Annotated in this window: 53 protein-coding genes and 1 pseudogene; 32 read left to right on the top strand and 22 right to left on the bottom strand. The window is 65.1% G+C overall.

What is annotated here, in order from left to right; translation table 11 throughout:
- Together ORS3428_RS24255 and ORS3428_RS24250 are read right to left on the bottom strand one after the other, a co-directional pair.
- Positions 1 to 765 (bottom strand): cytochrome d ubiquinol oxidase subunit II (locus ORS3428_RS24255; RefSeq protein WP_071100821.1); only part of this gene is annotated, 765 nt, incomplete at its 3' end.
- Between the two features lie 7 nt (positions 766 to 772).
- The gene (locus tag ORS3428_RS24250; RefSeq protein WP_071100820.1) at positions 773 to 2,134 is read right to left on the bottom strand and encodes a cytochrome ubiquinol oxidase subunit I; all 1,362 of its coding nucleotides are present in this window, start codon (positions 2,132 to 2,134) and stop codon (positions 773 to 775) included.
- Positions 2,135 to 2,451: 317 nt separating this feature from the next.
- Here ORS3428_RS24250 and ORS3428_RS24245 point away from each other — a divergent pair, with 317 nt between their 5' ends.
- Together ORS3428_RS24245 and ORS3428_RS24240 are read left to right on the top strand one after the other, a co-directional pair.
- Positions 2,452 to 3,378 carry an ABC transporter ATP-binding protein gene (locus ORS3428_RS24245; RefSeq protein ID WP_071100819.1) on the top strand — a complete coding sequence of 309 codons (927 nt, stop codon included), beginning with the start codon at positions 2,452 to 2,454 and terminating at the stop codon, positions 3,376 to 3,378.
- Between the two features lie 14 nt (positions 3,379 to 3,392).
- Entirely contained in the window at positions 3,393 to 4,154 is a 762-nt protein-coding gene (locus ORS3428_RS24240; RefSeq protein WP_071100828.1) for an ABC transporter permease, read from the top strand.
- Positions 4,155 to 4,243: 89 nt separating this feature from the next.
- Here the strand turns inward: ORS3428_RS24240 and ORS3428_RS24235 are convergent, their stop codons facing one another.
- Positions 4,244 to 5,281 carry a phosphatidylglycerol lysyltransferase domain-containing protein gene (locus ORS3428_RS24235; RefSeq protein WP_071100827.1) on the bottom strand — a complete coding sequence of 346 codons (1,038 nt, stop codon included), beginning with the start codon at positions 5,279 to 5,281 and terminating at the stop codon, positions 4,244 to 4,246.
- A 227-nt stretch (positions 5,282 to 5,508) separates the two neighbouring features.
- On the opposite strand from ORS3428_RS24235, the gene ORS3428_RS24230 reads away from it, so the two are divergent.
- Positions 5,509 to 5,994 (top strand): MarR family winged helix-turn-helix transcriptional regulator, encoded by a 486-nt coding sequence (locus ORS3428_RS24230; protein WP_071100818.1) that lies wholly within the window; start codon positions 5,509 to 5,511, stop codon positions 5,992 to 5,994.
- Positions 5,991 to 6,671 carry a GNAT family N-acetyltransferase gene (locus ORS3428_RS24225; protein WP_071100817.1) on the top strand — a complete coding sequence of 227 codons (681 nt, stop codon included), beginning with the start codon at positions 5,991 to 5,993 and terminating at the stop codon, positions 6,669 to 6,671. Before ORS3428_RS24230 ends, ORS3428_RS24225 begins: the two co-directional genes overlap by 4 nt.
- Positions 6,672 to 6,737: 66 nt before the next feature.
- Here ORS3428_RS24225 and ORS3428_RS24220 read toward each other — a convergent pair whose 3' ends face one another.
- Positions 6,738 to 8,735, bottom strand: a complete 1,998-nt coding sequence (locus ORS3428_RS24220; protein WP_071100816.1) for a PhoX family protein — start codon at positions 8,733 to 8,735, stop codon at positions 6,738 to 6,740.
- A 337-nt stretch (positions 8,736 to 9,072) separates the two neighbouring features.
- Between ORS3428_RS24220 and ORS3428_RS24215 the strand changes: the two genes are divergently transcribed.
- The 4 genes from ORS3428_RS24215 (at position 9,073) to ORS3428_RS24200 (ending at position 12,308) form a co-directional block, all read left to right on the top strand.
- Positions 9,073 to 9,411, top strand: a complete 339-nt coding sequence (locus tag ORS3428_RS24215; protein WP_071100826.1) for a hypothetical protein — start codon at positions 9,073 to 9,075, stop codon at positions 9,409 to 9,411.
- Between the two features lie 40 nt (positions 9,412 to 9,451).
- Positions 9,452 to 10,153 carry a phosphatase PAP2 family protein gene (locus ORS3428_RS24210; protein WP_071100825.1) on the top strand — a complete coding sequence of 234 codons (702 nt, stop codon included), beginning with the start codon at positions 9,452 to 9,454 and terminating at the stop codon, positions 10,151 to 10,153.
- A 94-nt stretch (positions 10,154 to 10,247) separates the two neighbouring features.
- The gene (locus ORS3428_RS24205) at positions 10,248 to 10,517 is read left to right on the top strand and encodes a helix-turn-helix domain-containing protein (protein ID WP_071100815.1); all 270 of its coding nucleotides are present in this window, start codon (positions 10,248 to 10,250) and stop codon (positions 10,515 to 10,517) included.
- Positions 10,518 to 10,598: 81 nt separating this feature from the next.
- Positions 10,599 to 12,308 (top strand): SulP family inorganic anion transporter, encoded by a 1,710-nt coding sequence (locus ORS3428_RS24200; RefSeq protein WP_071100814.1) that lies wholly within the window; start codon positions 10,599 to 10,601, stop codon positions 12,306 to 12,308.
- Positions 12,309 to 12,322: 14 nt separating this feature from the next.
- On the opposite strand, the gene ORS3428_RS24195 is transcribed toward ORS3428_RS24200, so the two are convergent.
- Positions 12,323 to 13,252: a DMT family transporter gene (locus tag ORS3428_RS24195; RefSeq protein ID WP_071100813.1), complete on the bottom strand. Its 930-nt coding sequence runs from the start codon at positions 13,250 to 13,252 to the stop codon at positions 12,323 to 12,325.
- A gap of 240 nt (positions 13,253 to 13,492) precedes the next feature.
- On the opposite strand from ORS3428_RS24195, the gene ORS3428_RS34470 reads away from it, so the two are divergent.
- The 4 genes from ORS3428_RS34470 to sigJ are packed head-to-tail and all read left to right on the top strand — an operon-like array spanning position 13,493 to position 15,585.
- Complete coding sequence (locus ORS3428_RS34470) at positions 13,493 to 13,762, top strand: hypothetical protein (RefSeq protein ID WP_443136873.1); 270 nt, start codon at positions 13,493 to 13,495, stop codon at positions 13,760 to 13,762.
- On the top strand, positions 13,744 to 14,124 hold the full coding sequence (locus ORS3428_RS24185) for a hypothetical protein (RefSeq protein ID WP_071100812.1): 381 nt from the start codon (positions 13,744 to 13,746) through the stop codon (positions 14,122 to 14,124). The genes ORS3428_RS34470 and ORS3428_RS24185 overlap by 19 nt, the downstream gene beginning before the upstream one ends.
- Complete coding sequence (locus ORS3428_RS24180) at positions 14,124 to 14,690, top strand: hypothetical protein (RefSeq protein WP_071100811.1); 567 nt, start codon at positions 14,124 to 14,126, stop codon at positions 14,688 to 14,690. Before ORS3428_RS24185 ends, ORS3428_RS24180 begins: the two co-directional genes overlap by 1 nt.
- Positions 14,683 to 15,585: an RNA polymerase sigma factor SigJ gene (gene sigJ, locus ORS3428_RS24175; RefSeq protein WP_071100810.1), complete on the top strand. Its 903-nt coding sequence runs from the start codon at positions 14,683 to 14,685 to the stop codon at positions 15,583 to 15,585. The genes ORS3428_RS24180 and sigJ overlap by 8 nt, the downstream gene beginning before the upstream one ends.
- A 10-nt stretch (positions 15,586 to 15,595) precedes the next feature.
- On the opposite strand, the gene ORS3428_RS24170 is transcribed toward sigJ, so the two are convergent.
- On the bottom strand, positions 15,596 to 16,528 hold the full coding sequence (locus ORS3428_RS24170) for a CHAD domain-containing protein (RefSeq protein WP_071100809.1): 933 nt from the start codon (positions 16,526 to 16,528) through the stop codon (positions 15,596 to 15,598).
- Positions 16,525 to 16,998 carry a CYTH domain-containing protein gene (locus ORS3428_RS24165; RefSeq protein WP_071100808.1) on the bottom strand — a complete coding sequence of 158 codons (474 nt, stop codon included), beginning with the start codon at positions 16,996 to 16,998 and terminating at the stop codon, positions 16,525 to 16,527. Before ORS3428_RS24165 ends, ORS3428_RS24170 begins: the two co-directional genes overlap by 4 nt.
- A gap of 90 nt (positions 16,999 to 17,088) precedes the next feature.
- On the opposite strand from ORS3428_RS24165, the gene ORS3428_RS24160 reads away from it, so the two are divergent.
- Genes ORS3428_RS24160 through ORS3428_RS24145 form a run of 4 tightly spaced genes read left to right on the top strand, consistent with a single transcriptional unit; the run spans position 17,089 to position 20,805 of the window.
- Positions 17,089 to 17,793 carry a CerR family C-terminal domain-containing protein gene (locus ORS3428_RS24160; protein WP_071100824.1) on the top strand — a complete coding sequence of 235 codons (705 nt, stop codon included), beginning with the start codon at positions 17,089 to 17,091 and terminating at the stop codon, positions 17,791 to 17,793.
- Positions 17,790 to 18,743 carry an HlyD family secretion protein gene (locus ORS3428_RS24155; RefSeq protein ID WP_071100807.1) on the top strand — a complete coding sequence of 318 codons (954 nt, stop codon included), beginning with the start codon at positions 17,790 to 17,792 and terminating at the stop codon, positions 18,741 to 18,743. Before ORS3428_RS24160 ends, ORS3428_RS24155 begins: the two co-directional genes overlap by 4 nt.
- A complete protein-coding gene (locus ORS3428_RS24150) occupies positions 18,740 to 19,660 on the top strand; it encodes an ABC transporter ATP-binding protein (RefSeq protein WP_071100806.1) in 921 nt (306 codons plus the stop codon). Before ORS3428_RS24155 ends, ORS3428_RS24150 begins: the two co-directional genes overlap by 4 nt.
- 8 nt (positions 19,661 to 19,668) lie before the next feature.
- A complete protein-coding gene (locus tag ORS3428_RS24145; protein ID WP_071100823.1) occupies positions 19,669 to 20,805 on the top strand; it encodes an ABC transporter permease in 1,137 nt (378 codons plus the stop codon).
- A gap of 61 nt (positions 20,806 to 20,866) precedes the next feature.
- Here the strand turns inward: ORS3428_RS24145 and ORS3428_RS24140 are convergent, their stop codons facing one another.
- Positions 20,867 to 21,844: a threonine/serine dehydratase gene (locus tag ORS3428_RS24140; RefSeq protein WP_071100805.1), complete on the bottom strand. Its 978-nt coding sequence runs from the start codon at positions 21,842 to 21,844 to the stop codon at positions 20,867 to 20,869.
- 168 nt (positions 21,845 to 22,012) lie between these two features.
- Positions 22,013 to 22,336 carry a hypothetical protein gene (locus ORS3428_RS24135; RefSeq protein ID WP_071100822.1) on the bottom strand — a complete coding sequence of 108 codons (324 nt, stop codon included), beginning with the start codon at positions 22,334 to 22,336 and terminating at the stop codon, positions 22,013 to 22,015.
- A gap of 167 nt (positions 22,337 to 22,503) precedes the next feature.
- Between ORS3428_RS24135 and mbfA the strand changes: the two genes are divergently transcribed.
- Positions 22,504 to 23,487 carry an iron exporter MbfA gene (gene mbfA, locus ORS3428_RS24130; RefSeq protein WP_071100804.1) on the top strand — a complete coding sequence of 328 codons (984 nt, stop codon included), beginning with the start codon at positions 22,504 to 22,506 and terminating at the stop codon, positions 23,485 to 23,487.
- A 163-nt stretch (positions 23,488 to 23,650) separates the two neighbouring features.
- On the opposite strand, the gene ORS3428_RS24125 is transcribed toward mbfA, so the two are convergent.
- A complete protein-coding gene (locus tag ORS3428_RS24125) occupies positions 23,651 to 23,995 on the bottom strand; it encodes an antibiotic biosynthesis monooxygenase family protein (protein WP_071100803.1) in 345 nt (114 codons plus the stop codon).
- A complete protein-coding gene (locus ORS3428_RS24120) occupies positions 23,992 to 24,360 on the bottom strand; it encodes an NIPSNAP family protein (protein ID WP_071100802.1) in 369 nt (122 codons plus the stop codon). Before ORS3428_RS24120 ends, ORS3428_RS24125 begins: the two co-directional genes overlap by 4 nt.
- A 169-nt stretch (positions 24,361 to 24,529) precedes the next feature.
- Here ORS3428_RS24120 and ORS3428_RS24115 point away from each other — a divergent pair, with 169 nt between their 5' ends.
- Positions 24,530 to 25,204: an ArsR/SmtB family transcription factor gene (locus ORS3428_RS24115; protein WP_071100801.1), complete on the top strand. Its 675-nt coding sequence runs from the start codon at positions 24,530 to 24,532 to the stop codon at positions 25,202 to 25,204.
- Between the two features lie 6 nt (positions 25,205 to 25,210).
- On the opposite strand, the gene ligD is transcribed toward ORS3428_RS24115, so the two are convergent.
- The 3 genes from ligD to ORS3428_RS24100 form a co-directional block, all read right to left on the bottom strand.
- Positions 25,211 to 27,736 (bottom strand): DNA ligase D, encoded by a 2,526-nt coding sequence (gene ligD, locus ORS3428_RS24110; RefSeq protein ID WP_071100800.1) that lies wholly within the window; start codon positions 27,734 to 27,736, stop codon positions 25,211 to 25,213.
- A 12-nt stretch (positions 27,737 to 27,748) separates the two neighbouring features.
- Positions 27,749 to 28,633 (bottom strand): non-homologous end joining protein Ku, encoded by an 885-nt coding sequence (ku, locus tag ORS3428_RS24105; protein ID WP_071100799.1) that lies wholly within the window; start codon positions 28,631 to 28,633, stop codon positions 27,749 to 27,751.
- Between the two features lie 85 nt (positions 28,634 to 28,718).
- Positions 28,719 to 29,222, bottom strand: coding sequence for a YciE/YciF ferroxidase family protein (locus ORS3428_RS24100; protein ID WP_071100798.1), 504 nt, complete (start codon positions 29,220 to 29,222; stop codon positions 28,719 to 28,721).
- Between the two features lie 396 nt (positions 29,223 to 29,618).
- Between ORS3428_RS24100 and ORS3428_RS32670 the strand changes: the two genes are divergently transcribed.
- From ORS3428_RS32670 to ORS3428_RS24085, 4 genes are all read left to right on the top strand, one after another.
- Positions 29,619 to 29,765: a hypothetical protein gene (locus ORS3428_RS32670; RefSeq protein WP_108723159.1), complete on the top strand. Its 147-nt coding sequence runs from the start codon at positions 29,619 to 29,621 to the stop codon at positions 29,763 to 29,765.
- A gap of 179 nt (positions 29,766 to 29,944) precedes the next feature.
- Positions 29,945 to 30,397 carry a thiol-disulfide oxidoreductase DCC family protein gene (locus ORS3428_RS24095; protein WP_071100797.1) on the top strand — a complete coding sequence of 151 codons (453 nt, stop codon included), beginning with the start codon at positions 29,945 to 29,947 and terminating at the stop codon, positions 30,395 to 30,397.
- 175 nt (positions 30,398 to 30,572) lie between these two features.
- A complete protein-coding gene (locus ORS3428_RS24090) occupies positions 30,573 to 30,941 on the top strand; it encodes a YciI family protein (protein ID WP_071100796.1) in 369 nt (122 codons plus the stop codon).
- A gap of 7 nt (positions 30,942 to 30,948) precedes the next feature.
- A complete protein-coding gene (locus ORS3428_RS24085; protein WP_071100795.1) occupies positions 30,949 to 32,196 on the top strand; it encodes an RNA polymerase sigma factor in 1,248 nt (415 codons plus the stop codon).
- A 16-nt stretch (positions 32,197 to 32,212) separates the two neighbouring features.
- Here ORS3428_RS24085 and ORS3428_RS24080 read toward each other — a convergent pair whose 3' ends face one another.
- From ORS3428_RS24080 to hrcA, 6 genes are all read right to left on the bottom strand, one after another.
- Positions 32,213 to 32,842 carry a glutathione S-transferase family protein gene (locus ORS3428_RS24080; RefSeq protein ID WP_071100794.1) on the bottom strand — a complete coding sequence of 210 codons (630 nt, stop codon included), beginning with the start codon at positions 32,840 to 32,842 and terminating at the stop codon, positions 32,213 to 32,215.
- Between the two features lie 145 nt (positions 32,843 to 32,987).
- Complete coding sequence (cysK, locus tag ORS3428_RS24075; RefSeq protein WP_071100793.1) at positions 32,988 to 33,968, bottom strand: cysteine synthase A; 981 nt, start codon at positions 33,966 to 33,968, stop codon at positions 32,988 to 32,990.
- A 188-nt stretch (positions 33,969 to 34,156) separates the two neighbouring features.
- Positions 34,157 to 34,774 carry a LysE family translocator gene (locus ORS3428_RS24070; RefSeq protein WP_071100792.1) on the bottom strand — a complete coding sequence of 206 codons (618 nt, stop codon included), beginning with the start codon at positions 34,772 to 34,774 and terminating at the stop codon, positions 34,157 to 34,159.
- Positions 34,775 to 35,030: 256 nt separating this feature from the next.
- The gene (locus ORS3428_RS24065; protein WP_071100791.1) at positions 35,031 to 36,374 is read right to left on the bottom strand and encodes a PQQ-dependent sugar dehydrogenase; all 1,344 of its coding nucleotides are present in this window, start codon (positions 36,372 to 36,374) and stop codon (positions 35,031 to 35,033) included.
- Between the two features lie 116 nt (positions 36,375 to 36,490).
- Entirely contained in the window at positions 36,491 to 36,688 is a 198-nt protein-coding gene (locus tag ORS3428_RS24060; RefSeq protein WP_071100790.1) for a hypothetical protein, read from the bottom strand.
- A 35-nt stretch (positions 36,689 to 36,723) separates the two neighbouring features.
- A complete protein-coding gene (gene hrcA, locus ORS3428_RS24055) occupies positions 36,724 to 37,806 on the bottom strand; it encodes a heat-inducible transcriptional repressor HrcA (protein WP_071100789.1) in 1,083 nt (360 codons plus the stop codon).
- Positions 37,807 to 37,977: 171 nt separating this feature from the next.
- On the opposite strand from hrcA, the gene rph reads away from it, so the two are divergent.
- The 4 genes from rph (at position 37,978) to hemW (ending at position 41,129) form a co-directional block, all read left to right on the top strand.
- Positions 37,978 to 38,694, top strand: coding sequence for a ribonuclease PH (rph, locus tag ORS3428_RS24050; RefSeq protein WP_071100788.1), 717 nt, complete (start codon positions 37,978 to 37,980; stop codon positions 38,692 to 38,694).
- A gap of 187 nt (positions 38,695 to 38,881) precedes the next feature.
- Complete coding sequence (locus ORS3428_RS24045) at positions 38,882 to 39,292, top strand: VOC family protein (protein WP_071100787.1); 411 nt, start codon at positions 38,882 to 38,884, stop codon at positions 39,290 to 39,292.
- Positions 39,292 to 39,954 (top strand): RdgB/HAM1 family non-canonical purine NTP pyrophosphatase, encoded by a 663-nt coding sequence (gene rdgB, locus ORS3428_RS24040; RefSeq protein WP_071100786.1) that lies wholly within the window; start codon positions 39,292 to 39,294, stop codon positions 39,952 to 39,954. Before ORS3428_RS24045 ends, rdgB begins: the two co-directional genes overlap by 1 nt.
- The gene (hemW, locus tag ORS3428_RS24035; protein WP_071100785.1) at positions 39,951 to 41,129 is read left to right on the top strand and encodes a radical SAM family heme chaperone HemW; all 1,179 of its coding nucleotides are present in this window, start codon (positions 39,951 to 39,953) and stop codon (positions 41,127 to 41,129) included. Before rdgB ends, hemW begins: the two co-directional genes overlap by 4 nt.
- Positions 41,130 to 41,156: 27 nt before the next feature.
- Here the strand turns inward: hemW and ORS3428_RS24030 are convergent, their stop codons facing one another.
- Positions 41,157 to 41,345 carry a hypothetical protein gene (locus ORS3428_RS24030; protein ID WP_071100784.1) on the bottom strand — a complete coding sequence of 63 codons (189 nt, stop codon included), beginning with the start codon at positions 41,343 to 41,345 and terminating at the stop codon, positions 41,157 to 41,159.
- A gap of 157 nt (positions 41,346 to 41,502) precedes the next feature.
- On the opposite strand from ORS3428_RS24030, the pseudogene rsmI reads away from it, so the two are divergent.
- A pseudogene (rsmI, locus tag ORS3428_RS24025) lies at positions 41,503 to 42,399 on the top strand (16S rRNA (cytidine(1402)-2'-O)-methyltransferase).
- The gene (locus ORS3428_RS24020; RefSeq protein WP_071100783.1) at positions 42,392 to 42,769 is read left to right on the top strand and encodes a YraN family protein; all 378 of its coding nucleotides are present in this window, start codon (positions 42,392 to 42,394) and stop codon (positions 42,767 to 42,769) included. Before rsmI ends, ORS3428_RS24020 begins: the two are co-directional and overlap by 8 nt.
- 168 nt (positions 42,770 to 42,937) lie before the next feature.
- Here ORS3428_RS24020 and ORS3428_RS24015 read toward each other — a convergent pair whose 3' ends face one another.
- Entirely contained in the window at positions 42,938 to 43,744 is an 807-nt protein-coding gene (locus tag ORS3428_RS24015) for an undecaprenyl-diphosphate phosphatase (protein ID WP_071100782.1), read from the bottom strand.
- Between the two features lie 211 nt (positions 43,745 to 43,955).
- On the opposite strand from ORS3428_RS24015, the gene ORS3428_RS24010 reads away from it, so the two are divergent.
- From ORS3428_RS24010 to ORS3428_RS23995, 4 genes are all read left to right on the top strand, one after another.
- A complete protein-coding gene (locus tag ORS3428_RS24010; RefSeq protein WP_071100781.1) occupies positions 43,956 to 44,648 on the top strand; it encodes a glutathione S-transferase family protein in 693 nt (230 codons plus the stop codon).
- A complete protein-coding gene (queG, locus tag ORS3428_RS24005; protein ID WP_071100780.1) occupies positions 44,629 to 45,786 on the top strand; it encodes a tRNA epoxyqueuosine(34) reductase QueG in 1,158 nt (385 codons plus the stop codon). Before ORS3428_RS24010 ends, queG begins: the two co-directional genes overlap by 20 nt.
- A 14-nt stretch (positions 45,787 to 45,800) precedes the next feature.
- Positions 45,801 to 46,706 (top strand): SDR family oxidoreductase, encoded by a 906-nt coding sequence (locus tag ORS3428_RS24000; RefSeq protein ID WP_071100779.1) that lies wholly within the window; start codon positions 45,801 to 45,803, stop codon positions 46,704 to 46,706.
- Between the two features lie 99 nt (positions 46,707 to 46,805).
- Positions 46,806 to 47,477: penicillin-insensitive murein endopeptidase (locus ORS3428_RS23995; protein ID WP_071100778.1), on the top strand; the 672-nt coding region annotated here is incomplete at its 3' end.

Here is a 47,477-nt window from a genome sequence, read left to right as displayed (position 1 = left end):
ATGCCTGTCGTCGGGCCTCGGCAGGTGGAAGGTCTGCCGCCACAGCCAGAGGAACAAGAGCGCCGACAGGATGGGCAGTGGCGAGAGATAGAGGATTTCCGGCCACAGGAACCATTTATCGAAGATGCGCGGGCTGGCGAAGGGCGTCGCCAAAGACACCGCGACCATGCCCAAAGCCGTCAGCACCAGGGTGATGCGCAGCCAGCGCACGGCCTTTCGCTGCAGGTCGCCCTCGGTCTTGTAGATCAGCCAGGCAGAGCCCATCGCGGCATAGGCGGCCGAGAGGCAGAGCGCCACCAGCGCGCCGAAGGCCATGCCGCCGGGGCCGACATCGAGGCCGAGCACATAGACGCCGAGCATATAGCCCTGCGCCAGCGAAGCGATCGTGGAGCCCAGGAAGAAGATGCGGTTCCAGCGATGTTTTCTGCCGGCCGGCACCTTGGCGCGGAAGTCGAAGGCGACTCCGCGCAGGATCAGCCCGACCAGCAGCACGAAGACGGGCAGATAGAGCGCGGTGAGGATGGTGCCGTGCGCCATTGGGAAGGCGACGAGGAGCAGCCCGACCGCCAGCACCAGCCAGGTTTCGTTGGCGTCCCAGAACGGACCGATCGCGGCGATCATCGTGTCCTGTTCGGCATCTTCCGCGCCCRCAAACAGGATGCCGATGCCGAGGTCGAAGCCGTCGAGGATGACGTAGATTAGGATGGCGAGGCCCATCAGGCCGGCGAAGATCAGYGGAAGCGCGGTTGGCCAGTCGAAGGTCATTGTCGTGTCACTCCCCGGYGGCCGGCTGCGACAGGGCCGCATTCATGACGCCCGGCAGCGGCGAGGCGTCGCCATCCTTGGCCGCCTTCAGCGCCAGGTGCAGCAGCACGCCAAGATAGGCCAGGAGGAGCAGGACGTAGAGGATGAGATAGACGGCCAGCGTCAGCGCCACATGGCTGCCGGCGACCGRCCCGACGGCATCGGCCGTCTTCAGCACGCCGGTAACCAGCCAGGGCTGGCGGCCGATCTCGGTCGTGTACCAACCGGCGAGCGTCGCCAGCCAGCCGGACAGCGCCATCGGCACCATGATGAGCGCCAGCGGCTTCGGCAGACTGTTGCGGCGCTTGAGGAAAAAGGCTGCCGACCAGGAGACGACCAGCATCAGGATGCCGGTGCCGACCATGATGCGGAAACCCCAGAACACCGGGAAGACCGGAGGATGGTTGCCCGGATAATCATTGAGGCCGGGCACGACGCCGCCGGTGCTGTGGCGCAGGACAAGGCTGGCGCCGTCGGGAATGGCGATCTCGAACCGGTTCTCCTTGGCCGCCTCGTCGGGCAGCGCGAACAGAACCAGCGGCACGTTGGGGCCGGTGTTCCAGTTGGCCTCCATGGCGGCGATCTTCTGCGGCTGGTGCGCCAGCGTGTTMAAGCCGTGCTGGTCGCCGGCAAAGATCTGGATCGGGATCAGGATGGCGGCGGTGAAGACGCCGGTGCGCAGCGCCTTCCACATCGATTCCGAGCGGTCGCCGTAGAGGTAGCGCAGCGCCGACAGGCCGGCGATCAGGAAGGAGACCGTGAGCCCCGAGGCGAGCAGCATGTGGACCAGCCGGTAGGGCATGGACGGGTTGAAGATGACCGCCAACCAGTCGACGGCATGCGCCTTGCCGTCGCGCATCTCGAAGCCGGCCGGCGTCTGCATCCAGGAGTTCAGCGCTATGATCCAGAAGGCCGAAACCGTGGTGCCGCCCGTCACCAGCACGGTGGCCAGCGTGTGGATGCGGTTGGAGACGCGGCGGAAGCCGAAGAGCATGATGCCGAGGAAGGCCGCCTCGAGGAAGAAGGCGGTGAGCACCTCGTAGGCGAGCAGCGGCCCGGCGATGTTGCCGACCGTTTCCATATAGCCCGGCCAGTTGGTGCCGAACTGGAAGCTCATGGTGACGCCCGAGACAACGCCCATGGCGAAGGAGAGCGCGAAGACCTTCACCCAGGTGAAATAGGCGCGCATCCAGGCGGAATCGCCGGTGGCGTTGTAGCGGAGCTTGAAGAAGAGAAGCACCCAGCCAAGTGCAATGGTGATCGCCGGAAACAGGATATGGAACGAAATATTCGCGCCGAACTGGATGCGCGACAGGATGAGCGGGTCCATGCTGGGCTCCGGCTGCAATTTATGCTTGAAGGATAGGCTTCAAACACGCATCGGTCAAAGCGGCGCGGCGCCGCGCGAGGCGCGTTGTCGCAGCCCGGTGCACGGTGCCGCGTCGGCATGGATAACCGTCTCGCGTGACGGCTTTGCCGCGCCGCGAGCGGCGGGCGCAACCCCTGCCGATCCCCGGACATGGCGCCCAGTGGACGACGTAAGGCCCGGCGCCTGTCGAGAACTGTCAGGAACGGCGCCGGATTGCGGTTGCACGCGGCGACATCCGCCCTATATCAGGTGACCTTTTCCGCTCAGCGTTTTTCAGCATGTCAGCCATCATCTCGATTTCCRGTGTCACGAAAACCTATGCCACCGGCTTCAAGGCGTTGAAGGAAATCAATCTCGACATCAAGCGCGGCGAGATCTTTGCGCTGCTCGGGCCGAACGGCGCCGGCAAGACGACGCTGATCTCGATCGTCTGCGGCATCGTCAACCGTTCCTCCGGTACCGTCACCGTGGACGGCCACGACATCGGCAAGGATTATCGCGCCGCGCGCAGCCTGATCGGGCTGGTGCCRCAGGAGCTCACCATCGACGCCTTCGAGACGRTCTGGGCGACGGTGAACTACAGCCGCGGYCTGTTCGGCAAGCCGGCGAACAAGGCCTTCGTCGAGAAGGTGCTGCGAGACCTCTCGCTGTGGGACAAGAAGGATGCCAAGGCGATCACGCTTTCCGGCGGCATGAAGCGCCGGCTGATGATCGCCAAGGCGCTGTCGCACGAGCCGCGCGTCTTGTTCCTCGACGAGCCGACGGCCGGCGTCGACGTCGAGCTGCGCCAAGACATGTGGGCGATGGTGCGCCGCCTGCGCGAGGACGGCGTAACGATCATCCTCACCACGCACTATATCGAGGAAGCCGAGGCGATGGCCGACCGCGTCGGCGTCATCAACCGCGGCGAGATCATCCTGGTCGAGGGCAAGGCGGAACTGATGCGCAAGCTCGGCCRCAAGCAGATGACGCTGGAGCTGCGGGCGCCGCTCAAGGCCATCCCCGACGGCCTGTCGCACTATGCGCTGGAGCTGTCGCCGGATGGTGAGCAGCTGACCTACACCTACGACAACCAGAGCGAGCGGCCGGGCGTCGCCTCGCTGATCCGCGACCTCGAGGCCGCTGGCATCCAGTTCCGCGACCTCGACACCAAGAACAGCTCGCTCGAAGAGATCTTYGTCAATCTTCTGAGGCAAGAGCCATGACCCTGCGCGCCGCCATGAATCTTCGTGCTGTGTGGGCAATCTACCGGGTGGAGATGGCGCGTGCGTTCCGCACGGTGCTGCAGAGCATCATCTCGCCTGTTATCTCGACATCGCTCTATTTCGTGGTGTTCGGCTCGGCGATCGGGTCGCGCATCAACGAAATCGACGGCATCGCCTATGGCGCCTTCATCGTGCCGGGCCTGATGATGCTTTCGCTGCTGACTCAGTCGATCTCGAATGCGTCCTTCGCGATCTACTTCCCGAAATTCGTCGGCTCGATCTACGAGCTGCTGTCGGYGCCGGTGTCCTACCTCGAGATCATCGTCGCCTATGTCGGGGGTGCGGCGACCAAGTCGATCATGCTCGGCCTCATCATCTTAGCCACCGCCTCGCTGTTCGTGCCGCTGAGGATCRAGCATCCGCTCTGGATGATCGCGTTCCTGATGCTGACAGCCGTGACCTTCAGYCTGTTCGGCTTCATCATCGGCATCTGGGCCAAAACCTTCGAGCAGCTGCAGCTGGTGCYGCTGCTGATCGTCACGCCGCTCACCTTCCTCGGCGGCAGCTTCTATTCGATCCACATGCTGCCCGGCATCTGGAAGACGATCACGCTGTTCAACCCGGTCGTCTACCTGATCAGCGGTTTCCGCTGGAGTTTTTATGGCAAGGCAGACGTCTCGGTCGGCGTCAGCCTCGGCATGACGCTGGTGTTCCTGGCCGTCTGCATCACGATCGTGGCTTGGATCTTCCGGACGGGGTATCGGCTGCGGAATTGATGGGACGTTGTGTTTCGCGCTGGAGCGGTCGCAAGCCTTCGCGATTAGCCGCAGCTAGGCTTCGGCCAATCGCGAAGGTTGGCGACGTTCTAGACAGCCTTGATCAGCCGCAGCAGGCCCAGCATCTCCATCAGCGTTCCCTTTCGGAAGGCGATGTAGGTCGGCTCCTCCAGCCCGTGGAAGCGGCGCTTGAAGGCGGCCTGACCCTGCAGGTTGAAGCGCGAGCGGTTGACCCAGGACGACTGGTAGGCGCGCTGGAAGGCGCCGCGCCAGAAGCTCGATTCGGCAAAGCCGCTGGGCTCGACGTCGAGCAGCGGCGACAGGCCGAGCGTGACGACCGAAATGCCCTCCTCGCGAAAGCGGTCGACGGCGAATTTGGTCAGGCCGATCTCGGCATGCGGCGTGGCGTCGACATGCTTGCGCTTGAAGGCGGTCGTGTAGCCGATGAGCTTGCCTTGGCTGAACAGCGGATCGAAATCGAGGATGGCGACGAGCTCGCCGTCGGGGCCGTGCAGGACGAAGCGGCGCATGTCGGCGCCGAGATGGTCGGCGAAGGGGCGGTTGAGGAAGCCCATCTCCCAGCGCTTGACGATGCGCTCGCCGCGCCAGTTCTCGGAGAGCCGCGAAACCTCCTCCAGCAGCGCGTTGTTTCTGTCCTCGGCGAAGGTGAAGCCCTTCTTCGTCAGCCAGCGCTCGGAATAGCGGACGGTCTCGTTGCGCTTGCCGGAAAATTCATGCGCCGGCAATTGCAGCCTGGTGTCGATGCCCAGCCGGTTGACCTGGTAGCCAAGGCCGGCCAGCACCTTTGCCGTGGCAGCGCCGATCTGCACGAACCAGGGGCTGCCGGCGGCCTCGACGAAACGCTTGATGTAACCCGGCCGGTCCGCTGGATCGACCACCGGATCGCCGAGCGCGAAATGGTGCTTCATCTTGGTGCCGAAGGCGATGTAGCCGTCGCCATCGCTGAAATAGGACAGTTTTTGCTGCACGGCGGTCGAATAGGCGAGCGAGAAGTCGCCATGCCGGCGAACCAGCGCCAGGCGCTCGAGATGCGAGAGCTCGCGCAGCGGCACCTTGGGTGCTGCGCCGTCGAGAAACCTGTCGATATGGATGCGCAGGGAGGGCATGAGCTTCCGCGTGCCGATGAACAGAGACCCGTCGACCCACGGGCCTCGAATCAGTCGCCAGACGCGACCGATCATGTCGCGTGCGCGCCATATAGGATGCTATGCGCCGCGAATGAAGAGGCGGCGTCACCGTAGCCGGGCCAACGCTGCCGGCGCGCGACCATTGGATAGGTTGATTTTCCATGCAATGTTATATAACAAGTTATTGTTATTCGGATGAACCGAACATGGAAGACGTCATACGATCCCTCGGCTTTCTTTGCCTCGGCAGCCGGTTGAAGCGCCTTGGCGAGCAATTGCAGGCGGACACGCAGCGCGTGCTCGATCGGCTGGACGTGCGGATCCAGTCGAGCCAGTATCCCCTGCTCGCCGCGCTCGACAGGCTGGGGCCGCTACCGGTCGGCGAGTTGGCGCAATCGCTCGGCGTCGCACAGCCCGGYGTGACGCGAAGCGTGTCGCTGCTCGCCGAACTGGAGCTGGTCGAGGTTGCCCCGTCGAGCGACGACCAGCGGCGCAGGATCGTCTCCCTCTCGCGAAACGGCCGGCGGCTGGTCGACGAGGCAAAAGGCGAGGTGTGGCCGCGCATCGAGGACGCCGTCACTGCGCTGTGTGCGGACCTATCCGGGCCTCTTCTCAGTCAACTCGCCGCCATCGAAGACCGCCTGGCGGCGGTCCCGCTCGACCGCCGTACCGAGAAGGTGACGGTGCCATGAACCACATGCTTGATCGCCCGATCTGGAGCGCGCTGGCGACGCGCCATCAGGCTTTTGCGGAAGGCGACGACCTCGCGCGCCGGTACCGGCCGTCGATCGTTCCCTTCGCTGCCACGGCAGCGGAGGACGAACAAAGCCTGCAGGCCCTTGGCAGGCTTATCCCGCCGCTTGAAAGCGCCATCCTGGTGCAGGCGGGTCCGATCGTCCTGCCTGCGGAGCTTTCCGCGGTTTCCACCGCGTCATTGGTTCAGATGATTGCGGAAGAGCCGCTGCAGCCCGTGTCCGATGAACGCGTGCAACGGCTGACGCACGGCGATGCCGGCGAGATGCTCGCGCTGGCATCGCTCACCAAGCCCGGGCCATTCACGCTGGAGGCCTTGAGCCTCGGCGATTTCTGGGGCGTGAAGATCGACGGCAGGCTGGCGGCAATGGCCGGCGAGCGCATGAAGCAGCCCGGCTACTGCGAACTCAGCGGCGTGTGYTCGCACCCGGATTTCCGCGGCGGCGGGCTTGCCAGGCTGCTGTCGCTCTTCGTGGCGAACAGGATCATGGCGCGGGGCGAGGTGCCCTACCTCCACGCCTATGCCAGCAACGTTCCCGCCATCCGGCTTTACGAGTCCATCGGCTTCCGGTTGAGAAGCGCCCTGAACATGGCCGTGGTGCAACGCGCCGGATGACGACATTGGGGAGGCTTCGGCCAATCCCCAATGTCAATGGCCATGCCACCRCAGAGCTTCAGCGCATCAGACCGCGATCTTGCCGCCGCCCTGCCTGGTGATGGCGACGATCGATGGCCGCACCGGCATGTCCGGCTTGAAATCCGGCCAGCGGGTCGACGGATCCTCGTAGTAGGATGGGCGGCCAAAAGCTTCCCAGTCCTCGCCGCCGTCGCCCGGATGCTGGACGGCGACGAAGGCGGTCTGGTCGTCCGGCGCGAAGAGCGGGCCGCACATTTCGGCACCGATCGGCACGCGGAAGAACAATTTTGACGTCGCCCGCGCAGCGCCTTCCGTGTCGACCGCCCACAGGCCGTCGGTGCGGCCGGTGGCCTTCGGGCCCTGGCCGTCGGTGGCGACCCAGAGCCGTCCGGCGGAATCCACGGCGCAATTGTCCGGCATGCCGAACCAGCCATGGGCGGTGGTCGCGGTCGAGAAGGTGGCGCCGACTTCGGCCACCGAAGGATCACCGCATTTCAGCAGCACTTCCCACTTGCCCTTGGTGGCGGCGAAGTCGCTGCCGTCCTCGACGATCTCGATGATGTGGCCGAACGCGTTCGCCGCGCGCGGGTTTGCCGCGTCGACCTGGTCGGCCTTGCGCTTGGAATTGTTGGTCAGCACGACATAGACCTTGCCGTTGCCGGCATTGGGCTGGATGTCTTCCGGCCGGTCCATCTTGGTGGCGCCGAGCAGATCGGCAGCGCGCCGGGTCTCGATGAGAACGTCGGCCTGGGAGGCAAAACCGTTCTCCGCCGTCAGCGGGCCTTCTCCGAACACGATCGGCAGCCATTCGACGGTGCCGTCCTCGGCGAATTTGGCGACATGCAGCGTGCCGTCGTCGAGCAGGTTCATGTTGGCCGCGAGGTCATTGGGATTGAACTTACCAGCGGTGACGAACTTGTAGACATAGTCGAAGCGCTCGTCATCGCCGAGATAGAAGACGACGCGGCCGTCCTTCGCGACGATCGATTCGGCGCCCTCATGCTTGAAGCGGCCCATGGCGGTGCGCTTGCGCGGCACCGAATTCGGGTCGTTGACGTCGACCTCGACAATCCAGCCGAAGCGGTTCGGCTCGTTCGGTTCCTTGGCGAGGTTGAAGCGATCGTAATGCGCGCCCCATTCATAGGCGCCCTCGGGAATGCCGAGGCGCTTGTAGTTGGCGGCTTCCTTGTGGCCTTCCGGCAGTTCGCCCGTGAAATAGCCGTGGATGTTCTCCTCGGCCATCACATAGGTGCCCCAAGGCGTGACGCCGCCGGCGCAGTTGTTGAGCGTGCCGATGACCTTGGTGCCGGAAGGATCGGCATTGGTCTTGACGCGGTCATGGCCGGCGACGGGGCCGGAGAGCGCCATTTCGGTGTTGGAGGTGATGCGGCGGTTGAGCTTGCCGTCGCGCACGACCTGCCATTTGCCGGCTTCCTTGCGGATCTCGACAATGGTGCCGCCATGTGCGGCCATCTCGACATCGACCTGCTCCTTGCTGAGCGGCGCGACCTCGGCGGCCTTCTTGCCCTCCTTCTCGACGATCTTGACGATGCCTGGGAACATCAGATGCGGGTTGGTGTATTCATGGTTGACGACCAACAGGCCATGCTCGGCCGAGCCGTCGATCGGGATGTAGCCGATATAGTCGTTGTTGTAGCCGAACTGCTTTGCCTGGGCCTCGGCCGACTGCTTCACCGGGTCGAATTCCGACGAATCCGCAAACAGCGGATCGCCCCAGCGCAAGAGCACGTCGGCGTCGTAGCCCRGCGCGACGTGGTGCTTGTCGTCGATGCCGRCTTCGAGCTCTTCGAATTTGAAGGCCGAGGCCTCAGCGGCCCGCGCCTCGTCGGCGGCGACGAGTGCAAGCGGACTGACGGTGGCGGCAATGGCGGAAACGGCCAGCGACCCTTTGAGGAAGCCGCGGCGCGAAAAGCGCGCGGCGATGATCTCGCCCATGGTGCGGTTGTCGGTGGGATTGACGGGCGGGCCGTCATTTTCCTCGAGCAGGCTGGTGCGGAAGCGGATTTCAGGGGAGTCGGTCATGAACTGTCCTCTGGCTTCTTGAGGTGGCTGGAGCAAAGTCACCCGTCGATCCCTAAAGCCTGCCGATCACATTTTCGTGACATCGGCGTGATTAAACAGGAATGATTGGCTGGCTGATATTGTTCGGCATCCGTCGACACAGGCGGGTGTCAATCACCAGCACGACGACCGATGACGAGAATCCATCGGCGGCCGTGGCGCGGKGGGTGCATTTTCGACATCCGGCTTCGATCCCGCGGCAGCGCACCTTGCCTGACGGGCCCGGCTTGACGGCCTCGCGCGCTTGGGAAACAAGGACGGCAAGGCGCGGCGAAAGCCGCTTCAGGAGGGGCGAAACGTGAGTTTCTGGGGACTGGCGCAGCTTAGCTTTTCGACGGTGATCTTCCTGTTTGCGGCGACCGCGGCCAAGCAATGGGGGCTGGCGCCGAGCCTCGGCAAGATCCTTTTGACGCTCGYGCTTTATTCCGCGGGCAATCTGATCATGCTTCGGTTGATCCGCGAATTCGGCATGTCGGTGTCGTTCAGCCTGTCGGCGGTGATCCAGCTTGTGTCGGTCAATGTCGTGGCATTGGTCTTTTTCGGCGAACGRCTCAACGTGTTGCAGGCAACCGGCGTCGTGCTGGCGATCGCCGCCGTCGCGCTGATCACGCTCGGACCCTATATGCAAAAGCTCTGAGACGGTTCAGTTTCACGCAATTCCGGGCGGAATGCCGGCGATGAAGTTCACAGCGGGCGACCTGCTCAACAAAATGGAATTTCCGGTGCTTCTGGCCGGRCTGGTGATTGYCGGCGGGCTCTGGGGGCTGGTGGAATTGATCGAGCTGGCGCGCGCGACGACGCCGCATGCCTTCGACACCGAGATCCTGCTTGCCTTCCGCCACGCCGGGCAGCCGAACAGCCCGATCGGCCCGCCCTGGCTGCAGGGCGCTGTTCGCGACATCACCGCGCTCGGCAGCTCCGCGGTCCTGGTGTTGATCACGACGGCGACGATCGTCTACCTGCTCCTGATCCGAAGGCCGGCGACGGCGTTGCTCGTTTTTGTCGCGGTGGCGGGCGGACAGGTGCTTTCCAGCCTGCTCAAGCACGAGATCGACCGGCCCCGGCCCGAGCTCGTCTCGCATCTTGTCAACGAGACTTCATTCTCCTTTCCCAGCGGCCACGCCATGCTGTCGGCGGTGACCTACCTTACCCTTGGCTCGCTGGCCGCACGCTTCCTGCCGGACCGTACGAGCAAGGTTTTCGTGCTCGGCCTCGCCGTGCTCACCACGGTCCTGGTCGGAACCAGCCGCGTCTATCTCGGCGTGCACTGGCCGTCGGACGTGCTTGCCGGCTGGTGCGCCGGCTTCGCCTGGGCCATGCTGTGCTGGCTCGTGGCGCGCCTGCTGCAGCGGCGCAAGGTGGTGGCGGACAGCGAATGAGCGATCATGTTTCAACTGTTGGTCATGATGTTTGAAACCTCATGATATTTGGATTATCCATTGATAGTGCGGACTCAGACAGGGGTTCTGGCCGATGATCACTGCCGCGCAGATGCGCGCCGCGAGGGCGTTGGCCGGTATCGACCAGAAAACGCTCGCCGAGCGCGCCGGGGTTTCGCTTCCGACCATCCAACGTATGGAAGCGAGCGAAGGTGTCGTCAGAGGCGTGGTCGATACGCTGATGAAGGTCATCCAGGCACTCGACGAGGCCGGGGTGGAGCTGATCAGCGAGAACCAGGCCAGCGAGCGCGGCGGCAGGGGCGTGCGCCTCAAGCCTGCCTCGCCCCAGAACTCCCAAGGCTGAGCCGCACAAGAAGTCGCGACGGCGACCGCCGACGGCCCTGCCGACGATCCCGCYGCTTTGTGGAGCGGAAGAAGGCAGTCCATGGATCAGGTCCGGCGGTCAATCCACCCCCACGCGCGGCCGTCCTTTGCCGAGCTGTTCACGCCCAAGCTGCTCACGGTGCTGCGCGAAGGCTACACGCTGGCGCATTTCAGGGCCGACGCCGTCGCCGGGTTGACGGTCGCCATCGTTGCGCTGCCGTTGTCCATGGCGATCGCCATCGCGTCCGGCGTGACGCCGGAGCGAGGCCTCTACACCTCGATCGTTGGGGGCTTCATCATCTCSGCGCTTGGCGGCAGCCGCTTCCAGATCGGCGGTCCGGCCGGCGCCTTCATCGTGCTGGTAGCGGCGACCGTGGCGCGCGTCGGCGTCGACGGGCTGCTGCTCGCCACGATGATGGCCGGCGTCTTCCTGCTCGCCATCGGCTATCTCAGGCTCGGCACCTACATCAAGTTCATTCCCTATCCGGTGACCGTCGGCTTCACCGCAGGCATCGCGGTCATCATCTTCTCCGGGCAGATCGTCGAGTTGCTCGGACTGAAACTCGCCGGCAAGGAGCCCGGGGCGCTGGTGCCGAAGCTGACCGCGATCGGCGAGGCGATCGGCACGATCAATCCGGCCGCAACCTTCGTGGCGGGGCTGACGGTCCTTACTATTGTCTTTCTGCGGCGCTGGCGGCCGAGGTGGCCCGCGATGCTGATCGCCATCGGCGTCGCCTCGCTGGTCGTGGGGCTGTTCGCTTTGCCTGCGGAAACGATTGGCACGCGCTATGGCGGCATCCCGCGGAGCCTGCAATGGCCAGTCCTGCCGTCGGTCAGCTTTGACAGGATGATCGACGTGCTGCCGGACGCGACCRCCTTCGCGCTGCTCGGAGCGATCGAGTCGCTGCTCTCGGCCGTGGTCGCCGACGGTATGAGCGGAAGGCGGCACCGCTCCAATTGCGAACTGGTGGCGCAAGGCTTCGCCAACATCGCGTCAGCCTTGTTCGGCGGYATATGTGCCACCGGCACGATCGCTCGCACGGCCACCAATGTGAGGGCCGGCGCGCATGGCCCAGTCTCCGGCATGCTGCATTCGGCAATCCTGCTAATCCTGATGCTGGCGGCGGCGCCCTTGGCCAGCTACATCCCGCTCGCCGCATTGGCCGGCGTACTCGCCGTCGTGTGCTGGAACATGTTCGAGAAGCAGGCCTTCGCCACGCTGCTCAGAGCCTCGCGTGGCGACGCACTGGTATTGATGGCGACGTTCCTGATCGTCATCTTCCGCGATCTGACGGAAGGCATCGTCGTCGGCTTCGCGCTTGGTTCGATCCTGTTCATCGATCGCATGGCCAAGTCCATCGCCGTCGAGGCCGATCTGCCGCTGGTGCCGGAGGACGTCGCCGATCGCGCCGCCACTTATGATTCAAGCGAGGCGGCCGACGCCGATACCGTTATCTATCGAATCTCCGGGGCCTTCTTCTTCGGTGCCGCCTCGACCGTCGGCGCCGTGCTCGACCGCATTGCAGACCAGCGCAAGAATTTCATCCTCGACTGCTCGGCGGTGCCGTTCTTCGATTCGACGGCGGCAAACGTCATCGAGGGCGCCGCCCATAAGGCCGGACGCGCCGGCGTGCGATTCATCATCGCAGGTGCCGCGCCGCAGACAAGGCGCATGCTGATCAACCACGGCCTCAAGCGGCCGCTGGTCACCTATGCCGCCTCGATCCGCGACGCGCGAGCGCAGCTAAAAGGAAAATCGCAGGCCGCGTAGAGCGACAAATTCCCTCAAACTGCCGCTTCGATCGGCTCGGCAAGTTTTGGGTTGGCGCGCGCGGCGATGAGGCAGCCGGCGACGATCAGGCAAGCCCCAGTCAGCGTGGTCCAGGCCACCTCCTCGCCGAAGAAGAACCAGYCGAGCGCGATCGCCCAGATGAAGGCCGAGTATTCTGTCGGGATGAGATATTGCGCTTCGGCGCGGGCGTAGGACCAACTCATCAGAAATTGGCCGGCGAGCGACAGCACCGCCACCCCGACGAGGTGAAGCCAGAGGTCTCTCGGCAGCGCGACGGCGAGCCACGGCGCGGCGAGACCGAGGATGACTGCGATGCAGAGGTTCTGGAACAACATGATCTCGACCGGCTTGGCCAACAATGCCTGTTGCCGGGAGAGGATCAGATTGTAGGCATAAAACACCGTCGACACGAGCACGGCAGCCGTGCCCAGCAGGGCATCCTGCGAGCGGGTTGCCGCCCCAAACTGGCCGGACAATATGATCGCGACGCCGGCGATGCCGGCCAGCGACGCCCACACGGTCTGCCGCCTTATACGTTCGCCCAACAACAGCGCGGCGAGGAGCAGCGCAAACAGGGGCGCGACAAAGCTAAGCCCGATCGCTTCGGCGAGCGGCAATCTGGCGAGACCCCAAAAAAACGAAACCAGGACCATGCCGACAACCGCGGCGCGCAGCGCATGCAGCCCCAGCACCGGAAGAGACGGTTTCGAGCGCGGCCCCGCCGACCAGGCCGCGCCCGCGATCAGGGTCGAGACCATGCTGCGCCACAGCACCGTGTTGTACACACCGACCGCGATGACCAGGGACTTCATCGCCGCGTCCATCCCGGACAAGAGGAAGATCGCCAGTGCGCATACCAGCACTGGGATCGTCGGGGTAACGGGGGCGCCGGTCAGGCTGGATGTCTTCACGGCTTGGCTCATGTGACGGGTTGCTGCCGGATATCCCGGAGCAAGTGGCTGAACCAGATGGCAGCCCCGTCCATATGGCGGTCCAGCCCCGATCGATGTCGTTCCCGCGCAATGGCGCTCAGTCGAACTTCAGCGCCGCGACCTCGCCTTCATTCATCAGCGGCACGAAGATGCGCTTGCCATCGCCGCCGATGGYGACGACGCCATCGAGGTCGGCGAAGTTTTGCGCGCCCGGGTGTGGTCGACACGCTGATGAAGGTCATCCAGGCTCTCAACGAGGTCGGGGTGGAGTTGATCGGCGAGAACCGGGCYAGCGAGCGCGGCGGCAGGGGCGTCCGCCTCAAGGCCACCGCGGCGCAGAGTCCGCAGGCTGAGCCGCAGAACGTCGCAACCTCCGGCATCAAGCCGGCACCGCCTTGGCGGATTTTTCCGCTCCAGAAAAATTGTCACCGGCATTGTCACACAACGACCGGCTATCCCGTCATCGCTGCAGGAGGTGACATATGCGTGTTCTTCTGCTGATCATCGGCATCTACCAGGCGGCCAACGGCGCCGTCATGCTGGCTGCCCCCGATTTATGGTACGCGACCGTTCCCGGCGTCACGGAGACCGGGCCGGCCAACATCCACTTCATCCGCGACATCGGCCTCGCCTTCCTGGCCGCCGGCGCCGCGCTGCTGATGGCCAGCCGGCGTCCGGACGACRGCCGGCTCATCGCGGCCGCCGCGGTCTTCCTTGGCGGGCACGCGGTCTACCATCTCGCCGAGATAGCGACGCATGGCGCAACCGTCGCCGCCGGCGCCCGCGATCTGTTGCTGATCGTCCTGCCGGCCCTGCTGCCCCTGGYGGCCTTCCTTCCCACCGCGAAAAGAGCGAGAGCGTGATGTTCAAACGGCTTCTCAAACAACAGCTCAGGAAATTCGAAAGCCGCTATGGCTATGATACGGGCTATATGCGCGAGCTCGTCGACACGGACGAGTTCGGCGCGTTGAAGTTCGCGCTGGTGTCACCCTTCACCAGCGAGCGGTTCGCGCTGCCGCCGGCACCCTATTTCGCCGCCAAGATCACGGCGGCGCGCCGGGCCGATTGCGGTTCCTGCCTGAAACTGGCCATCTGCATGGCTGAGGAGGCAGGCGTCGAGCTCGCCGCGATCGAAGGCTTGCTGACCGGCGCCGCCGCTTCGCTGCCGGACGACATGGTGCTTGCCGAGCGCTATGCGCGCGCCGTGCTCGACAACGATCCGGAACTGCTCGACATTATCGACGCATGCGAGAGCCGCTTGGGTAAGGCGGGCGTCGCTGGGCTCTCGGCCGCGGTCGTGTCGGGTTCGCTCTATCCGACGTTCAAGCGCGGGCTCGGCTACGGCAACAGCTGCGAGCCGGTGCTGGYATGGTTGAGATCCGAGGCGGGGAAGCGCCCTGAACATCGCGCGGAGGCGGAATTTGCCTGAGGAACAACCCGGTGACGGCGAACGCCTGCTCGCCTATCTCGGCGAGCGCAAGCGGCTTGTCCGGCTGGCCTACCGCTATCTTGGCTCCGTCGGCGAGGCCGAAGACATTGTCCAGGACGCATGGCTTCGTTTCACTGGCGCCGGCGCGGTCGAGGATGCGCCGCGGCYGTTGTCGCGCATCGTCACCAACCTCTGCCTCGACCGGCTGCGCTCGGCCCAGAAGCGGCGCGAGACCTATGTCGGCCCATGGCTGCCCGAGCCGATAGTGGAGCAGGCAGGAAGCGTCGATCCGGAAACCAGTGACGCCGCGCTCGATATCTCGTTCAGCGTCATGCGGGCGTTGGAGCGCCTGTCGCCGCTCGAGCGCGCGGCGCTGTTCCTGCACGACCTCTACGACGTGCCGTTCGAAGAGGTGGCCGAGACGCTGAAACGCACACCGGCCGCCTGCCGGCAGATGGCGTCCAGAGCGCGCAAGATGCTGAGGCAGGACAGCCGGCGCTTTCCGGCTCGTGAGAAGGACATTGCCCGTTACGTCGCCAGCTTCGAGCAGGCCATGGCAAGCGGCGATATCGAACCGCTGAAGCGGCTGCTGGCCGAGGACGTGGAATTCATCGCCGACGGCGGCGGCAAGGTGGCGGCGGCGCTCAACATTTTGATCGGCCGCGACCGGGTGGCGAAATTCCTAGTCGGCGCGGCGCGCAAGAATCCGGACCCCGAACATACCGCGATCATGCCGGCGCTCATCAATGGCGGACCGGGATTGGTGGTGTCGGTCGCCGGCGTCGTCGTCCAGACCATGAGCTTCGCGGTCGACGCGGAGGGCAACATCGCAGCGGTCTACACCGTGCGAAATCCGGACAAGCTGGCAGGGATCGGCACGCTGAGGCCGGGGTGAACCATGGCACTCAGGCCGCGCTGGCCTCCTCATGCGGAACCGCGAGATCGTCGCGCGCCCTGCGCGCCAGCTTCTTGGCCGAACGGCTGGGGCTGTCGCCGAACAAATCGGCAGCCGCGGTGAGGCAGGCCTTGCTGAGGCTCTTTTCGGAACGCTTCAAAAGCTTGCGCAGAAGCTTCGTGTCCTCGGGCGGGCCGAGCGGCTCGCCGTCCGCGTCGAGCAGCGCTCGCATGACGAAAACGTCATGCAGTTCGCCAAGCAGCTCGCCTAACTTGTCGACGGCCTTGCGGCGGGCCTTGATCGGCGTCGRCCACAGCCGGCCCAGCAGCGACAGATGCATGCTGTGCGTCTTGGCCGCCTTGCGCAGATCGTGGAAGTCCTCGGCCTGGCCGCGCGTGGCGGCCTGGTCCAGCGCCTTTTTCGCCCGGCGCAAGATGGCGCGTGCGCCCTCGGCCAGTATGTCGGCGGCCTGCTCGGGCCGGTCGGGCAGAGACAGTTTTTCGATGCGCTGCATACCCTCCTGGCAGGCGGCGACGGCTGCATTTATGGYGGCGTCGAGACCAGGGCCGGCATGGATGTCGTGCTGGCGCATCACCAGCCGCTGCCGGACGGGGTCGAGGCCGCCGCCGGCGACCTGATCCGGAAAGGCCTCCGCCAGACGATCGATGGTCTCGATGAGAGCGGTCGCCTCGCGCGGGSCCGCAAGCAGCGCCGACACCTGCTTGTAGCATTGGTTTTCGGTCTGGCAGAACGGTTCGTCCCCGGAACGAACCAGGCGCAGCACAGCGCGGATGCTTTTGAGGCGCTTGCGGCACTTGTGCAGCCCCTGCTCCGGCTTGTCACGCGCCATCTCCAGATGGCCGAGCGCCTTGCCGATCTCGTCGGCCAATATGCGCCTGACCTCTGCCGTGAGCGGCAGGCGCGGATCGATGCGAAAGCTCATGCGGCGATCTCCGGAATCCCCCCAAGGGCGAGCGACGCGTTGTAGAACCTCGACTCGCCGGTGACCTCGCGGCCGAGCCAGTCGGGCAGCATTTCGTCAGGTACGTCCTCCGGCGTCTCCAGCTCCGCGATCACCAAGCCCGCGAGCGCTCCGCCGAATACATCGACTTCATAGAGATAGCTGCGGTACCTAACATGGTGGCGTGTCTTCTCGATGACACGTCCAATGGCGAAGGCCATCAATTCCTCGGCCTCGGCAAGCGGGATGGAGTATTCGAACTCGTCGCGCTCGCGCGCCTTGTCGCCAAACTTGAGCGTCAGTTTCGCCGAAGCGCCGTCGCTGATGCGCGCGCGCACCGTGCGCCCGGGCGCGGCGGCAAGGTAGAATTGGCGAATGCGAATTTCCGCCTCGACCTGATGGCGCCAGGCGTTGCCGGAGACCAGGAACTTACGCTCGACTTCCTTGCCCATGGCCGCGCACTAAAGCCTGTGCAGGTGGACATGGCAAGCCGGGCTGCGTTCAATTTGACTTTAATCAATCGATTGATTAAACTGATGCACATGATCAAGCAGACGAATGCCAAACGGCCGCAACGCGAAGCCTCTCCCGCGGATCAGACGCGCGCCGCCCTCGTGCGCGCCGCGCTCAAGCTGTTCGGAAGGCAGGGCTTCGACGGCACCTCGACACGCGAGATCGCCGCAGAGGCCAAGGCCAATATCGGCTMGATCGCCTATCATTTCGGCAGCAAGGAAGGCTTACGCGCCGCCGCCGCCGACTATATCGTCGAGACCATCCAGACGATTGCCGGACAGGCGATAGGACCGGCGCAGGCCCCGGGCCCGTCCGATCCGCAGGAGGCCAGGGCGCAGCTCTTCGCCGCCGTGGAGCGAATGGCGGCTTTCGTTGTCGCTACGCCCGAGGCCGGCGAGATCGTACAATTTGTACTTCGCGAGYTGTCCCACCCGACCGCGGCGCTCGAGCGCATCTATGCCGGCGTTTTCGAGCCGACGCATCGCCGGCTTTGYCGAATCTGGGAGGAGGCGACGGGCGAGTCGGCCGAGAGCGAAGCCACCAAGCTCACCATGTTCACCATGATCGGCCAGGTCATCTATTTCCGCATCGGCCGCGAGGCGGTGATGCGCAGGATGGGCTGGCGCGAGATCGGCAACAAGGAGGCCGGCAAGATCGCGGCGGTGGCAACAGATAACCTCAAGGCAATGCTGACGGCGCGCGATGCGGCCACCGGCAAGAAGGGCAAATCATGAGTTTCCTCTGTTCGCTGCCGCTCGCGGCCCAGCTCGTCGGCGCCTGCGCGCCGGCGGCGCCGCTCGCCGTCGGCTATGTCGAAGGCGAATATGTGCTCTTGGCGCCGATCGAGGTGGCGCAGGTCGAGACGGTTACCGTCAAGCGCGGCGACCGTGTCGAGCCGGGCGCGCCAGTGGTGACGCTGGAGAGCGCCGACGCCAAGATCGCCGTGGCGCAGGCGCAGGCCGCGCTTTCGCAGGCCGAGGCGCAGCTTGCCGACCTGCGGGTCGGCAAGCGGCCGGAAGAGATCGCCGTGCTCAAGGCGCAAGTGGACATGGCCAAGGCCCAGGCCGCCGACGCCAAGCGCAAATATGATCGCGCCAGCGACCTCTACAAGCGCGGCACCGGCACGCAGGCCGACTACGACACCGCCTCGGCGACACTGGAGACCGCCAATGCGCAGGTCGGCCAGGCGGAAGCCAATCTCGCCGTCGGCGGCCTGCCAGGGAGGGACGAGACGATCAAGGCGGCCGAGAACAAGGTCAAGCAGGCGCAATCGGAGTTGGGACAGGCCGAGTGGCGCCTGTCCAAGYGCGTGCTGGCGGCGCCTTCGGCCGGCCGCATCAACGACGTGATCCRCAATCCCGGCGACACGGCCGGACCGACCGCGCCGGTGATCTCGATGCTGCCCGATGGCGCGGTGAAGCTCAGCGTCTATGTGCCGGAGACCGCGTTCTCCGCGGTGAAGATCGGCACGCTGCTCAGCGTGCGTTGYGACGGCTGCAGGCCGGATCTGAAGGCCCGCGTCAGCTATGTGTCGCCCGATCCGGAATTCACCCCGCCGGTGATCTACTCGCTCGAGAACCGGCAGAAGCTGGTCTATCTCGTCGAGGCCCGGCCGGAAGGCAATGCCGRCCCGCTGCAGCCGGGCCAGATCGTCGACGTCGACCTGGCGGACCTGAAAAAATGAACGTCATCGACGTCCGCGGGCTGGTCAAGYGCTTCGGCGACAAGACCGTCGTCGACCATGTGACGATGACGGTGGCCGAGGGTGAGATCGTCGGCTTCCTCGGGCCGAACGGCTCGGGCAAGACGACGACCATCCGCATCATGTGCGGGCTGCTTACGGCGGACGAGGGCGAGGGCACGGTGCTCGGGCTCGACATCCGCGCCGACTCGCTCAGGATCAAGCGCGAAGTCGGCTACATGACGCAGAAATTCTCGTTCTACGAGGATCTGACGATCGGCGAGAATCTCGAATTCGTGGCGCGGCTCTACCAGTTGAAGCCGGTCGAGGAATATGTGTCGCAGACGCTGGCGGACCTTGGCCTGACCACGCGCCGCAACCAGCTGGCCGRAACGCTTTCCGGCGGCTGGAAGCAACGGCTGGCGCTCGCCGCCTGCATCATGCACAAGCCGCGATTGCTTCTGCTCGACGAGCCGACGGCGGGCRTCGACCCGAAGGCCCGGCGCGAATTCTGGGACGAGATTCACAGGCTGGCGAGCGACGGGCTGACGGTGCTGGTTTCCACCCATTACATGGACGAGGCCGAGCGCTGCCACCGCATAAGCTACATCTCCTACGGCAAGCTGCTCGCCACCGGCACGGTGGACGAGGTGGTGAAAAATGCCGGGCTGACTACCTTCGTGGTGCAGGGACCGCGGCTCGACCGCGTGGCCGAGGCGCTGGAGGGGCGCCCCGGCGTCGATCAGGTGGCGCCGTTCGGCGCCACGCTGCATGTCGTCGGCTCCGACAAGGGAGCGCTGGAAAAGGCGCTTGGCGATGTCGAGAAGGCGCACAAGGGCGTGACGGTGAYGCCCGGCGAGACCAGCCTGGAGGACGTCTTCATCCAGTTCATGGCCGGCTCGAAGGACAACATGACATGAAAGATGGCATGCAAGCGGTCTTCTCCTTCGCCCGGCTCGGCGCGCTGCTGATCAAGGAGTTCATCCAGATGCGGCGCGACCGCATCACCTTCGCCATGATGCTCGGCGTGCCGCTGCTKCAGCTGGTGCTGTTCGGCTTTGCCATCAACAACGATCCGAAGAGTCTGCCGACGGCGCTGGTGGCGATGAGCAACGATCAGTATACGCGCGCCATGGTCTCCGCCCYGCAGATGACCGGCTACTATCGTTTCGACCATGTGGCCGAGAGCGCGGCCGAGGCCGAAATGCTGATGGCCAAGGGCGCCRTCTCCTTCGTTGTCACCATCCCGGCCGACTTTGYCCGGCGCGTCGAGCGCGGCGACAATCCGCAGATCCTGATCGAGGCGGACGCGACCGATCCCTCGGCAGCGAGCGGCGCCATCTCGACGCTGGGCACGGTGGCGCGCCAGGCGCTGCTGCGTGCCCAGGGCATGCAGGCGACCGCCGCCGAGACCGCCAARCAGCAGCTGCAGGTGGTAGTGCACCAGCGTTACAATCCCGAGGGCATCTCGCAATACAACATCGTGCCCGGCCTGCTCGGCGTCATCCTGCAGATGACCATGGTGATGATGACGGCGATGGCGCTCACCCGCGAGACTGAACGCGGCACGATGGAGAATCTGCTCGCCATGCCATCGAGCCCGACCGAGATCATGCTGGGCAAGGTGCTGCCCTTCCTCGTCGTCGGCGCGGTGCAGGTGGCGGTGGTGCTGGTGGCGGCGAAGCTTCTGTTCGGCGTCCCCTTTGTCGGCAGCCTGACGCTGCTGCTCTCRTCGGTGCTCGTCTTCGTGCTTTCGCTGGTGCTGCTCGGCTATACGATCTCGACCATGGCCCGCTCGCAGATGCAGGCGATGCAGCTCACCTTCTTCTTCTTCCTGCCGTCGCTGCTGCTCTCCGGCTTCATGTTCCCCTATCGCGGCATGCCGGGCTGGGCGCAGATCCTGGGCGAGATCTTCCCGCTGACCCACTTCCTGCGCATCACCCGCGCCGTCATGCTGAAGGGCGCCGACTTCAACGCGGTCGCCACCGAGATCGGCTGGCTGCTGGTGTTCGTGGTTGCATTTTCCGGCGCCGCCCTGCTGCGCTTCCGGCGGACGCTGGATTGAGCGGCGGGCTCTGACTTTTTTGATGCCGGCGGGACAGCGGCGCTTCCTGCGTGCAGCACTTCTACGCCGCCGCCATGATCCCGGCATAGGTGCCGAAATCGACATTGCCGCCGGAAAGCACCACGGCAACGCATTTGCCGGCGAGATCGATCTCGCCGGATGAAAGCGCTGCGAGCGCGACGCAGCCGCCGGGCTCGACCACCAGCTTCAAGTAGGCCATGGCGTCGCGCATCGCCTGCGCCGTGGCCTTGTCGGAGACGGCGACGGCGCCGGCGAGGTTTCTGCGGTTGATCTCGAAGGTGATAACGCCGGGCTCAGCGGTGAGGATCGCGTCGCAGATCGAGGTATGCCCGGGCTCATTCGAGACCCTTTCGCCCTTGGCGAGCGAGCGGCGCGTGTCGTCGAAATGCTCGGGCTCGACCGCCCAGACGGCGGTCTCTGGCGAGGCGTGCTTGACGGCGACGGAAATGCCGCTCGACAGACCGCCGCCGCCGCATGGCACGACGACGGCATCAAGCGTTACGCCGAGCGCCTTCGCCTGCTTCATAAGCTCCAGGCCGATCGTGCCCTGGCCGGCAATGATAGCCGGATCGTCGAAGGGCGGCACCAGCGCCATGCCCTTCTCGATATAGGGGCGAACAATCGTCATGCGATTGTCCTTGAAACGGTCGAACGGCACCACCTCGGCGCCCATCCTGCGGACGTTGCCGACCTTGAGCGCCGGCGCGTCCACAGGCATGGCAATGACCGCCTTGACGGCGTACATCGCAGCGGAAGCCGCGACGCCCTGCGCATGATTGCCGGACGAAAAGGCGACGACGCCGCGGCTGCGCTCCTCCTCGCTAAGCGACDACAATTTGTTGTAGGCGCCGCGGATCTTGAAGGAGCCGGTGCGCTGCAGCGTTTCCGGCTTGAACAGGATGCGGCCGCCATAGCGCTTGTTGAGCTCCGGCGATTCGATGAGCGGCGTTTCCACGACCAGGCCGGAAAGCCGCGCGGCGGCGGCCTGGATGTCGGAAATGCCGGGTAGGGTGATCATGGACRTGGGCCTTACGAAGAACGGGACCACCTATGGTGCACGGAAATTGTGCCGGCGCGCCAACGAAAAAATGTGATGGAGACAATGTCGCTTCAGTAGTTTTGGAAGGTTGGCGTTCCTTGCGCGCCCCTCTGTTCCGCCGGCATTGCGCAAGTTGCAGCCGACCATTCACCCCAGCAGCGCCCGCGTCCGCTTCTTGCCGCCGAGCTTGCGCCAGGTGTTGAAGCGGTGGGTGGCGGCGGCAAACGAGATCTTCATCTGCTGGGCGACCGAATAGCGCGACTTGCCCTCGTCGAACATGCGGTAGCAGCACTCCACACCTTCGTCGGTCAGCTTGYCGTCCAGCGTCTTGTTGTGTGGATTGGCGGGGTCGAATTTTTCGACCTGCTGCTCGACCATGCCCTTGAGGCGCTGCAGGTCGRCCTCGATGYTGGCGATGAGATCGAGAACGGGTTTCGGGTCGAATGCGTGCGGGGGCTTCTTTTCCKTCATCCCTTCTTTCCTTCGATTTTGGCTGAAGCCGGTTATATAGGTGAACATTCGGCAATAATTAAGAGCGCGAGGCCGCATCAATAATTCCGCCTGCCCCCACCTCCGCGATTGACCCCCGGCGTCCAAACCCCTAGTTTAGAACCATTCTAAACTAGGATGATCTCCTCATGCTTTCCCGTGTTTTCGGCTTCGGCCGCCGCTCCTTCGATTCGCTGTCGGAGCAGGAAATCCTGGCGCTGGCGATCTCATCGGAGGAGGACGACGGGCRCATCTACCGCGCCTATGCCGACGGCCTAGCGGAAGATTTTCCGCAGTCGGCCAAGCTRTTCGAAGCAATGGCCGAGGAAGAGGACGGCCACCGCGATTCCCTCATCGAGCTACACCGCAAGCGCTTCGGCGAGCGCATTCCACTGATCCGGCGCGACCATGTCAGAGGCTATTACGAGCGCAAGCCGGACTGGCTGGTGCGGCCGCTCGGCATCGACCACGTGCGCCGCCAGGCCGAGGAGATGGAGCAGCAGGCCTACCGCTTCTATGTCGAGGCGGCCAAGCGCACCACCGACGCCTCGACGCGGAAACTGCTCGACGAGCTGGCCGCGGCCGAGCTCGACCATGAGAATTCCGCCCACAAGCTGGAGCAGAGACATGTCTCGGGCGAGGTCAAGACCGAGGAGGCGACGGCGGAGCAGCGTCAGTTCGTCCTCACCTATGTGCAGCCAGGGCTCGCCGGACTGATGGACGGCTCGGTGTCGACGCTGGCGCCGATCTTTGCCGCGGCGTTCGCCACGCATGCGACATTCCAGACGTTTCTCGTCGGCCTCGCCGCCTCGTTCGGCGCCGGCATCTCGATGGGCTTCACCGAAGTGGCCTCCGACGACGGCAAGCTTTCGGGACGCGGCTCACCGGTGAAGCGCGGCCTCACCGTCGGCATCATGACGACGCTGGGCGGGCTCGGCCACGCGCTGCCTTACCTCATCCCCTATTTCTGGACGGCGACAATCGTCGCCGCGATCGTGGTGTTCTTCGAGCTCTGGGCGATCGCCTTCATCCAGAACCGTTACATGCAAACGCCGTTCTGGCGCGCCGCCTTCCAGGTGGTGCTGGGCGGAGCCCTGGTGTTCGGGGCGGGCGTTCTGATCGGGAATGCGTAAGCGGCATCCTCCCCCTTCTCCCTTGTGGGAGAAGGTGGATCGGCGCGCAGCGCCGAGACGGATGAGGGTTGTTTCAGCGGAGTGAGACGCTGGTATTCCCTGGAACCCCTCATCAGTCGCCTTCGGCGACACCTTCTCCCACAAGGGTGGGAGAAGGGGGAGCTCAACCATTCACCGCCCGGCTATCCTGCGGCGCCCCATCCCTCTCATTGAGCCCGTAGTCGCGCACGACGTGGGCGATGCGAAGACGATAGCCRGCAAAAATTCCGCCGCGTCCGGCCTTCTGCGCCCGGCGGTGCTCCTCGGTGTTGCGCCAGGCCTTCACCGCGTCCTCGTCGCKCCAGAAGGACAGCGACAGCACGCGCTTCGGATCGGTAAGGCTCTGGAAGCGCTCGACCGAGATGAAGCCGTCGATGCCGTCGAGCAGGGGCCTAAGCTCGGCGGCGATGCCGAGATAGGCGTCGCGTTTTCCCTCCGCCGGCTCCACCTCGAAGATGACAGCGATCATGCCTCTATCCTTTCCTTCGCGGTTACACAGGTGTCAAAAATCTGCCGCGGCCCGTGCGGTTCCGATACCAGTTTCAGGAAGAAGCGGTCTTCCTTGAGGATGAATTTTTCGCGCCGCGCGAATTCGTAGTTTGCCTTGCCGGCCGGGTCGGCGGYAAGCCGCGCGCGATAGGCTTCGTAGGCCGCGAGGCTCTCGATGTTGTAGGCGGCGTAGGCCGTGGTGGCCGAGCCCTCATGCGGCGCGAAATAGCCGATCAGGTCGGCGCCGCAGCGCGGAATGGCCTGGCCCCAAGCGCGCGCATATTGCTCGAACGCCGCCTTGCCGAAAGGATCGATCTCGTAGCGGATGAAGCAGGTGATGGTCATTTCGGTCTCCTGGTCGATTGGCTTTCCGGCGACGACGGTTCGATCTTTGTCGAAACGTCACTTTTCGCCGGTGTGCTAGGCTTCTCGTGTCAGGCGCGTTTTCCGCGCTCCTTGAACTGAAACGAGAATAGTGCTTCCCTCGCGGGAATACTTCGATAAGGGTCGAACCATGCGCGAAGGACCGGACATCGCCCGCATCGCCAGCCTGGTCGGCGATCCGGCGCGGGCCAACATGCTCAGCGCGCTGATGGGCGGCACGGCACTGACGGCATCGGAATTGGCATTGGAGGCGGGCGTGTCGCTGCCCACCGCTTCCTCGCATCTTTCGAAGCTGATGGACGGCGGTTTGCTGACGCTGGCGAGCCAGGGCCGCCATCGCTATTACGGCCTCGCCGGCGCGCAGGTGGCAGGCATGATCGAGGCGATCATCGGCGTCGCCGAAGCCGTCGGCCCGAAACGGGTGCGGCCGGGCCCGCGCGATGTGGCAATGCGCATGGCGCGCGTGTGCTACGATCATCTCGCCGGCGAGCAGGCGGTGGCGATGCTCGAYCGTCTCGTCGACAAGAAAGTGCTGGTGCGCGCGGACAACGAGATCAGGCTCTCACCGTCAGGCATTTCGCATTTCGCGGCGCTCGGCATCGAACTCGACACCAAGGCCAGGCGGCCGGTGTGCCGCGCCTRCCTCGACTGGAGCGTGCGGCGCTCGCATCTCGCCGGGTCGCTAGGTGCCGCCATTCTCGACAAGATCCTCGCCGAGAAATGGGCGCGACGCGAGAAGGACAGCCGCGCCGTGGTGTTCTCGCCGAAGGRCAGGCAGGAATTCGGGAGGGTGTTCCTCTCCTGATTTCCGTTAACCCCGCTTGAGCACCTTGCCCAGCTTGAAGAAATCCTTCCACGGGTCGGCCTTTTTCAGCTGCTTCAGTGTCGTCTCGTCGCCGATCGGGAAGGCGTTGGGCGGCAGGCCCTTTTCAATCTCCGGCCAAGTCACCGGCATCGACACGGTCGCGCGCTTCTTGGCGCGCGAGGAGTAGGGCGAGACGGTGGTCGCGCCACGGCTGTTGCGCAGATAGTCGACAAAGACTTTTCCGGTGCGCGCCTTTTTCGACAAGGTCGCCGTGTAGYGGTCCGGCGAAGCCTGTTCCAGCGCGCGAGCGAAATCATGGGCGAAGTCCTTGACCTCGTCCCAGTCCGCCGACGGCTTCAGCGGCACCAGCACGTGATAGCCCTTGCCGCCGGAGGTCTTGACCAGGTTCGGCATCGACAGCTCGTCGAGCCGCTTTTGGATTTCGAGCGCTGCCTCGCGCACCGCCCTGACGTCGACGCCCTCGTCCGGATCGAGGTCGAAGATGATCTGGTCCGGCTTTTCCAATTCCTCGATCGTCGAGCCCCAGATATGGACCTCGACCACTCCGTACTGGACAAGCGCCGCGAGCCCGTCGAAATCGCGGATGAACAGGATTTCCTCGCCATCCGTCGGATCCTTCATCCTGGCGATCTTGTCGCTCATGCCGGGCGAGGCGTGCTTCTGGAAGAAGCGCTGGCCGGCGATGCCATCCGGCGCCCGCACCAGGCTGAGCGGCCGATTGACGACGAACTGCTCCATGTGAGGCCAGACCAGCGCGTAATGGTCGAGCAGGTCCCGCTTTGAGATCTTTTCGTCGGGCCACAAAAGCTTGTCGGGATGCGAGAGGTTCACCGAGGTCTTGGCGGATCCGGCCGAGGCGGCCTTCGGCGCCGCCTTGCCGCTCCTTGCCTTCGCACCGCTCTCAGGCTTGGCGGCGGCTTTCTTCGGCTCTTCCTGCACGACTTCCTCCRCCGGCTTGTCCTCGCGCAATCCCTGGAACGAGGCGTGGCGGATTATACGGTCGGATGTCCAGCTGCGGAACTCCACTTCGCCGACAAGTTCCGGCTTCACCCAGGTGAGTCCCTTGCCCTTCGGCACGGCCGTCGAGAAAGGCGATTCCTTTGCCTTGAGGCGGTCTAGCTTCTTTTTGAGATCGGCCATCACCTTGCCGGAAAAGCCGGTGCCGACGCGGCCGGCATATTTGAGCTTGYCGCCCTCATTGTAACCGACCAGCAGCGAGCGCAGCCCGCGCCCTGTCTTGTCGGATGGCAGGTAGCCGCCGAGGACGAATTCCTGGCGCAGCGTGCATTTCGACTTGATCCAGGTGAGGCCACGTCCGCTGCGATAGGGCGCGTCGGCGCGCTTCGAGACGACGCCTTCGAGGCCCATGCGGCAGACATGCTGCAGCATAACCTTGCCGGGCTCGTGGAAATGGTCGCTGAAGCGCAGCGCCGAATCCTCGGGCCGCTCGCCGAGCAGTTCGGTGAGCGCCTGCTTGCGCTCGACCAACGGCTCGCGGCGCAGGTCCTCGCCGTCGAGGCGCATCAGGTCGAAGACATAGTAGATGAGGCGGTCGATGCGGTGGGCCGAAAGGTCCRCCTGCAGCAGCGGAAAGGACGACACGCCGCTGTCGGCCAGCACGACGATCTCGCCGTCGAAGATGGCGTCCCGGCATTTCAGCTTTGCAAGCGCTTCAGTGACAGGCCCGTCGAACTTGTCGGTCCAGTCGAGGCCGGCGCGCGTCAGCAGCCTGACGTCGCTGCCGGCGATCTGCGCCTGCATGCGGTAGCCGTCGAACTTCACCTCATGCAGCCACTCGTCGCCGGARGGCGCCTCCTTTTCCAGCGTGGCGAGCTGCGGCTCGATGAATTTGAGGCGGCCGAGACGCCCGGCCTTTGCCCTCTTGGCGGCCGGCTTGCCGGAATGCCAGACCTTCGGCTTCGCACCCTTCGCCGTCTTGCCTTCGCCGACCTCCTCGACCGTCAGGCCCGACCTAACCGATTGCGGCTCGTCCTTGAGGATGTCCTCGCCAGGGCGAGCGGCGGCATCGTCGGCTTTGATCAGCAGCCAGTTGTCGCGCTTTTCACCGCGACGCGGTTTCATCCGGACCAGATRCCAACGCCCGTGCAGCTTGTAGCCTTCGAGCTCGAAGTCGATATGGCCTTTCTTCATGCCTTCGGCCGGATCGCCTTCCGGGATCCATTTGCCGTCGTCCCACACGATGACCGAGCCGCCGCCATACTCGCCCTTCGGAATGGTACCCTCGAAGGAGGCATAGTCGAGCGGGTGGTCCTCGACATGCACGGCCAGCCGCTTTTCGTGCGGATCGAGRCTCGGYCCGCGCGTGACCRCCCAGCTCCACAGCACGCCATCATGCTCCAAGCGAAAATCGTAATGGAGCCGCGTCGCCGCGTGCTTCTGGACGACGAAGGTCCCGCCGGCCTCGCCTTTCTTGTGCCGCGGCACCTTGCCCGCCGGCTCGGAGGTTTTGCGGAAGTCGCGCTTGGCATGATATTGCTCGAGGCTCGCCATGACGTCACGCTCCTATGCGGATTTGCGACTTCTATGTTGATTGCGACCGGGCGCCGAGGCCTTGGTCTTCCTCCGCGCCGAGGGCGCCTTCGATGATGATTTGTCGGTTTTCCCGCCGCCTTCGGCGTTCAGGCTCTTCTTCAGCGCGTCGAACAGGTTGACGACATTGGACGGCTTCGGCGGCGCCTTGGCCTTCGGCGCCTTCCTGCYGGCCTTCTTGGCACGGATCAGTTCGRGCAGCGCGTCGTCATAGCGGTCGTCGAATTTCGACGGATCGAACTTCGCCTTCTTCTGGTCGATGATGTGCTCGGCAAGATCGATCATCTCGTGATCGGCCTTGGTTGACTTGATTTCGTCGAAGACCGCGCCTGGCCGGCGCACGGTGTCCTCATAGCGCAGGGTCGTCAGCACCATGCCCTTGCCGAACGGCTCGATCACCACCGGGCGTTCCCTTTGATAGAGCACGATGYGGGCGAGGCCGGCCATCTTCCTTGCCGACATGGCGTCGCGGATGACGGCGAAAGCCTCCTCCGACACCTCGTCCGCCGGCGAGACATAGTAGGGCGTGTCGAGATAGATCTGCTCGATCGAGGATTTGTCGACGAAACCGTCGAGGCTCAACGTATGCGAGGACTCGATCTCAACCGCCTCGATCTCGTCTTCCTCGATATGGACGAATTCGTTGTCGCTGACCTCATAGCCCTTGATCTGGTCGCCTTCTTCCAACGGCTCGCCGGTTCCGGCGTCGACATAGATGCGCCTGACGGTGTTGCCGGTCTTTCGGTTGAGGATGCGGAAAGAAACCTTTTCCGCATGGGTAACGACGTTGGTCAGCTCGATGGCGCAGGTGACCAGCGACAGTTTCAGATAGCCCTTCCAGGCGGGGCGCGGTGCCATGGCGACCTCCGGCGCGATGCGATCCTAGTCGCAACGGTCGGGGGCTGGCTTGGGTTCCGGGTGAAGCCGGCCGGGCCGGCGCTTGTCAGGCGGCCTGCAGGTTGATCCTGCTTTCCGCCATTTCGGTGAGCTTGCGGTCGGTCGCCTGCTCTTCCTTGAGGTTCTTGGCCAGCACATTGGCGCAGTCGCTGCGGCCGAGYTGCTTGGCCCAGGCGATCAGCGTTCCGTAGCGCGTCATCTCGTAATGTTCGACCGCCTGCGCGGCGGCGATCAGCGCCGCATCGAGAACCTCCCGGTCGTCGATATCGCCGCTCATCTCGTCGGCTTCCTCGAGGATGCCGTCAATGGCCGGACAGTTGATGGCCTTGGYCCTGATGCCGTGCAGCTCGAACACCTGCTCGACCCGATCGATATGGCCCTTGGTCTGTTCGAGGTGTTTTTCGAAGCCGGCCTTCAGCTGCGGATCGGTCGCCTTGCCGATCATTTTCGGCAGCGTCCGCTCGACCTGCTTCTCCGCATAATAGATGTCGCGCAGCATGTGGACGAAGAGGTCGTCCAGCGACTTGATGTCTCTCGAAAAGAAACCCATGGCTTTTGCCTTCCATTGCTCATGCGGGTGGGAATTCAAACGGCGGTGACCGCCGCTATCCTTGGGGCCGATCAACGCCGGCCTCGGGGTCAACGTGCCCCTTCCGGGCGGGTTCCTGACCTTTGCCGGCCGAGCAATGAAATTTCCGGGCGCCGCCCGAATGTGAAAAAGAAGCGCGGTCAAGCGACATGCTGGCGAAACATATGTGATGCAAAAGTCACACGCGCCGGAATCGCGACAAAAGGCGCGGAAAGACCGCGAATCAGCCGCAATCCAGCCACGAAGCGACGAGTTTCGGACCAGAAATTAACATCGCGTTCACCGACTATTCACGCCTCGACGCTACTATGCCCGCAATTCGGAAGGGACATCCGAAACAGGGACAGGGACAGGAAAATGAGCTTCTGGAACCACATCGCCGGCTATGCCGCCGCCATTCGCGAATTCGTCGCGCCGACCTACCGGCCGGAGCGCTATTACATGCGCGGCCCGGGTCCGGCCTGCGCCCGCCGCGGCAACTCGCTCGGCATCGGCACGAACTGACCATGATGCTTGACAGCCGTCACAACAGCCGGATCTGCAAACCGRCCGCTGACCACCGCGCCACAACCTATCGCGACGAACGCCCTGCCGTCGCCRACGGCAGGCGTGCGACAACGCCGCGACTTTGACGACGCCGCCGGCTGGCTTAGTGTCTTAGTGCACAAGCACCCGGGGCTATCATGACCGACCTGCCCGAACAGAAGCGTCCTCCTCTCCCAGCCCAAGCTTACGACGCCCGCCAGCCGTTGATCGTCTTCGACGGCGTCTGCGTGTTCTGCTCGGGATTCGTGCGGATGGTGGTCAGGCTCGACCGCGAAAAGCGCTTCCGCTTCGCAACCGCCCAGTCGCCGCTCGGCGAGGCACTGTTTCGCGAACATGGCCTGCCGACCGAAAGCTACGAAACCAACCTCGCCATCATCGACGGCGTCGCCTTCACGAAGCTCGACAGTTTCATCGCCATCATGGCCGCGCTCGGCTGGCCTTGGCGGGTGGCAAAGGTGCTGCTCGTCCTGCCTCGGCCGCTGCGCGACTGGCTCTATGACCGCGTCGCCAAGAACCGCTACGCGCTGTTCGGCAGGAAGGTCAGCTGCGAAATCCCGTCTGGCGAACTGCGGCAGCGGCTGATCGGCTAGCCAGGAAAGCTCCGGGCAGCTGGCACTCCGCCCCTGGGCGGTTGGCGCCTTGCCTTCCCTTGCGCCAATGGCGGCTAGGGGCGAAAATTTTTCGGCGCCTGTCGAAATCTGCAGCGGCCGCACGACATAGGGTCGGCCCGCAACGACGCGGCCCTCGCAAAAACGGGAGAAGACCATGCGATACATGCTCTTGATCTACAATGATGAAGCCGCAATGGCGAATACACCGCGCGACAAAGCCGAGCAGACCCTCGCGGCATACGGCGCCTATACCGAAGCCCTCAAGAAATCCGGCGCGTGGCTGGCCGGCGACCGGCTGCGCCCGACCCAGGCGGYGACCTCGGTGCGGATGGCCAACGGCAAGACCAACGTGCTCGACGGCCCCTATGCCGACACCAAGGAGCAGCTTGCCGGCTTCTACATGATCGAGGCGACCGACATCGACACGGCGATCGAATGGGGYGCGCGCTGTCCGGCAGCCAGCACCGGCACGGTCGAGGTGCGGCCGATCTGGGAAATGACCGACTACGCACCTGGCGAATGACCAACTGATGAACAAGCGGCCGGAGATGGCGCGGGCGGCGGCCGAGGCGGCCGCCCGGCAAAGCTACGGCAAGCTGGTCGCCTATCTCGCGGCCCGCATGCGCGACGTCGCCGGCGCCGAGGATGCGCTGGCGGACGCGTTTGCCGCGGCGCTGGAGCGCTGGCCGAAAAGCGGCGTGCCGGAAAAGCCGGAAGCCTGGCTGCTCGCCGTGGCGCGCCGTCGCGACGTCGACGCAGTGCGGCGACGGCTGACCGGCGAGGCGGCGCGCGGCCACCTGCAGCTGATTGCCGAAGAGGCGGAGGCGCGCATGACGAATGAGGATTTGCCTGACGAGCGGCTCAGGCTGATGTTTGCCTGCGCCCATCCGGCGATCGAGGCCAGTGTGCGGGCGCCGCTGATCCTGCAGACCGTACTGGGCTTTGACGCCGCAGCAATAGCCTCGGCCTTCCTGGTGTCGCCGGCGACGATGGGCCAAAGGCTGGTGCGCGCGAAGAACCGCATCCGCGAGGCCGGGATCCCCTTCCGCGTGCCGGACCGCACCGAGCTCGGCGAACGGCTCGACGCCGTGCTGGAAGCGATCTACGCTAGCTTTGYCGAAGGCTGGTCGGACCCGGCCGGAGCCGAGACCAGGCGGCGCAACCTCGCCAGCGAAGGCATCTGGCTCGGCCGGCTTGTCGCCTCGCTCATCCCGGACGAGCCGGAGACGCTCGGCCTTCTGGCGCTGATGCTTTTCGCCGAAGCCCGGCGCGCGGCGCGGCGCAACTCCGACGGCGACTTCGTGCCGCTTGCCGAACAGGACACCGCACTTTGGGACGACACGCAGATCGAGGAGGCGGAAGGCCTGCTCAGGCGCGCCGCGGCCATGGGAGCCATCGGCCGCTACCAGCTCGAAGCCGCGGTGCAATCGGCGCACACGGCGCGACGGCGGAGCGGTACGACCGACTGGGCGGCGATCCGCCAGCTTTACGACGCGCTGATGGCGATTGCCGGCTCGCCGGTGGTGGCGATCAACCGCGCCGTGGCGATTGCCGAAATGGAAGGGGCGGCCGAGGGCCTTGCCGCGCTTGAGGGGATCGGTGACGACAGGCGGCTTGCCGAATACCAGCCCTATTGGGCAGCGCGGGCCGAGCTGTCGGCCAGGCTCGGCAACGCTGCGGATGCCGCCGAAGCCTACGACCGGGCGATCGGGCTCGAGCGCGATCCGGCGTTGCGACGCTTCCTGCAAGCCGAACGAGGAAAGCTCGTGCGAAACTGAGACGAGGTGCCGGCGATCATTCCTGCGGCCACATCTCGTGGGAAGCGTWCAGCTTTCGCATCAGCTCGTGCCGGCGCAGCCTGCTCCACAGGCGTTCGATATTCGGCCAAGCGAGGCAAGCGCTCTCGACATCGGGACGCCAAGCCACCAGCATGACCAGATAGATGTCGGCGATCGAAAGCTTGTCGCCGGCCAGYCAGTCGCGGCCGGCAAGCGCGTTGTCGACGATGGCAAAGCCGCGATCCATCTCGGCGATGGCCGCTTCCTTTACCGCCTGCACGCCACCGGCCTCCGCAGTGTAGCGATAGGCATAGTAGAGCCGGAGGATCGCCGGATAGAGCACCGACGACATGAAGGCCATCCAACGCAGGAAATCGGCGCGCGCGGGCGAAGCCGGTTTGGGCGCCAGTTGCGCCTCCGGATGCCGTTCGGCGAGGAGAATGCAGATCGCCGCCGATTCGGTGATCGAGCGGCCATCCGGCAGCGTCAGCACCGGGACCTGGTTCAAGGGGCTGATGGCGAGGAAGGCCGGATCGGGCGGATCCTTCTTCGGCACGTCGATCTGCTGGAACGGCGCGCCGGCCATGGCAAGCGCCGCCTCGACTACGAAGCCGCCGCTGCCGGGGCGCGTGTAGAGTTTGTACATGAAATCCTCCCGCCGGCCGATTCAAGCCGGCGGCGACAAGTTGAATCGGATGCCCTGTCCGCTCAAGCGAGACGACGGGCGCCAGAGGTGTTTTTTCAGCGGTCCAGTTCGAGGGCTTGTGGCCTATCGATGTCCGCTCTCAAGTCTACGCCCCCAGCCCGTCGAACAGGATCGTCGAGAGGTAGCGCTCGGCGAAGGAAGGGACGACGACGACAAGGTTCTTGCCCTTATTCTCCGGCCGCGTGCCGACGACGATGGCCGCCTGCAGCGCCGCRCCCGACGAAATGCCGACCGGCACGCCTTCGAGACGGGCGACGAGGCGCGCATTGGCGACGGAATCCTCGTTCGAGACCCTGACGATCTCGTCATAGATCGAGGTGTCGAGGATTTTTGGCGCAAAGCCGGCGCCGATGCCCTGGATCTTGTGCGGGCCGGGCTGGCCGCCGGAGAGCACCGGCGAGGCCTCCGGCTCGACGGCCACGACATGCAGCGAGGGCTTGCGCTTCTTCAGCACCTGGCCGACGCCGGTAATGGTGCCGCCAGTGCCGATGCCGGCGACGAAGATGTCAACCTCTCCATTGGTGTCGTTCCAGATCTCCTCGGCCGTGGTGCGGCGGTGGATTTCCGGATTGGCCGGGTTCTCGAACTGCTGCGGGATGATGGCGTTGGGCAGCGTGGCGGCGAGCTMGTCGGCCTTGGCGATAGCGCCCTTCATGCCCTTTGGCCCTTCGGTCAGCACCAGCTCGGCGCCTAGCAGCGCCAGCATCTTGCGCCGCTCGACCGACATCGTCTCCGGCATGGTCAGGATCAGCTTGTAGCCCTTGGCGGCAGCGGCGAAGGCCAGCGCGATGCCGGTGTTGCCGGAGGTCGGCTCGATCAGCGTGGTCTTGCCGGGCGAGATCTTGCCTGCCTCCTCCAGCGCCTCGATCATGGAAACGCCGATGYGGTCCTTCACCGAGGAGATCGGATTGAAGAATTCGAGCTTGGCCAGCACGTTGGCGAGGATGCCCTTCTCCTTCGCGAATTTGTCGAGCCGCACCAGCGGCGTGTCGCCAATCGTCTCGGTGATTGAGTTGAAGATGCGGCCGCGGCCGGGGACGCGCGCGGAGGTGACGGGCTTGTTCATTGGTTTCGCTCCCAAGGCAAAGGCATAGGCAGACAGAATAGGGCTTTCAGCCGCGCAAGATAGGCCGGCCACCGAAAATATCCGAGTGGGGCGGTTGCTCAAAACGGGACCGCGCCGGAAATGCATTTTCCGGATCGGCCCGTTTTCGGAATGCTTTCGCCGAAATGGGAGCCGGTTGAGATTGCGGCCTATTGGCGTGCCGCGATGGCCGCGRCCGCGCCCACCATAAATCCGGCCGCCGTACGGTTCAGCGCCTTCAGCGCGCGCGGCGATTTCAGGAACCAGCGCGCCTTGGCGGCCAGCGCCAGATAGGGCACCAGCACCACGAACAGGACGCTCACCGTGAGCGCGACGAGGATGCCGTAGTCGGCCGGGGTGATCGTCTTCAGGTCGACGATGGTCGGCGTGATGGCGAGATAGAAGATCATCGTCTTCGGGTTGCCGAGCGTGACCRTCAGACCGGCAATGAAGCTCGCGACGAAGCCGCCCTTGCCTTTGCGCGCCTCGACCGTTTCGGGCGAGATGCYGCTGGTCCAGAAGCGCCAGGCGAGGAAGGCGAGATAGGCGACACCCGCCCATTTGATGGCGAGGAAGACCATACCGAAGGTCTGCGCGACGAAGGCAAGGCCGAGCACCACGGCGGTGAGATAGGTGAGATCGCCGAGCATGAGGCCGAAGGACATAGCCAGCGACGAGCGGAAGCCGGAGCCGAGCGCCCGGGCGACAAGCGCGGTGATGCCGGGGCCTGGAATGGCAGCGGCTACGCCGAGGGCGGCGCTGTAAGCGAGGAATCCGGTGAGTGTCATGATTGCAGGCCCGAGATCAGGAGGCGTCTATCGCACGAAAACGAACGGGAATGAATTGCTAAGGGCCGGATTCGTTTGCGCCAGCCCCCCTCATCCGGCCGCTTCGCGGCCACCTTCTCCCCGAGCGGAGAAGAGGTTGCGCCGGCGCCGACGAACTCCTCTCCCCTCGGGGAGAGGTCGGATTGCCCTGAATTGCCGTTCGGTTGGCAATCCGGGTGAGGGGTCTTCGCGCAGCATCTCCGCTCGGGCAGCCCGATCAGGACCCGCCGCCATAACTGACGCGCCAGATGGTGCCGTTGCCGTCCTCGGTCAGGATCAGCGCGCCGTCCTTCGCCACCGCCACGCCCACCGGCCGGCCCCAGACGGCGTCGTCTGAAACGACGAAGCCGGTGGCGAAATCCTCATACTCGCCGGTCGGCTTGCCGTCCTTGAACTTCAGCCGCACCACCTTGTAGCCGCTGCGGAGATTGCGATTCCACGAGCCGTGCAGGGTGACGAACGCATCGCCCTTGTATTCGGCCGGGAAGTTGTYGCCCTCGTAAAAGGCGATGTTGAGAGGCGCCGAATGCGCCTGCATCAGCACATCCGGCACCGTGACCTTGCCGGCCAGATCCGGTCTTGCGCCTTTGTGGCGCGGATCCTCGTTCGAGCCGATATAGTACCAGGGCCAGCCATAGAAGGCGCCCTCCTTCACTGCCGTCGCAAAATCGAAGGGTACGTTCTCGCCAAGCTCGTCGCGTTCGTTGACGACGCACCAGAGCGCGCCTGTCGCCGGCTGCACGGTCATGCCCGAGCAGTTGCGCAAACCGGTGGCGACAGTGCGCCTGTTCTGGCCGTCGGGGTCGAACGCGAGCACGTCGGCGCGGYCGGCCTCCGAGCCCCAGGTGGCGCCGAGCGGTTGCGATTTCACCCATTCGTCGAGACCGCCTTTCGGCCTCGCGCCCGTATCCTCGGCGGTATTCGAGCCTGAGCCGACCGAAAGATAAAGCGTCTTGCCGTCAGGCGAGAAGGCGATGTCGCGGGTCCAGTGATAACCGGCAGGGATTTTGGCGACGATGGTTTCCGGCTCGCCGGAAGCCTTGAGGTCGCCGTCGCGATAGGCAAAGCGGACGACGCTGTCGCTGTTGGCGACATAGACCCATTGCGGCTTGTCCCCCGGGGGGTAGAAGGCGATGCCGTAGGGCTGGCTAAGCCCCTCGGCGAAGATGGATTTTTCCGTCGGCTTGGCGCTGCCCGCGCCGAGGCGGTAGACGCGGATGCGGTCGGCTTCGCTGTCGGCCACGAAGAGGTCGCCGTTCGGCGCGACGCGCACGACACGGGGATTTTCTATACCGGATGCAACCAGTTCCGCGGAAAAGYCGGGCGGCAATGTCGGCTTCGCACCTTGCGGGCGGTCAGCCAGGCCAGGCGCGTTCGATGCGAGCCTGCCGATACGCGGAGACGCCAGGTCGCCCGGCCTGATCAGGCGGCGCACGCCGGGGTGGTCGGCCTTCCAGTCGCCAAAGGCCYTTTCGCCGGTCAGGACAGGCTGGCCGGCCTGCTGCGCCAGGGCCGCGGTGGCGAGGAGCACAGCCCCCGCAAAMCAGGCAAAACGGACCATGCCGTCCTCCGGCCTTTTCGCCCTGTGGTTGTCAACGGTTCAAGGCCAGGAGAACGGCACGATCAAGCACACGTTCCGCCCAGGCAGGGCCGCACACGCGATTTTGAGTGCGCCAATCAGCTGCCTTGGGCGTAGAAATCGTCGTCCAGCCGCTTCTCCAGCGCGACCAGATCGGCCGGCAGCGGCAGGCCCATGGCGCGCATTTCCCTGAGCTTCTCGCGGAGCTGCTCCTGCACTTCGTGCCCGTCCTTGGGCTGGTTCACCATCTCCTCGAGCAGCAGGCTGATCCGGGCTTTGAACGATTCCAGCGCCATTCCACCCTCCTTGCGGCGATCCCGTTCGCTCCCGCTTACCTCAGCATGCGAGAAATCAATTGGGCAGTATAGTCGACCATCGGGACGATACGGGCATAGTTCAATCGCGTCGGGCCGATTACTCCGAGTGCGCCGACGACACGCGCATCCTTGTCGCGATAGGGCGCGACAACCAGCGACGAGCCGGAGAGCGAGAACAGCTTGTTCTCCGAGCCGATGAAAATGCGCACGCCGGGGCCTTCCTCGGCGAGGTCGAGAAGCTGCAGCAGCCCGTCCTGCGTTTCCAGATCCTCGAACAGATGGCGCAGCAGTTCGAGGTCCGCCTGGGCGGTGACGTTTTCCAGCAGGTTGGCGCGGCCGCGCACAATGAGGCGCGCCGGCAGGCCGCTTTCGGCGCCGGCCCAGACCGCGAGGCCCTTTTCGACCAGCTCCTGCGACAGCGTGTCGAGGGCCGCCCTGGTTTCGTCCTTGATGCGGGCGATCTCGACGCGCGCCTCGGCCAGCGTGCGCCCCCTGATATGGGCATTGAGGAAGTTGGAGGCCTCGTGGAGCTGCGAGACGGTGATGCCGGCGGGCAGGTCGATGACGCGGTTCTCGACGTCACCGCTCTGCGACACCAGCACGGCGAGCGCCTTGGTGGGCTCCAAATGGATGAACTCGATGTGCTTCAGCGCCACCTCGTTCTTGGCGGCGAGCACCAGGCCGGCGCCGCGCGACATGCCCGAAAGCATCTGGCTGGCCTCGGTCAGCATATGCTCGAGCGTGAAGCCCGAGCCCGAGGCGCGCACCTGCGCCTCGATGACGCGACGCTCCTCGTCCGAGAGATCGCCGAGCTCCATGAAGGCATCGACGAAGAAACGCAGGCCGATCTGGGTCGGCAGGCGGCCGGCCGAGACATGCGGCGCGTAGATCAGGCCGAGATGCTCGAGGTCGCTCATCACGTTGCGGATGGTGGCCGGCGACAGCGACGAGGGCAGGATGCGCGACAGGCTGCGGGAGCCGACAGGCTCGCCATCGCGCAGGTAGGAATCGACGATCCGCCTGAAGATGTCGCGCGAACGCATGTCGAGTGACTGAAGCACGGGCGACTGCGATGTTGGGTCGACTGCCTTGTTCATTTGCGGCGAGAAACCTCCAACCGAAAAGATATAGACTCAAGGGCCGGTGGCGCAACCCGGCCGATTTTCCATTGCACCCCCTTTTCCCTTGCGCCCGTTTTCCTTTGCGCCATGCGCCGCATGCGTCTACAAGCCGCCGGACGAATCCGCGAAAGAACAGAAAGAGCCTCGATGCGCCCCTCCAAACGCCAAGCCGAYGAAATGCGTGCCATCTCCTTCGAGCGCGGCGTCTCCAAGCATGCCGAAGGCTCGTGCCTAGTGAAATTCGGCGACACGCATGTGCTGTGCACGGCGAGYCTGGAGGAAAAGGTGCCGGCCTGGATGCGCAATTCCGGCAAGGGCTGGGTGACGGCCGAATACGGCATGCTGCCGCGCTCGACCGGCGAGCGCATGCGGCGCGAGGCGTCGGCCGGCAAGCAGGGCGGCCGCACGCTGGAGATCCAGCGGCTGATCGGCCGCTCGCTGCGGGCCGTGGTCGACCTGCAGGCGCTGGGCGAACARCAGATCACCATCGACTGCGACGTCATCCAGGCCGATGGCGGCACCCGCACGGCGTCGATCACCGGCGGCTGGGTGGCGCTCTATGATTGCCTGCGCTGGATGGAGGCCCGCCAGATGGCAAGCGTCTCCAAGGTGCTGAAGGACCATGTCGCCGCGATCTCCTGCGGCATCCATGACGGCCAGCCGATCATCGATCTGGATTACCTTGAGGATTCTTCGGCCGGGACCGACRCCAATTTCGTCATGACCGGCAAGGGCGGCATCGTCGAGATCCAGGGCACCGCCGAGGGCGAGCCCTTCTCCGAAGAGCAGTTTGCCGCGCTGATGGCGCTTGCCAAGAAGGGCATCCAGCGCCTGGTGAGCTTGCAGCAGATGGCGGTGGCCTGACGTTGAATGCGATGAGGTCGGCGATCCTTCACACCCCCCTCTGGCCTGCCGGGCATCTCCCCCGCAAGGGGGGAGATTGGACGTCGCCTCGGGTTTCGCCAACCACCAATGTTGAGACGCCGTCGGCGGAATTGCTGATCTCCCCCCTTGCGGGGGAGATGGCCGGCAGGCCAGAGGGGGGTGCCTCGTGAAGCCCTCCGCTATTTTGGAATCGGCCCTTTACGTCACCGATTTGCAGGCTGCCGAACAATTCTATTCCGACATCCTCGGCCTCGAACTGCTCGGCAAGGTCGAAGGCCGGCACGTCTTCTTCCGCTGCRGCGACGGCGTGCTGCTTCTGTTCAACGCCGAGGCGACCAAAATTCCGCCGGCGCCCGACGCCAGGCTGAAGGTGCCTCCGCATGGCACGGTCGGCGATGGCCATCTTTGCTTTGCGGCGACCGCCGACGAGATCGACGAATGGCGCAGGCGCCTGGCGGCCAAGAACATCGCCATCGAAAGCGATTTCGAATGGCCGCAGGGCGGACACTCGATCTATATCCGCGACCCTTCAGGCAATTCGATCGAGTTCGCCGAGCCAAGGATCTGGGGCCTCTGATGCATTCTTTGAACGGACAGAAGATCGTCGTCGCCAGCCACAATGCCGGCAAGCTGCGCGAATTCGCCGACCTGATGGCGCCGTTCGGCTTCGAGGCGAAATCGGCCAAGGAGTACGGCCTGCCGGAACCCGACGAGACCGGCACGACCTTCGAGGAGAACGCCTATATCAAGGCATACGCAGCCGCCAAGGCCACCGGCCTGCCGGCATTGTCGGACGATTCCGGGCTCTGCGTCGACGCGCTCGACGGCGCGCCAGGCGTCTACACCGCCAACTGGGCGGAGACGCCGGACGGCACACGCGATTTCGGCATGGCCATGCAGCGCACCGAGGTGGCGCTGCAGGAGGTCGGCGCAACCGAGCCGGCGCAGCGCACCGGCCGCTTCGTCGCCGTCATTTGCCTCGCCTTCCCGGATGGCGACGCCGAATATTATCGCGGCGAGGCCGAGGGCACGCTGGTGTGGCCCCCGCGCGGCACGCTCGGCTTCGGTTACGACCCGGTGTTCCTGCCCAACGGTTTCGACAAGACCTTCGGCGAGATGAGCGCCGAGGAGAAGCAYGGCTGGAAGCCCGGCCAGGCGACGGCCCTGTCGCACCGCGCCCGCGCCTTCCAGAAGTTTGCCCAAGCCCGATTGGACTTGGCGCGGTCTGGCGCGGAATGATCGGGATCGGCCAAACCATGCCGCTCGACCGCAGCCCCGGCTTCGGCGTCTATGTCCATTGGCCGTTCTGCGCGGCCAAATGCCCTTACTGCGACTTCAACAGCCATGTGCGCCACCAGCCGGTCGACCAGGAGCGTTTTGCGCGCGCCTTCGCKACGGAGCTGGCGACGATGCGCGCCCGCACCGGACCGCGCGAGGTGACCAGCATCTTCCTCGGCGGCGGCACGCCGTCGCTGATGAAGCCGGAAACCGTTTCGGCGGTGCTGGAAGCCGTAGCGAAGAACTGGACGGTGCCCGCCGGCATCGAGGTGACGCTGGAGGCCAATCCCTCGTCGGTCGAGGCCGAGCGCTTCCGCGGCTATCGCGCGGCAGGCGTCAACCGCGTCTCGCTCGGCGTGCAGGCGCTGAACGACAAGGACCTGCGCTTCCTTGGCCGGCTGCACAATGTCGGGGAGGCGCTCCATGCGATCGGGCTCGCCCGCGAAATCTTTCCGCGGCTCTCCTTCGACCTGATCTATGCGCGGCCGGGCCAGACGCCCGAGGCCTGGCAAGCGGAACTCGAAGAAGCGATCGGCCACGCCGCCGACCACCTCTCGCTCTACCAACTCACCATCGAGGAGGGCACGCCCTTCCACGCGCTGCATTCGGCGCGGAAATTCGTCCTTCCCGACAACGACCATGCCGCCGACCTCTACCAGTTGACGCAGGAAGTGACGGCGGCGCACGGGCTGCCGGCCTATGAGATCTCTAACCACGCGCGGCCGGGCGCGGAGAGCCGGCACAATCTGACCTACTGGCGTTATGGCGAATATGTCGGCGTCGGGCCGGGGGCACATGGCCGCTTTGTCGAGAGCGGCCGCCGCACCGTGACGGTCGCGGAAAAAATGCCGGAGACCTGGGCCAATCTGGTCGAGGCCAAAGGCCATGGCGTCACCGGCGGCGAAGTGCYGACGCGCGCCGAAGAGGCCGACGAGTTCCTGCTGATGGGGCTGAGGCTTRCCGAAGGCATCGACCTCGCGCGCTACGAGACCTTTGCCGGACGCGGCCTCTCGACCGCGAGGCTTTCCGTGCTCCAGGAAGAGGGGMTGGTGGCGCCGGTCGGCAATGCCCGGCTCCGCGCCACGACCGCCGGCATGATCGTGCTCGACGCCGTGGTGGYGGATTTGGCGCGGTAAACGAGCGTCTGCGCCCGGAGCAATGCTCTAGGCGTCGTGCTTCTGGCGGTGCTTGCCGCGGTTCTTTTCCGCATGTGCCTCGCCGTTGCGGGCCGGCTTCAGGTCGGCCTTGTCGCGGCGGGTGCCGGGCTGGGCGGCAATCGGATGTGGGGGCATGCCCTCGCGGGCGTTTTTGCTTTCAAGTCGGYTGATGAAGATGTCGAAGCGATTGGGCATCGTTCGGTCCTGCCTCCTCCCGGGAATCAGGGAATTAAATCCGCCGGTGCCGGTGTCGTTCCTCACTGTGGCGAAGGCATGGCGATTTCCTTACATCGACCTCACGTTTTGCAACCGCCCATGAGCCATGCCAAACAGAGTGAACGGAGGGTTATTCTTGACCGGCGAGAAACGCAGTTATCTGATCGGCCAGACCGAAATCCCAGCACGCCCGCTCGACCCGGCGCTCTATCTGGTGGCGACGCCAATCGGCAACCTTGCCGACATCACGCTGCGCGCGCTGGAGACACTGGCCGGCGCCGATATCGTCGCCTGCGAGGACACGCGCGTCTCGCGCGTRCTCCTCGAACGCTATGGCATACGCCGCCGCACCACCGCCTATCACGAGCACAATGCCGCCGCGGCCGGGCCGAAGCTGATCGAGGCGCTCGCGGCCGGACAAAGCGTCGCGCTGATCTCGKATGCCGKCWYSYSYTTGRWWWMMRAWMCTGGCTACCGGCTGGTCGGCGAGGCGCTGGAGCGCGGCACCCGCGTGGTGCCGGTGCCCGGACCCTCGGCGGCGCTCGCCGCGCTGACCGCATCCGGCCTGCCTTCCGATGCCTTCCTGTTCGCCGGTTTCCTACCCGCCAAGGCAGGCCAGCGGCTGACCAAGCTCGAAAGCTTCAAGCAGGTGCCGGCAACGCTGATCTTCTTCGAGTCGCCGCGCCGGCTGGCCGAAACGCTTGCCGCGATGGTCGAGGCGCTCGGCAGCGAGCGCAAAGCGGCGATCGGTCGGGAACTCACCAAGACATTCGAGGAAATGCGGACGGGCACGCTGGGCGAGCTCGCCGATCACTATGCGGCTGCCGACACGCCCAAGGGCGAAATCGTCGTCTGCGTCGGCCCGCCGGAAGCGGGCGAAGACCAGCCTGCCGATATCGACCGGCTGCTGTTGTCACTGGCCGCCGAAATGCCGGCCTCGAAGGCGGCGGCGGAAGCGGCGAAGATGACCGGCGGCCAGAAGCAGGCGCTTTACCGCCGGCTGATCGAGCTCAAGGCGGACGAYGATGGCTGAGCGCACCGTCGGTCATCGGCGCAAGGCCTACCGGCGCGGCTATCGCGGCGAATGGCTGGCGGCGCTGGCGCTGATGCTGAAAGGCTACCGGATCCTTGCCCGCCGCCATCGCACCAAGCTCGGCGAGATCGACCTGATCGCCAGGCGCGGCGATCTGGTGCTGTTCGTCGAGGTCAAGGCGCGCCGCACGCTGATCGAGGCGATGGAAGCGATCGCCTACAGGTCGGAGCGGCGCATCGAAGCGGCCGCCGACATCTGGCTTTCGCGCCAACCGGATTATGGCAGACTATCGGCGCGCTTCGACATGGTGGCGGTGCTGCCCTGGCGCTGGCCGGTGCATGTCGAGAATGCGTTTTATGGGCGGAATTGAGCGCTACCCTCCCCCTTGTGGGGAGGGTCGGCGAGCAGGCGACGTGGGGAGGGTCGGCGAGCAGGCGACGCGAAGCGTCGTTGGCGAGCCCGGGCGGGGGTGCGGCGCCGACCCCCACCCCGATCCGCTGCGCTGATCGACCCTCCCCACAAGGGGGAGGGTGGCGCCTCACCCCCAAACCATCAGCGCCACCAGCCCAACGGTGCCAACCACCAGCCGCCACCAGCCGAACAGCGAGTAGCCTTTGCGCGAGACGTAATCGAGCAGGAATCGCACGACGAACAGCGCGGTGACGAAGGCGGCGATGAAGCCGATGGCGATGATCGGCAGGTCGGCCGAGGTCAGCACATTGCGGTTCTTGAAGAGGTCGAAGGCAAAGGCGCCGACCATGGTCGGCATGGCGAGGAAGAATGAGAACTCCGCCGCCGCGCGCTTGTCGACGCCGAGGAGCAGCGCGCCGACGATGGTCGAGCCGGAGCGCGAGGTGCCGGGAATCAGCGACAGGCACTGGAAGAGACCGATCTGCAGATAGAGCCTGGTCGGGAAGCGCTCGACGTCGCGATAGACGGGTTTGAGGTTCATGCGGTCGACGGCAAGCAGCACCACGCCGCCGATGATCAACATGATGCAGATCAGCCGCGGCGATTCGAACAGGAAGGTCTTGATGAAATCATGCGCCAGCGCGCCGATGACCGCCGCCGGCAGGAAGGCGATGAGGATGCCGATGACGAAGTGCCGGGTCAGGCGATCATGCGGCAGTTCGAGCAGCATCTTCCAGAGGCGGYGGAAATAGACGCTGAGGATCGCCAGGATCGCGCCGAGCTGGATCAGGATCTCGAAGGCTTTGCCGGTCGAATGAAAGCCGAGGAAATGGCCGGCGAGCAGGATGTGGCCGGTGGAAGAAACCGGAATGAACTCGGTCAGGCCCTCCAGCAGCCCAAGCAGCAGCGCTTCGACGATGGTCTGGCTTTCCATGGCAAGCTCTGCGTTCGAGTGACGGCTGGAGCATGATGCCGAAAAGTGTGAAGCGGTTTTCGGACGACATCATGCTCCAAGGGATGGCTTTGCTTGTCATGACGCGGAAGTGCCCCTATAGGTCGCAACACATGACAATCCCTGGAATCGGGCGGCCAAGACTTACCGGCGCTGAAAACGATTCGCCAGTGGGCCCAATCATCGCGGAACCATGCTGACGCTTTTCCACCATCCGATGTTCGCTACCTGCCGGTTCGTGCGCCTCGCCTTCGGCGAGTATGGCGAGGAATTGGCGCTGATCGAGGAAAAGCCCTGGACGCGGCGCAAGGAGTTTCTGGCCCTGAATCCGGTCGGAACGCTGCCGATCCTGCTTGCCGAAGGCGATGTGCCGATCGTCGGCGCCATGGTGATCGCCGAATATCTCGACGAGACGCGCGGGGTTCTGAAGCGCGACAAAAGGCTGTTCGCCGAGGACCCGATGCAGCGCGCCGAGATTCGCCGGCTGACCGACTGGTATCTCAGCAAGGCCGAAAGCGAGGTCACGCGCCATCTGGTGCGCGAGCGCGTGCTGAAGCCGATCATGCCGGAGACGGCTGGCGGCGGCTCGCCCGATTCGGCGGCGATCCGGGCGGCGCGCGCCAATATCCGCCAGCATATGAAATACACCAACTGGCTGGCCGGCACCCGCCACTGGCTGGCCGGCAACAAGGTGACCTATGCCGACCTCGCCGCCGCGGCGACGCTTTCGGTGCTCGACTATCTCGGCGAGATCGACTGGCGCGAGCACACAGCCGCTCGCGAATGGTATACACGCGTGAAATCACGGCCGTCGTTCCGGCCGCTGCTCTCCGACCGGGTGCGCGGCCTGTCGCCGGTATCGCACTATGCGGACCTCGATTTCTGATAAAGCCCGCCTGCGCGCGCTGATCGACGCAGAGGCGCGCCGCGCCGGCTTCGACGCCGTTGCCGTCACCCGGCCGGACGCGATCCCGCAGGCGCCTGCGCGCCTGGCGGAATTCGTCGCCGACGGTTTCCATGGCTCGATGGACTGGATCGCCGAGACGATCGAGCGCCGAGCTGAGCCCTCGACGCTGTGGCCGGAGGTGCGCTCGATCATCGTTCTGGCGATGAATTACGGCCCGGACCGCGATCCGCGCGATTTGCTCGAAAAGCGCGATCGCGGCGCGATCTCGGTCTATGCGCAAAACCGCGACTATCACGACGTGATGAAGGGCCGGCTGAAGGAGATCGCCGGCAAGATCGTCGCGCGCGCCGGGGGCGACGTGAAGGTGTTCGTCRATACGGCCCCGGTGATGGAAAAGCCGCTGGCCGAAGCGGCCGGCCTCGGCTGGCAGGGCAAGCATACCAACTTGGTCAGCCGCGCGCACGGCTCGTGGCTGTTCCTCGGCACGATCTTCACGACGGCCGAACTCGACCCCGACAGAGCGGAAATCGACCATTGYGGCTCCTGCCGCGCCTGTCTCGATGTGTGCCCGACCAATGCCTTTCCGGCGCCCTACCGGCTCGATGCGCSGCGCTGCATCTCCTACCTCACCATCGAGAACAAGGGACCGATCCCGCGCGAATTCCGCGAGAAGATCGGCAACCGCATCTATGGCTGCGACGATTGCCTCGCCGCCTGCCCCTGGAACAAGTTTGCCAGCGTCGCCTCCGAGGCCAAGCTTGCCGCGCGCGCGGATCTGCGCGAGCCGCCGCTGTCGGAGCTTTTGCTTCTCGACGACGCCGCGTTCCGCTCCTTCTTCTCCGRCTCGCCGATCAAGCGCATCGGCCGCGACCGTTTTGTCCGCAACGTGCTGATCGCCGCCGGCAATTCGGGCGATGCCTCGCTGGTGCCGATCGTGCGCGGTTTGYTCGACGACGRCTCGTCGCTGGTGCGGGGTGCGGCAGTTTGGGCGCTATCGCAACTGATGCCGCAGCGCGATTTTGYCAAGCTCGCCGCAGCGGCCTTGAAGACGGAGGGCGAGGCAATTGTGCGCGACGAATGGCTGGCGGCGCTGCCAGATCCGGCCAAGGATCATTGAAGAGGGAGTGATTGATGGGCGAAAGACGCTTCTTCATCTTCGGCGCAGGCTATTCCGGCAGGGCCTTTGCGYGGGCAAACGGGCAAAGCGCGCCGATCCTGGGCACGACACGGTCGCCRGAAARGTTCGAGGCGTTGCGGCAGGCAGGCATCGAGCCATTGCGCTTCGACGGGTTACTGACGCCCGAGATCGGCGATGCCATTCGGCAAACCACGCATCTCATCGTCTCGGTCGCCCCGGACGAGTCCGGCGATCCGGTGCTCAACGCCGCCGGCGAAACGATCCGGGCAAAAATGCCGGCGCTCGTCTGGATCGGCTATCTCTCGACGGTCGGCGTCTATGGCGACCACGGCGGGGCATGGGTAGATGAGAGCGCCGAATGCAGGCCGGTATCGAAGCGCTCGGTGATGCGGGTGGCTGCCGAGCAGGAGTGGCTGAAGCTCGGCCGCGAGATCGGAAAACCGGTGGCGATCCTGCGGCTGTCGGGCATCTACGGCCCAGGCCGCAACGCCCTTGCGAACATCGAAGACGGCACGGCGCGGCGGCTGGTCAAGCCCGGCCAGGTGTTCAACCRCATCCATTGCGACGACATCGCCGGCGCGCTCTGGCATCTGGCGGAGAAAGATCTCGGCGGCGTCTTCAACGTCACCGACGACGAGCCGGCGCCGCCGCAGGATGTCGTTGCCCATGCCGCAGAGCTGATGGGCGTGGAGCCGCCGCCGGAAATTCCCTTCGAGACTGCCCAACTTTCGCCCATGGCGCGTTCCTTCTATGGCGAGAACAAGCGCGTCGCCAACAAGGCGATCAAGGCGGCCGGCTACAGCTTCCGCTTCCCGAACTACCGGGTGGCGCTGGAGCGTATGTGGGCTGACGGCAATTGGCGGGACGGAGAGCCGCGCAGCCCGATGAAAGGCTCGTGATCGAAGCGCAGTGCATGACATGGTATGATTCGCGCCTAGCGCGTGTGGTTTCAACTGCGTCGTTGCAAACGGATTGACTGGAGAGGGGACCCCGGCCTGATGACGTTGCGATCGCTTCCCGACAGGAAGCCGTTCCTGACCGCCGCACTTGCGCTGGTGAGTTTGGCCGCGCTGGCCGCGGCCGCAATCTCCGCCGAACCCCGCGCAAAGGACCTGTTCGGCGCCAAGAAACTGCCGGCGGTGGCGCCTGCCCAGTCCTTCGGCTTCTACTCCAAGGGCTGCTTCACCGGCGGCGTCGCCTTGCCGATGGACGGCCCGACCTGGGAAGTGATGCGCCCCTCGCGCAACCGCCGCTGGGGCCATCCGGCGATGATCGCGCTGATCGAGAAACTCGCGCGCGATGCCCGCGCGGACGGCTGGCCGGGGCTGTTGATCGGCGACATTTCGCAGYCGCGCGGCGGCCCGATGATGACCGGCCACGCCTCGCACCAGATCGGCCTCGATGCCGACATCTGGCTGACGCCAATGCCGAAGCGTCCGCTGACGATTRCGCAGCGCGAGACCATGAGCGCCACGCTGATGGTCGACGAGAAGACGCATCGGRTGAAGGATGCGCTGTGGACGCCGGCGCACACACGTCTCCTGAAGCGTGCGGCCAGCTACCCTGAGGTCGAGCGCATCCTGGTCAATCCGGGCATCAAGAAGAAGCTGTGCGACACGGTCACCGGCGACCGTTCCTGGCTGCGCAAGATCCGCCCGTTCTGGGGCCAC

The organism is Mesorhizobium sp. ORS 3428 (assembly GCF_001854785.1).
Lineage (GTDB): Bacteria > Pseudomonadota > Alphaproteobacteria > Rhizobiales > Rhizobiaceae > Mesorhizobium.
Note: the sequence above shows the minus strand (reverse complement) of the source record. Positions and strands in the feature narration are given on the sequence as shown.

Coding starts and splice junctions, on each gene's coding strand:
- ORS3428_RS24235 (WP_071100827.1), bottom strand. CDS start 5,281: ATGCCCTCCCTGCGCATCCATATCGACAGGTTTCTCGACGGCGCAGCA.
- ORS3428_RS24205 (WP_071100815.1), top strand. CDS start 10,248: ATGATCACTGCCGCGCAGATGCGCGCCGCGAGGGCGTTGGCCGGTATC.
- ORS3428_RS24165 (WP_071100808.1), bottom strand. CDS start 16,998: ATGGGCAAGGAAGTCGAGCGTAAGTTCCTGGTCTCCGGCAACGCCTGG.
- ORS3428_RS32670 (WP_108723159.1), top strand. CDS start 29,619: ATGAGCTTCTGGAACCACATCGCCGGCTATGCCGCCGCCATTCGCGAA.
- ORS3428_RS24095 (WP_071100797.1), top strand. CDS start 29,945: ATGACCGACCTGCCCGAACAGAAGCGTCCTCCTCTCCCAGCCCAAGCT.
- ORS3428_RS24060 (WP_071100790.1), bottom strand. CDS start 36,688: ATGGCGCTGGAATCGTTCAAAGCCCGGATCAGCCTGCTGCTCGAGGAG.
- hrcA (WP_071100789.1), bottom strand. CDS start 37,806: ATGAACAAGGCAGTCGACCCAACATCGCAGTCGCCCGTGCTTCAGTCA.
- ORS3428_RS24020 (WP_071100783.1), top strand. CDS start 42,392: ATGGCTGAGCGCACCGTCGGTCATCGGCGCAAGGCCTACCGGCGCGGC.
- ORS3428_RS24010 (WP_071100781.1), top strand. CDS start 43,956: ATGCTGACGCTTTTCCACCATCCGATGTTCGCTACCTGCCGGTTCGTG.